Raw genomic sequence first — 55,581 nt, forward strand, 5'->3', positions numbered from 1 at the left:
TGACCCGCTGGACGTGGTTTCTTAGCTCGATAACAGCGGCCCACTTTCAGTTCTTCGATGCTCATTGCTCGGCTCCTTGGCGTAACTGGGCGGCGCTCCTGATTGTGCCACTCTTAACCCCAGCAAAAGCCTTTAGCCAAAGCTTGCGATTGAGTGGATCATCTGTTGAATACGGATTGTCAGTTACCTCAAGACCTATTACGGCGGCGTAGATTCCCTCCTCGTAAGCGTTGTCGACATCTCTGGTATTACCATCTTCATCAATTCTGCCGGCTGGCTTAATCTGATTATTCACGCGATACCTCCTTCACGAAGCTGAGTAGCGAACTCATCAAGCTCAGCTAACAATTCATCAGTCCACTGAGCCGCTCTGCTTGCGTATAACATCTCCACACCCTGAGCCCGCACTTCAGTCAGGTACGCGTCGGTTGCCGGGGTTTCAGGAATACAGTCACCGGCGTCGAAATACTCTTCGCTTTTATCATCCCAAATCCAGCAATCATCTTTGATGAACTTCGTCATCCCCGCATTCTCCGCTACCACCGCAGCAAGCTGCTGCTCAAGCTTGTCAAATTGACGAACCAGATATTCAGCCAGGGTCTCGTTAACAAGCAGGTCACCAGGAATGCATTGACCACGCAGAAGACCTTCCATCTCGAATAAGTTAATTTTCATGCTCTCTTCACTCCGAATGTTTTAACCAGTGCAGACTCCATGCGACCTACGCAGGAGCGAATGCGGGTAATTTCTGTCTCTGGAAAATTGCTGATTGCCATCTGATGCAGAGCGCCTTTGAGTGGCTTGCTCTCGATGATTTGCATGCGATTAGCGGCGAACTTCTTCAGGGATTGCTTGATGCTTCGTCCGTCTGCTCTGGCGCATGCGCGGCATAGTTCGGCATGGAGGATGGTTTCAGGGAATTCCGGGTATTCAACTTCGATAATCTGGCGGGTATTGAGCGGCTCGGTCATGGGATAACCCTCCCGTAAACCGACAGTACCCGGCGCATTGCTTCACTCTGGAGGCACTCCTGGAAAATCGTGTTTACGCCATCACGGCTAATCGGCTTGCCGTCGTCTTCTGCCCATGCGTACACTCCGACACGCCAGCGGCGCTCAAGCAGAGTTATTTCTCCACGGCGGCGCATCTTGAATGACGTAGCGGTAACGAACTGGAGAGGAATGCCGTACCGAGCGGCGACTTCTGCCGCTGTGAAATATCCATGCTCATCCAGGAAAGACTCGATTGCTTCGCGTGCTGTCATGATTGGCTCCTGTAGCTATCCCAGGTGAATGACAAGGTGCATCCGCCGCCGTCGTTCATGCGGTCAATGACGCGTTCTCCGATGAATGCCGATAGCTCATCCTTGGTCTGGTTGCTGATCAGGATGGTGGGCTTCATTTTCTCGTACCGGGTATTGATGATTTCGAACATGATTAGCTTCTCAGCCTCGCTTCCGAACTGAACGCCAACCTCATCGATAATCAGCAGGTCTGCATGGGTGAAGTGCGATATAACCTCATCCTCGCTTCTGGTGGAGTTTTTCGACCAGGTAGACTTGAAGTCGCGAGCAATTTTCAGCGCGGTAGTGAAAATCACTGAGCTCTGGTGATGCTCGATGACATGTCGAGCTATCGCCAATGCGAGATGATTTTTCCCTGTTCCCGGCTTCCCACACATCACCAATCCGCCTCCCTGCTTTAGCCGCTCGGGCCATTTTGCTGCGTACGCCTGACATACCCGCATGGCGCGATCTGCATCTTTCGTGACTGGTTGGTAGTTATCCAGGGTGCAGGAGGCAAACCGCTCAGGGATGTTCAGGGAGCTAAGCAGGGAATCAATATTTGCCTGTTTAGCGAGTCGCAGAGATTCCTGATGTTCAATTTCACGATCAGCAAGCTTGTCTCTCAGGCATTCCGGGCATTTAGATTTCGATGAAATGATTTCCCTTCCGGCGATCACCACCTTTCTGACAAATGCTGTGTAGTCACCGTGCTTACAGCAATTCGCATGGACCTCTTCGAAGGAAACTCCATCCTGCGATTCAGGCTTGGCATGGCTGATGGATTCAATCTCTCGACGCAACGACTCAATGTCTTTCAGTTGGCCGTCAAGAATCTGTCTGTGCATGTTGATATTCATCGTTAGTCCCTCGCCCATGCAGGAATTTCGGTTTTCCCATAGTCCTTGCCAGCGAAGTTCTCAGGCATCCGACTTTGAGGTTTTGGTTGCTGCTTGCCATTTTTTGGCTCAAACAGCCCTTGCCAGCCATTTGCAATGCTCTGGTTAATGATTTCTTCAGGCTGGTATCCGTTGTTCCTGTAGCGTTCGAGAAGGTTTATCGACTGTGTAACCGTCTGCTGGGATTTGATTGGCTTTTTCAGGTCATGCCGGTACGAAACCCACGAAGCCCATAGCGAGGAAGATAACCATTCTGGCAATGGAGAATTGTTGGGATCGAAACTAACGGGCTTAGGCGTCTTATTTGTTTTATTACTATTGTCTTTCTTGTCTTTTGTATGTTTGTCTTTTGTGTTTACCTGATTCGGGTAAGTGTCGTTACCTGATTCGGGTAAACTTTTCTTACCTGATTCGGGTAAATTTACCTCTTTCAGGTAAGGTTTTATTTTCTTACCTGGTTCGGGTAAATTTACCTCTTTCAGGTAAGGTTTTATTTTCTTACCTGATTCGGGTAAATTTACCTCTTTCAGGTAAGGTTTTATTTTCTTACCTGATTCGGGTAAACAAGACCATTCACTAACCGCTTTGTTAATGCCTATGGTTCGACCTGATTGGGTAAGAATTCCACGCCTCACCAATGTGCTTTTTGCTGCCGAACATTTATGAGAAAGAATCCCGGTTAGCGCAGAAAGCTGTTCGTTGCTAACCCAATCGGATTTCTTGTTAAAGCCATAGGTTTTGCGCATTACAGCCATGAAAACCAGTAGCTGATGCTGAGACAAGCCAGCCAGCATGACAGCTTCAAGAAGTTCGTTGGCAATGCGCGTATAGCCATCTTCAAGATCTGCCACGCGCGGCTCCTTAAGTGCCACGTCAGGCACAGGGAAATTGATTACTCTGGCGATATTTGCCATAATTACTCCTGTGAATTGATCCAGTTATTCGGCTAGAATTTCATGGTTATCTGATCAGAACGCTCCGCTCCAACGGGGCGTTTTTTCTTTCCGCACATCCTCTCTTCCAGCAAGTCAGCCAGTCCCACAACCACACGTGAAATGTCGTCGTCAGTAATCGAGTAACCGATGAATTCGAGTAGTGCAGCCATGCGCGGGATGTAGTGCTTCTTCCACTGTGTTACCGATGATTTGTTTACGCCGAGATGCTCAGCTACCTGGGTAGTTCCGAGGATGGCGATACGGTTTAAGATCCAACTCTCAATGTTTCGAGCGCTGGTTTTGTTGCGTGTTGTTAAGTCATCCATTTGGTAAATTCCTAGTGTGTTAAATAGTTAATTGATAAATCGTTTGTTCTTTATATCGTGCACCATTGACAGTCATCCATGACCACGCCGGGCACCCGACCATATACCGGGCCGTTCGGTACTAAAAGTACATTTTTATTACATGACTAATTGCTGCTTACCGATACGGCGAATCTGTGCTGCTGAATACTTGCCGCCTGATGCTTTGGCGATCTTGTCCGCGTACTCGGTTTCTCCTGTAAACTCGGTACGCGGCAGAGAACCACGCTCAATCCATTTGTAAATGGCCTTGGGCGTAAGTCCGCAAACCTCAGCCACAACAGATACACGAACGGATTTAATGACGTGTCCAAACGTAACTTCGTTCATTTGCATCTCCAGTGGTGAACTTGTAGTTCATATTATGACGGAACTGATAGTACAGTCAAGTACAGATATAGTTGAACTGATGGTTCAACAAAATGAGCGTGAAAAATTCTCGCTAAGGCTTGCGCTGGCCTGTGATAAGGCGGGACTTCCACAACATGGCAGGCAGGCTGATCTAGCTGCTAGAATGAAACTTACACCGAAGGCCGTAAGTAAGTGGTTTAATGGCGAATCGGTTCCAAGAAAGGAGAAGATGGAGTTGCTAGCATCGGTGCTGGGGACTACAGCTGCTTACCTTCATGGGTACGCTACAGAGGACGGTATCACACCTAACCACGCCTCTAAGGTGTCCGACTCTTATCGAGTGGACGTATTAGATGTTCAAGCGAGTGCTGGGCCGGGGACTATGATTTCCAATGAATTCATTGAGAAGGTCAGGGCTATTGAGTACACAACTGAGCACGCCAGAACTTTATTTAATGGCAGGCCTCAAGACCATATAAAAGTCATCACTGTTAGTGGCGACAGCATGGAGGGGACTATCAATCCTGGTGACGAGATCTTCGTTGATGTGTCCGTTAACCATTTTGATGCTGACGGAATTTATGTTTTCGTCTATGGCAGAACCCTTCATGTAAAACGCCTGCAGATGCAGAAAGACAAGCTAGTTGTCATATCTGACAATCCGATATACGAGCGCTGGCATATTGAAGAAGCTGACGAAGACCAGCTTCACGTGGTAGCCAAGGTCTTGCTTCGTCAGTCGATAGATTATCGTCGGTTCGGATAAAAATAAATTACCTTAAAGTTCATTATGTTATGACAAAATGGACTTTTTTTACCTAAAATATGTACTATTGGTACTTTACATGAATGAACTTTCAGTACATTATAAGTCCATCGAAACAACACAGCGTTTCGGTCAGTCGAACGGCGCGACAGTAAACCATGCGTCGGGAGCGCGGCGGGTTCAGGATGAACGGCAATGCTGCTCAATAAAGTGCTCATCACAATGAGTTTTCATTGGAGAAATTATCGTGATGAGAAATAGCACATCGAAATGCAATCCTCTTTGTGATTTAGATAAATTCCTTTCTTACGATGAAGAAACCGGCGCTTTTATTTGGCTTCAAGCAATGAAAGGTAGATTAAGTGGCAAGGTCGCCGGGGCAATAGATAAGGATGGATACAGGATCATATGCTTTAAAGGGAAGCTTTATAAAGCTCACAGACTGGCTTGGTATATTAAATATGGATACATGCCTACAGAAACGATCGACCATATAAATCTCATTAGGGATGATAACAGAATAAATAATCTTCGCCTTGCGACAATGTTTGAGCAAGGAAGGAATAAGAGAAAACCAATAAACAACAAGTCTGGATATGTAGGAATCACATGGTCGGCATCTTCAAATAAGTGGCTGGCTCAAGTCTGTTTTAATAAAAAGACACATTATGCGGGGAAGTTCAATGATATTGAGGATGCGGTAATTGCTCGTAACAAACTGAAAAGCAAACTAGTTTCTGAACTTTAAAGCAGGCATTTCAACGCCGCCAGCCATCGCAGCAGCAAATCGGTTACGGCGCGTTAATTAACTTATGAGGTGAGGTAATGGATATTAAAAAATTACTCCAAGAAATTGAAAACTTGGAATCAAACATAAGAGACATAGACAACTTATTGGGAGCGCATGGGCTGCATGGATTTAACTTGATTGTTGTTGCAGCTAACAATACCCAATGGAGAGGCGCCGCCGATCAGGAGTTTCTAATTGAAGCACTCAAATCGAAAAGAAACGAGATGCACGAGAGGCTTGTGAAGTTGATTGATGCGGTTGGAGTTGTTGAAAAGGTAATTGATGGACTGGTCGCTTAGGCGGCCTTTTTATTAGCTCACGATACAAACAGAGGGTAAGGCGATGGAAGAGCAGGCTAACAAGATTCTTGTTGAGCTTTTGCAGAAAGCGGTTGGTGGGATTGATGCCGCAGTATCATTCAGTCAGGCGCAGATACCGGACATTGTTCACCAGTTGCTGGTTTGGAATTTTGTGCAAAGCATGATAGCAACGCTAATTGGAATTGCTCTAATCTGCGCGAGTCCATTGATTGCCAAATCGATTTTATCAACGTTTGGAAAGGCGAAAATAAAAGATGGGTCGTGGACCGTAGATCAATCATTCGAATTCGTGAAGAGCATGAGCTTCCCGGCATTTATAGTTCTCGTATTCTGTGCTGGGGGATTCATTGTAAGCATTATGGTTGTCGTCAATAACATGGACTGGCTGAAAATCTGGCTAGCTCCGAAGCTTTACCTACTCGAATACGCAGCATCACTCATCAAGTAACCCGCTCCGGCGGGTTTTTTATTACCTCATACCTCACCGCATTTAGGGGGACACAATGCTCTCACGCGACATTGATATAATGCTGGAAGGAAAAAGCAGACGTCAGAAACAATTTGTGCTGGCGTATGGGGTTGGTGTCAACGATTGCAACTTTCCTGTTACCTCAAGGGTTAATGGAGTTCTCGTTACTCATAGGGCTTTTCAAACATGGAAAAATATCCTTCAGAGATGCCTTTATGCGCCAACAAAACAAAAATACCCAACTTATGCAGACTGCTCTTTAGGAGATGAGTGGATTTATTTCTCTAATTTCCATACTTGGTGGAAAGCGAATTTTCGTGAGGGATGGGTTGTTGATAAAGACATTCTATTCCTAGGAAACAAAGTCTACTCGCCGGAGTATTGCCTATATGTACCTGAAGAGCTGAATAACTTTGTCATTAGCCGTGAAGCTAAAAGAGGTGGAACTGCTATAGGCACTACCTTTGATGCTCGAGTTGGTTTATTCCGAGCAAGCATCAGCCTCGGCAAAGGGAAAAAACATCACCTAGGAGCGCATAAAACGGAAGATGAGGCATATTCAGCTTGGCTTAATGCAAAGCTAAAGTTGGCCGAGCGTTTCAAGCCAGTCTGCGACGAGATACACCCCCAGCTTTACGAAAGCCTACTCACGAAAATTCGTTCGATTAAATGAAATACAAAGCCGACACACGATGTCGGTTTTTTTATGACACACAGCGGCCATCCACCGCTTCACTGCCGACATAGCGTCGGATGCAGAAGTCTTTACGTTCAGCGGCGCGGCTTAAGCGCGGAGATTATTATGAGCATTATCGAGTTGACCAGAAAGAAAATGGCAATTGAAGCCGAACTGGCTCAGTTGAAAGCGAAGTTTACTGATGACACTTCACGCATCGGCAAGGAGTTGATTGCCGTATCTGAAGGAATCAACCAAGCCAATAAAGGCCTATCTGTCGAGATGGTTCAGCATGGCATGACAATCATTAGCTTTGGCGACCCTAAGCAAAGCACGGAGCGGCGCAGGTGTGTTGAGGATGCAATTAATGACATTGCATCAGGATTCCCCCGCCTGAGTGAGCGTTATTTTGGCACAAAAAATTATGCCCATTGGAGCGACCAGCGCGAAGACCATCGCTATGGATATGGCCCTGGACATGGGTCTATTTGCTTCAAGGTGGGATTAACTGTCGCAGCCCTGGCCAAGTTGGTCACTGGTGGCCTGAGTGATTACGACGCCGAATGCGCAATCTATTGCCTGATGAATATTGACGCCATCAATGCAGCAAATGCCAAAGCCCGGGAGGCATCATGATTAACCATTACTTACTTCAGGTAGCTCAGGGTGAGCTTGCAATAGCTCAGGTTACTGGTGACGGCCTGTTATGGCAGAGAGCCATGGCAAAGATGCGTGTTGCTATGGGTACGCCGAGATATAAGCGTGGAGGCTGCAATGGAAATCACTGATACAAAACCGGTATGGCTCGTTGTCGGCAACACTGACAATACTGAGGGTCGTGGATACCCCATTGTTTTGTATGTATGCGAATCACCTGAGACCGCAACTCGTCTTGGCAAGAAACGTTACGTGCAAGGGAGTGATTGCCCGATTGAGGAATCTGTCGCCGTAAGGATTGGTGGAAGAAATAGCCGCTGGCTGGTTCCTGGAGAAATACAACCAAGTTCACTTGCTGATACTGAGCTGATGGTACGTAGACAGCAGAAAGAACAACTCTTAATTAAGTTGCGAGAAAGCGGATTTACCGACGAAGAAATCGCGACTCTATCTAAATAACCAATCCCCCTTTCCTCTCTGGCAGTCATTCAGATGCCGGGCAGCTTATTACCTAAATTCAGGAGAACTCATGAAACATAAAGTAGAAATCCCGAGACTCCCACGAACACGAGCAATGCTTCTGGCTAATCACCGTAACTGGATTGTTCAGGCTCGGGAGTCGCGATTGCTCGGATGGAGGCGTGAGGCAGCCTATGCGTTGCGTAGTGCGTCTATTGAACGTACCTGCATCCAGTATCAGGAGCGTGCAGCATGAGTGCAATGGAACGATGGGATGACGATGCTTTCTTGCGGCTGATGGCTGATGTGATCGGCGGCGTGGAAGTAGAAGGCGATGAGCCGGTGAATCTGGCTACTGAGCAACAGAATCCGGTTGTTAGTTGGGATGAATTCGCGGGGGATTTTTCATAATGGGAACAGCAACGTTAATTCTCGGTGAGTCTGGTACCGGTAAATCAGCAAGTCTCCGAAACATGTCGCCAGACGACGCGATCCTGATTAAGGCAGTAGGAAAACCGCTACCGTTCCGCTCTAGTGGCTGGAAGTCATGGGACGCAACAAGCAAAACAGGAAGCGTCGTCGTATCTGACGACTGGAATCACATCCTGACAATCATTAAGAAGGCACCAGCATACGGAAAGAAAATCATAATCGTTGATGACTTCCAGTATGTGATGAGCAACGAATTTATGCGCCGTTCTGAAGAGAAGTCTTTCGACAAGTTCACGGAGATAGGCCGCCATGCCTGGGAGGTGATTAAAGCTGCTCAGGACGCGCCTGATGACCTCCGAGTGTACTTCCTTGCCCACACCGAAGAAACGGCGATGGGCCGCACAAAGATGAAGACGATCGGAAAGATGCTGGATGAGAAAATCACCGTTGAAGGCATGTTCACCATCGTACTTCGCACCATGACCCGAGACGACAAATTCTTCTTCTCTACCAAAAACAACGGATCCGACACCGTTAAATCACCGATGGGCATGTTCGAAACCAACGAAATTGATAACGACCTCTCCTACGTAGACGCGACTGTTTGCGAATACTACGGATTCACCAATGTTCACCAACTTAAGGGTTCTGCCGCATGAGCAACGTAATTTTCACCTATAACGAAGAATCAGCACTGGCCGCCGGAATGGGCGGCTTTATCAACGAGAATGGCGCGTACATTTTCACCATCACCGAGGCCGAACTGAAGCAGGGGGCTGATGGCAGTAAAGCGCAATGGATTGAGTTTTCAGGCGATAGCGATGATGGACGCAAGGTTCAGTACCTCAGCGTCTACTCAGTGAAGAAAGACGGCACACCTAACACCTACGGCGTAAACATGATTAACGCGATGATGGGCTGCGCGGGCATTAACTCATTAACGCAATACATGGCGACAGCCGGGAAATACGTTGCACCTGAGTTCGCAGGTAAACGCATCGGCCTGGTACTTCAGAAAGTACTCCGCAGCAAGCGAAATGGTGACGACACCTACGGCATGGAGATCCGCATCCCATTCATTGCCGATACTCGCCAGACTTTGCAGGAACGCAAGGAAGGCGCGAAACCTGAGGCTGTCGATAAGACAGCAGCGTCACTGAAAGACCGCGATAACCGTAATAAAAACGGCTCTCCGCAATCTGGCCAGACTCATTACGAATATGAAGGCAACGACTTCTAACCACCTCCCTCGTCACGCTATCCACGCAATTTAAGGAATCACATGAACAACCTAATGGTTGACCTTGAAACAATGGGCAACGGGCCTTACGCGCCTGTCATTTCAATCGGCGCTGTTTTCTTCAACCCAAAAACTGGAGAGATTGGCGAGGGTTTTTCGGTCAACGTATCGCTTGAATCATCCATGCGGTACCGCGCCCGACCTGACGCATCAACAATCCTTTGGTGGATGCAGCAAGGGGAAGATGCTCGCAAGTCACTTCTGCATGAAACGTTCGCACTAAATGATGCGCTGGATAATTTCTCTGAATTCATCGCAGAAAATACCAATCAGAAATACGTGCAGGTGTGGGGTAATGGCGCGTCATTCGATTGCGTCATCCTCCGCAACAGCTACACCCTCACCGGTCAGGATGTTCCATGGCAGTGGTGGAATGACCGGGATGTGCGAACCGTGGTTGAGCTAGGCAAAGCGATCGGTATCGACCCTAAGCGCGACATGCCATTTGAAGGCACTCGCCACAATGCGCTAGATGATGCCATTCATCAGGCCAAGTACGTTTCAGCCATCTGGCAAAAACTCACCAAATAACAACCTCTGGAGCTTGTCATGATGTCACCTGAGCAGTTACTCGCTGCTTTACGGCGGGATAGTCGCACGCATATCACTGCGATGTGGCGATGGCTGGATGATACCTCGGGTGCCATTTCAGGCTCAGGGGTATTGAATTGCACGCTGAATGAGTTCGTACCCTATTACGCTGGCTGGGCTCCTTCTCTGGAGTATTCAGAATCAATTATCCCCATCACCACAGTGAAACTCATTGAGAGTTCACTGACGCGAGAGGATTGGGGGAATCAGCATCTTGGCGGGTGCATTTACCGGCTGAAGGAGGCTGCATGACACCAGAGCAAGACAACGCCGTCCGCGCACAAGGACGTAAGTGCGTGGCAGAGATTATGCAGACGATGAAATGCAGGCCTAAGCCGAAATGGAATGCAGTCGTTCCGCCAATCATCAGAAAGCACCATCAGAAAATTTCGCCGCTTGGTATCAGCCTGGTGGCATTCGTTAGCAGCATCGGTCGAATGCAGGGCCGGTACGGAGTGGAATCATGAACAGGGGGTTATGTGAATGAGCTGGCTATTTTCGCTGGCGCTGGCGGAGGAATGCTCGGTGGGCACCTCCTTGGCTGGCGAACAGTTTGCGCAGTTGAACGTGATGCCTACGCCGCACAAGTTCTCGCGCAACGACAAAACGATGGAATTCTCCTGCCTTTCCCGATTTGGTCTGACGTGCGCAGTTTTGACGGAAAGCCATGGCGTGGAATTGTTGATGTCGTTTCTGGCGGGTTTCCGTGCCAGGACATTAGTGCCAATGGTCACGGTGCCGGCATCAATGGGCGCCGATCCGGACTGTGGTCAGAAATGGCGAGAATCGTCAGTGAAGTACGACCTGAATTTGTCTGTGTGGAAAACTCTCCACGACTCAGAGGAAAAGGTCTCGCCGTGGTCATTGGTGACCTTGCCGAAATGGGGTATGGCTGCGAGTGGTTCCGTCTTTCAGCATCGAACTGCGGAGCGCCCCATGAAAGAGACAGGATGTGGATTGTGGCCTACGGCGAAGGCAACAATCCGCGGAGATTGTCCGAGCGAGCGATTACGCAGAACTCCAGACTTACCGAGTGCAATAAAGATGCGACCGTTACCGGATGGGTCGGAGCCTCTCCAGGATGGACAGCTGAACCCTCAGTGGGTCGAGTGGTTCATGGGATGGCCCATCGGGTGGACAGAATTAAAGCCCTTGGCAATGGACAAGTTCCGCGAGTGGCAGCGGCAGCATTCTCCCTGCTTAAAGCAGATTGAGGATGCTGCATGACCAAACTATCGCAAATCATCAGGGAGCTTCGGGCTCCTTTTTTATTGGTTACTTTAACTATCAATCAGCAGTTCAGGGAGTGAGATATGGAAGAGAAACGTTTTACGCCGGGCCCGTGGAGATTTGATGAGAATACAACTTTTTCAGGGGAGCCAATTTTTTATATATCCCAAGATGAATCCGCTCACCACACCCCAAATTATTCCGACGTGGCACAAACATGCAGTGGCGAGAACAGACACATACAGAAGGCCAATGCGCAGATAATCGCATCAGCTCCAGCGTTGCTAGAGGCTCTGCTTGCATCCCTTCCAATATGGGAAAACCACAAATTGGATGCAAGCGAGGCGTCTATTCTTCTGGACTGTCGCGCCGCCATCGCCAAAGCACTCGGTAAGGAATAGCTATGGACATCATTGATTCAGCATCAGAAGTAGAAGAGCTGCAGCGTAATGCTGCACTAGCTGCGCACAGGATGAACCGGGATGCAGTATCGGCTATGCGCTGCAGTGATTGCGACGAAGAGTTGCCAGAAGCTCGCCGGATTGCTTACCCGGGCTGCACGATGTGTGTTGATTGCCAGGCGGATGCAGAGAGACGGAATAGGAGGATGTGATGTGGCCTATATGCAAACACTGCGGTCGTAAGTGCTGGAGCGGTTGGTGTGCCAAATGTGATAAGCGGGGGTGATGTGATGTGGATGACCGGTTGGCATATCTACTGGACTCGATTCCGATTCTTTCGTGAGTTGCTCGGATTCCAGAGCGCCTATTGCAAGATGAAGAACGAGCAGAAAGCATTAATCAGATTGAGGGGTGAGTGATGGATTACAGCAAGATGAGTGATGCAGAGATTGGTCGGAGAGTAGCTGCGGCTTGCAAGTTGGAAGGCGGAGCTAATTACAATGGGGAGACCCTAATTGTTAGAAATGGTGTATGGGCTTCGTTCGACCCATGTAACGACCCGGAAGACGCATGGCCTATTATCGTGGAGAACAAAATTACCGTTCATGCACCTATGCGGTACGAAGAACCACAGGAATGGTTGGCATTTGATGTCCATGATTCGGATGTGGATTTCAATGACGCAAACCCACTCCGCGCCGCGATGATTGTTTACCTCAAGATGCAGGAGTCAGCCAATGTTCAGGGTAATACTGCCTAACACCTATTACGTTGACCACCATAATGCCCTCTGCAAAATCCTCCGCACCACCTCCACAACAGTCCACTACCAGCGAAACGGTCATAACTGCATAGCCAGCATGATGCGATTCTCTGCAGATTTTGAGTACGTTGATGGCGCGGAGTTAAAGCAGATATGGGCAGACATCGAAACAACAGAGCATATTAAGAAGCTACGCGCTATGAAGCGGGTGGCTTGAGGAGAAATCATGAAGGAATTACGTTTTTATGGCGCAAGTGACGACCTTTTCGAGTGTGAAGGTGCCATTCGAGAGGAGATAGGTTGCTTCAGCCATCCTAGTATTTATCACCTCAGATCATCTGAAGGTGAGATGCAGGTTATCGCTACTTACACCGATATCGGTTGTTGGTCCATCGGCGTTTGCCAGATTAATGAAGACGTCCCGATCCCGAAATGGGAATCCGCATTCAGTACGCATGAGAAGGGATATAGCGTCGTGCTAACTATGCAGGTACCAGATGACACCGTGCTGGTACAGGAAGACGACGATTGACGCAACTGATAGCTGATTCACTGAGTCGGCTATTGGGTGCGAAAGTCCACCTCGATATCTTTGCCGGCCAATGTGCCGGCTTCTTTTTTGCCTGGAGGAGTTATGTTCATCATTAAAGTGTTAATAATTTGGGTGCTTTTGTTCCCAGGCATTGGATTGTGCCTGTGGTTTTCAAATGGCATGAAGGGGAGTTATTTGGCTGAATTGAAGGTTGGACTTAGGCCGTACGTAGCTATGACTCTTCTTTTCGTAGCTGTGTTCTCAGTAACCTACTCCATTCTCTAGCGAGGTAACCAATGGAAGAAGAAATCTTCACTCGTGAAGAGGCAGCCTCATATCTGAAGGTTGATAAAGGCACCATCACACAATGGATCCGCAGCGGGAGACTTCAGGCATCAAAGATAAATCCTGATAAACCCAAAAGCCCATACAGAATTTGCAAGTCTGACTGCATTGCAGCGCTTAAGTCTGTGCGACACAATAGCTCTGTGAATGCGGTTGATGTGCATGAGGAGAAGGCATGTCAATCAAACTACGCGGTGAAACGTGGCACTGTGACTTCGTTGCGCCAGATGGATCAAGAGTTAGACGCTCTCTTGAAACATCGGACAAGAGGGAAGCGCAAGAGCTTCACGATCGTCTGAAGTCTGAAGCGTGGCGCGTTAAGCAACTCGGAGAATCGCCTAAGAAACTATTCAAAGAGGCCTGCATACGATGGCTGAGGGAGAAGGAGGATAAAAAGAGCATTGATGATGACAAAAGCATCATCACGTTCTGGATGCAGTTTTTTGGCGATTCAATTCTCTCTGATATTACCAGTGAGAAAATAATGGAGGCGGTAGACGGAATGGAAAACCGCCGCCATCGCCTGAACTGGGAGATGAGCCGGGACAGGAGTTTAAGACTTTCCAAACCAGTCCCGGAGTATACGCCGAAGCTTGCAACTAAAGGAACGAGAACAAGGCACCTGGCAATATTGCGCGCCATTCTCAACCTTGCTGTTGAATGGAAGTGGCTAGACAGGGCGCCGAAGATATCCACGCCGCGCATCAAAAACGGTCGTATCCGCTGGCTCAGCGAAGAAGAATCAAAACGTCTGTTTGCCGAGATAGCGCCGCACTTCTTCCCTGTCGTTATGTTCGCCATTACTACAGGACTTCGTCGGTCTAACGTTACCGACCTTGAGTGGTCACAGGTAGATCTGGATAAGCGCATGGCATGGATGCATCCGGACGAAACGAAAGCAGGCAATGCTATCGGCGTACCGCTGAATGAAACTGCATGTGGAATATTAAGGAAGCAGCAGGGATTGCATAAAAGGTGGGTGTTCGTTCACACCACTCCCGGGTACAGGAGCGATGGAACGAAAACAGCAGCGGTAAGAAAAATGCGGACGGACAGCAACAGGGCATGGAAGGGAGCGCTAAAGCGAGCAGGCATTAGCAACTTCCGATTCCATGACCTCCGACACACCTGGGCGAGTTGGCTAGTACAGTCCGGTGTTTCACTTCTCGCATTGAAGGAAATGGGTGGATGGGAAACGCTGGAAATGGTTCAAAGATACGCACACCTTTCTGCCGGACACCTGACCGAGCACGCGAGCAAAATAGACGCGATTATAGGTCGCAATGTCACAAATACGGCACAAGAGGAAAAGGTGATTTACTTAAAAGCGAGGTAACTATCTGATTTAACTGGTGCCGATAATAGGAGTCGAACCTACGACCTTCGCATTACGAATGCGCTGCTCTACCAACTGAGCTATATCGGCCCTGCAAGACGTGTTCACGAACGTGAATCACGGGACAAAAGGTTAAAACTAACCGGGCGATGCGTCAATAGTCAGGTTAATCAACCGCCTATTTTTGCATCGCCCGCTATCAATTACGCACGAATGGTATCATCGCCGAAGCCGATCCACTTGTAGGTGGTCAGTGCTTCAAGGCCCATTGGGCCGCGCGCGTGTAGTTTCTGCGTGCTCACCGCCACTTCTGCACCCAGGCCGAACTGGCCGCCGTCGGTGAAGCGGGTGGAGGCGTTGACGTACACCGCTGAGGAGTCCACTTCGTTGATGAAACGGTTGGCGTTGCTCAGGGTGCGGGTCAGGATAGCATCGGAGTGCTGGGTGCCGTGTTGGCGGATGTGTGCAATCGCACTGTCCATATCCGGAACCACCACTACGTTAAGATCCAGCGACAGATACTCGTTATCAAGCTCTTCAGCCTTTAACGGCAACAGCTTCGCCGGGCCTTTCAGCTCACGCATCACGGTGTCGTCGCCGTGCAGCGTAATGCCGCTATCGGCCATTTGCTGGCTCAGCGCTGGCAGGAACTTATCGGCAATGGACTGATTCACCAGCAGCGTTTCGACGCTATTACAGGCGCTCGGACGCTGGGCTTTCGCATTGACGATAACCTTCAACGCCGCGTCAATCTCTGCGGAGTCATCGATATAGATATGGCAAACGCCGATACCGCCGGTAATCACCGGAATCGTCGACTGCTCACGACACAGCTTATGCAGGCCAGCGCCGCCGCGAGGGATCAGCATATCGATATACTTATCCATACGCAGCATCTCGCTCACCAGCGCACGATCCGGGTTGTCGATGGCCTGAACGGCGGCTTCTGGCAGGCCGCACTCTTTCAGGGCGCGTTGAATCACGCCGACGGTGGCGGCGTTGGTGCGATAAGTCTCTTTCCCACCACGCAGAATGGCGGCGTTGCCGGTTTTCAGGCACAGCGCGGCGACGTCAACGGTGACGTTCGGGCGAGCTTCGTAAATCACACCGATTACGCCCAGCGGGACGCGGCGACGTTCGATGCGCAGGCCGCTATCGAGCAGCCCACCGTCAATCACCTGCCCTACCGGATCGGCCAGCATGCATACCTGGCGGACGTCGTTCGCAATCGACGTCAGGCGGGCTGGCGTCAGCGCCAGACGATCGAGCATCGCTTCGCTCAGGCCGTTTTCGCGTGCCTGGGCTAAATCTTCAGCGTTAGCCACAAGAATCTCTTCGCTTTGAGATTCCAGATGATCGGCAATGGTTTCCAGAACCCGGTTTTTCTCGCGGCAGGATAACTGCGCCAGTTTATAGGAGGCCTGCCTGGCGGCAATGCCCATTTGTTCCAGCATGTTTAACTCCTTAGCGGGTGATCATGTCGTCGCGATGCACAGCAACCGGGCCGTACTCGTAGCCAAGAATGGCGTCAATTTCCTGCGAGTGGTGCCCGGCGATAAGGCGCAGCGCATCGCTGTTGTAACGGCTTACACCGTGGGCGATGTCGCGGCCTGCAAGGCTACGGATGCGGATCACTTCACCACGAGAGAAGTTGCCTGTCACGTTTTTAATGCCTTTTGGAAGTAATGAACTCCCGCGTTCCAGAATCGCCGAAGTGGCGCCTTCATCCACTATCAGTTCACCGGCCGGCGGTGCGCCAAAGATCCAGCGTTTGCGGTTTTCCAGCGGGGTATCTTGCGCGTGAAAACGGGTGCCGACGGAGACATTCGCCATCACGTCGCCAATCACGCCCGGCAGACTACCGGCGGCAATAATGGTGTCAATACCGGCGCGGCAGGCGACGTCAGCGGCCTGCAGCTTGGTGCCCATGCCGCCTGTGCCCAGGCCAGATACGCTGTCACCGGCGACGGCACGCAGCTCGTCATCAATGCCATAGACATCTTTAATCAGCTCGGCGTCCGGGTTGCTGCGCGGGTCGGCGGTAAACAGCCCTTGCTGATCGGTGAGCAGCAGCAGCTTATCGGCACCGGCCAGAATCGCCGCCAGCGCGGAGAGGTTGTCGTTATCGCCAACCTTAATCTCTGCGGTCGCCACCGCATCGTTTTCGTTAATTACCGGAACAATGTTGTTATCAAGCAGCGCACGCATGGTGTCACGGGCGTTGAGGAAGCGCTCACGGTCTTCCATATCGGCGCGGGTCAGCAGCATCTGACCGACGTGGATACCATAGATAGAAAACAACTGTTCCCAGAGCTGAATTAAGCGGCTCTGACCAACGGCAGCCAGCAGCTGCTTGGAAGCAATAGTCGCGGGCAGTTCAGGGTAACCCAGATGCTCACGCCCGGCGGCAATTGCTCCTGACGTTACGATGACAATTCGATGCCCAGCTGCGTGGAGCTGAGCGCACTGGCGAACCAGTTCGACAATATGCGCGCGATTCAGGCGGCGCGATCCGCCCGTTAAAACACTGGTGCCCAGTTTGACCACCAGCGTCTGACTATCACTCATGATTCTCTGCCGTTAAAAATAAGAAATATCAATACCAGACCAACGTTGTAGCAGGTGTCAGGCCGCTTGCCAACAGGCAGCGCAGAAAGCGAGGGGTTTTGTTGCGCGGGATCAGGCAGCCTAGTGGAGAATATTGACATTTTTATGACAGAAAAACTTAAACATACTTTTTTATATTTAATCTGACATTGTCATAAATTTTTAACACGGGAAGGATAAAAACGTTCCTGTTTTTTCACAGTGGTCTTTCACAGCAAATTTTAAAGCTAAAAAATCGGGATTGAGAAATGCAAAAAACAACTCTGGCATTAACGATGATGGGTATTATTGCTTCTTCTTCAGCTATGGCAGCAGAAGTTTATAACAAGGATAGTAATAAACTGGATGTTTACGGCAAAGTAAGAGCAATGCACTACATGAGCGATGATTCCAGCTCCGATGGCGATAAAACATACGTTCGTTTCGGCATTAAAGGCGAAACCAAAATTAACGACCAGCTGACCGGTTATGGTCGCTGGGAATCTGAGTTTGCCGGCAATAAAGAAGAAAGCAGCACCACCTCTTCACAGAAAACTCGTCTGGCATTTGCTGGTCTGAAATTAAAAGACTTCGGTTCTTTTGACTACGGTCGTAACCTGGGCGCGCTGTACGACGTTGAAGCCTGGACCGATATGTTCCCGGAATTCGGCGGTGACTCTACTGGCAAAACCGATAACTTTATGACCAAACGCTCCAGCGGCCTGGCGACCTATCGCAACACCGACTTCTTTGGCATGGTCGATGGTCTGGATTTAACCCTGCAATATCAGGGTAAAAATGACCGCGCCTACGATACCGCTAACGGCGACGGCTTCGGTACCTCTGTTGCCTATGACTTCGGCGGCAGCGATTTCGCTATCAGCGCAGCGTACACCAACTCTGACCGTACCAACGTTCAGCAGCTAAAATCTCTGGCTAACGGCGGTAAAAACGCAGAGTCATGGGGCACTGGCCTGAAATACGATGCCAACAACATTTACCTGGCGATGGTTTATACCGAAACCCGCAATATGACCCCAATTAAAGGGAAGGCAGATATCGATCAGGGCTTCGCCAATAAAGCACAGAACTTCGAAGCGGTAGCACAATACCAGTTCGATTTCGGTCTGCGTCCATCCCTGGGCTACGTGCAGATGAAAGGTAAAGACCTGGGCAATGGTATCGGCGATCAGGACCTGATGAAATATGTTGACGTAGGCGCGACCTACTATTTCAACAAAAACATGTCCACCTTTGTTGATTATAAAATCAACCTGGTTGATGAAACTGCGATCACTAAACGCCTGGCGATTATGACGGATAACGTCGTAGCCGTTGGTATGACCTACCAGTTCTAAGGTTGAAAATAATAACGCCAGACAGCTGGCGTTATTTGCTTCTTAATATAAAAGGCCAGCAAACTTTGCTGGCCTTTTATATTTGACGTTGCAAGATGGCGGCTTTGCTTTATCCGGCCTACAGAATGAACCGTAGGCCTGATAAGCGTAGCGCCATCAAGCATGCACTACGCGGTACGCTTCACCGCTTCATTGGCAAACCCATCGGCGGGTTCCAGTGCCAGATCCAGCGTCGCCAGCAGATCTTTTGCCCGCTCATGGAAGCCGCGCAGCGTTTGCTGCAGACGTTCAACGACCTCAGGGTCCTTGATCGCGACGGCCTGCCAGTGCCCCTCTTTATCGAACAAGCCGAACTGGTAGCTGTAGGTGAAGCGGCGTTCTTCTGCTTCCATCTCCATCCACCAGCCCCAGAACTCACGCTTCTCCGGCGCAGGTTTTACGTTTACACATACCGCCAGACAGTCGAAAAAAAAGCGGTTATCTTCGCACTGTTCTTCGCGGATATAGGGGCCAAGCGCAGTGAATTTCTTGATCAATCTACTCTTTGGGTGTCCACTCGGTAACGTCATTGCGATCTCCTTTAGTGATGCAACTGTTTTACCAAATCAATAGAATTTAGCAATATATTAACAAAATCTATTATTGATCCACCCGGCAATTTCTTTCAGAGCACGATCGAAATTACGGTACACCGGGTTAAACGGGATCGGCATCAGTTTGCCCTGCGCAGATGACGAAACAATTAACCGCGACTCCTCTTCCGGGCTGAACGGATCGTTATCCCAGTAGCCCGACAGCATCGGCGTTGGGCAGCGTCGGCCCAGCAGACCTTGAGTCTTCAACGAGTAGCGATTCAGTTCGACGCGCAGTGCTTCATCGGAGGCATCGTGCATGCCCAGGCGCGAAGCCAGCACGTCGAGATACATCTCCGGCACACGCCCCTGATGCAGCGGGTCGTTGAGCAGGCCGTGTACCACCGGGCCAAGACAGGCAACGGCTTTCAGCCGCGGCGCTTCCAGATAGGCCAGGCGCACGGCAATGTTCGCGCCGAAGCGGAAGCCAAACGCCGCCACGCGGGTATGGTCAACCCACGGAATATCCGGCAGCGCACGCAGCGCGTGCTGGTGCAGCATACTGGAGTCCTGAGTCAGCTTCCATTTAGAGGAGAAGCCAATCGACGGCATGTCCAGCGTCAGCATCGCAATGCCGAGCGGCGCGAAGTAGTGCTCATAAAGGCTGTAGTAATCGGTTTGCAGGCCATCCAGCCCGCCGCACATCAACACCGTTGGGAACGGGCCATTGCCTTTCGGCATATGCAGGAAGCCGGTGACCGGCGAACCGCCGGGAATGGCAAACTCGAGTTCACGAATTTCACCCGGCAGGCGCTGAGCCGCTTCTTCATAGGCACGGTTTGCCAGCGCCTGCGCCTGTTCGGCGAGATCGTCACCTTTCAGGTGCGGGTACGCGGCAATGCTATAAAGGTTTGAGGCGTGCAGCCAGTGGCGGCCGCTGAGGGCTTCGTCTTGCTCCTGGGTCGCTTTCTGCTGCCAGAGCATGGCCTGAGAAGACCATTCATAAATCCAGTTACCGCCGCGATAGCCCACCACGGTGTCATACAGTTCATCGTCGGTACGTTCGGCCTTGCTCATCACAATGCGCGCCTGCACATCGAGAATTTCCTGCGGGGTAACACCGCGCCAGATCCACATCAGGCGGTTAATCATGCGGTACCAGTGCGGTACGTTATTGCCGCTGAGCGCCGATTGCATATGGGAGGTACTACCATTGTTGAACCGGCGTACCAGCGTTGACGTTTCAGGGTGTTTAAAGCGCGGCTTGAATAGCGTTTCGCTGAGATTAGCTTCTGGCATCACAAAACCTCCATAGATACTTTCCTGGATGTATTGTAACGCGTAGGACGTTAAATAAAACAACGCCCGGCATAACCGGGCGTTGGAAGCGCATTAATTGACAGAATTAACGGCCAGAGATAGGCGGTACGAACACCACACCCATATCCCAAGGCTGTTCAATCCAGGTATCCTGCGGGATATCAATAACATAATCGTCAACCAGCGGACGACCAGCTGGTTTAGCGAAGATGGTGACGAAATGAGCTTTTGGGTACATTTCGCGAATCGCTACCGCGGTACCGCCGGTGTCTACCAGGTCGTCAATAACGATAAAGCCTTCGCCATCGCCTTCAGCGCGTTTCAGAACGGTCAGTTCGCGCTGGTTGTCGTGGTCATAGCTGGAGATGCATACGGTGTCGACGTGACGAATGCCCAGTTCACGTGCCAGCAGTGCGCCCGGTACCAGACCGCCGCGGCTAACGGCGATAATGCCTTTCCACTGTTCAGAAGGCATCAGGCGTGCGGCCAGTTTGCGTGCGTGAATCTGCAACATGTCCCAGGTGACGACGTATTTTTCGCTCATGTGAAGTTGTCCCAGCCTATGTTATACGGCTTAAAAAATGTTCAAGGGGGAAATGGGTTGCGCGAGATTATAGAGATCTGACGCACTAAAAACCAGTGTTAAGCGGAATCCGGCGCGCTTTTTACGTGGTTTGTTCTACCGGAAGAGGCAGAAAGTGGTATTCTCAACCCCATCGCGCAAGCCAGTCTTGTGGTATGTGTATGTGCTAACCCTTTACCTGCAAGCGACTTTTGCAGAACGCCGTAAGGAGACTCACCGTGTCTGAACTGTCTCAATTATCCCCGCAGCCGCTGTGGGATATTTTTGCCAAAATCTGTTCTATTCCGCACCCTTCTCATCATGAAGAGCAGCTCGCCGCGCATATCGTTGGCTGGGCGAAAGAAAAAGGTCTTCACGCAGAGCGCGACCAGGTTGGCAACATTCTGATTCGCAAAGCCGCGACCCCGGGTATGGAAAACCGTAAACCGGTTGTACTGCAGGCCCACCTCGATATGGTGCCGCAGAAAAACAATGATACCGTTCATGACTTCGCCAAAGACCCTATTCAGCCGTACATCGACGGTGAGTGGGTAAAAGCACGTGGCACCACGCTGGGTGCCGATAACGGTATCGGTATGGCTTCCGCGCTGGCGGTACTGTCCGACGAGTCCGTTGAGCACGGTCCGCTGGAAGTACTGCTGACCATGACCGAAGAGACTGGCATGGACGGCGCGTTCGGTCTGCAACCAAACTGGCTGCAGGGCGACATTCTGATCAACACCGACTCTGAAGAAGAGGGTGAAATCTACATGGGTTGTGCCGGTGGTATCGACTTCACCAGCAACCTGCCGCTGACTCGCGAAGCGATTCCTGCGGGCTTCCAGGGCTTCAAGCTGACGCTGAAAGGCCTGAAAGGCGGCCACTCCGGCGGTGATATTCACCTCGGTCTTGGCAATGCCAACAAACTGCTGGCCCGTTTCCTGGTCGCTCACGCGAACGAGCTGGATCTGCGTCTGGTCGACTTCACCGGCGGTACCCTGCGTAACGCCATTCCACGTGAAGCCTCTGCTGCGCTGGCAATCCCAGCGGATAAAGCTGATGAGCTGAAAGGCCTGGTTGATACCTACCTGCACATTCTGCAAAACGAACTGTCGGCGAAAGAGAAAAACCTGACGCTGGTTCTGGAAACCCAGACCGTTGACGGTAAAGCGCTGACCGACGCTTCTCGCGATGCGTTCATTCAGCTGCTGAACGCGACTCCGAACGGCGTGATTCGTAACTCCGACGTGGCGAAAGGCGTGGTTGAAACCTCTCTGAACGTTGGCGTGGTATCCATGACTGAAGATACCGCCACCATTCACTGCCTGATTCGTTCCCTGCTCGACAGCGGTAAAGATTACGTGGTGAGCATGCTGGAATCTCTGGGCGCGCTGGCCGGTGCTAAAACCCAGCCGAAAGGCGGCTACCCAGGCTGGCAGCCAGACGCTAACTCTCCGGTGATGCACCTGGTGCGTGAAACCTATCAGCGTCTGTTCAACAAGGTTCCGAACATTCAGATCATCCACGCAGGTCTGGAATGTGGTCTGTTCAAGAAACCTTATCCAGACATGGATATGGTCTCCATTGGGCCAACCATCACCGGACCACACTCTCCGGATGAGCAGGTTCATATCGAAAGCGTTGGCCAGTACTGGCAGCTGCTGACGGAACTGCTGAAAGCGATTCCGGCGAAGTAAGTTTTGAGCCGTTCCCGGCGGCGCTTCGCCTGGCCGGGCTACGAATAATGTAGCCCGGCCGAGTGCAACGACGCCGGGAATATCACCACCCTACCTGATTTTTTCCATCCGATAGTTCACAAACGTCTCCCCGCGCGCTTCCACCGCTTGTTCTGCTACCACCACAAATCCCAGCCGTTCAAAACACGCTCTGGCCGTGATACTTGCTTCTACCGTTAACGTTCCCGTCGGGAGCCTGGCGAACAGCGCTTTCAGCAATGCGCTGGCGATCCCCTGTCGTGAATACGATGGGTCGACAAACAGCAGGTCAATATAAAGCTCAACGGCGGTAACAAAACCCACCGGCACGTCATCAACCGTCGCCACCAGAACCAGAGAGTCGGCCATTTTTTGCCGCCAGCGGGCTTCATCTACCTGCGCCCAGGCGTTTACCTGGGCGGGCGAGTAGTGCTGGCTGGCGGTTTCTCTTACCGCACGCTGAAAAATCTGGCACAGCGTGGAAAAATCACCGTCACGGTACTCACGAATAAGCATGGTTAAATCCCTAAAAGAAGCTGCCTTTCCAGCTGCGGGTCGAGCAGCGTAACGTGCAGGCCAACCAGGCGCACCCCGCGCCCGGCGCGGCGTTCCTGCCAGGACTGATAGGCCGTGGCGAGCAGATCGTCTTTGGTCAGCTTCGGCCAGACATGCTCCTGGGTGGTTTGCTGGAAATCATTAAATTTGAGTTTTATCCCTTGCCGGGCGATGCGCAGATCCGGCCGGACTTTCGCCAGCCGCCGTTCCAGTTCGGGATAAAGACGTTCGACAATCGCTTCGCAGTCGGCCCATTCATGAATGTCCTCTTCCAGCGTTCGCTCCACGCCGATCGACTTTCTCTGGCGATCGTTATGGATCTCACGTTCGTCGATCCCATGACTACGTTCCCAGAGGATCCGCCCGAATTTACCAAAACGCTTGAGCAGCATGGCAAGGTCACTGTTTTGTACGTCTTCGCAGGTACGCAACCCCATGCTTTCAAGCTTCGCGGCCGACACCTTACCCACGCCGGGGATTTTGCCAAGCGGCAGGGTTTTGAGAAAACCGGGAACCTCGTCGGGCGTCAGCACAAACTGGCCGTTGGGTTTGTTGAGGTCAGAGGCGATTTTGGCGAGAAACTTCACCGGCGCCACCCCCGCTGATGCGGTCAGCGAGAGTTCGTTAAAGATAGTCTGGCGGATCTCCTGGGCCATCAGCGTAGCCGACCCGTGACAGTGGGGGCTCGCGCTTACATCCAGATAGGCTTCATCCAGCGAGAGCGGCTCGATAAGCGAGGTATAGCGGGAGAAGATCTCCCGGATATGGTTGGACGCTTCACGATAGGCCTCAAAACGCCCCGGCAGCAGCGTAAGATGCGGGCAGAGCTTCAGTGCCATCCCGGTCGGCATAGCGCTACGCACGCCAAATTTGCGCGCCGGATAGTTCGCCGTGCTTATCACGCCACGCTGTACCCGACTGCCGCCAATGGCGATAGGGATATCGCGCAGCGCCGGATTGTCGCGCATTTCCACCGCCGCGAAGAAGCAGTCCATATCAATATGGATTATTTTGCGCATCGTTAGCCCTCACTTACCACTGGATAAGTATACAGCATAACATTGGCAAATGAGAAGAATACAAATCGCCCGGCAAAGCCGGGCGAAAAGAGAAACTACAGGATACGGTTCTGCTGGCGCTGCGCCTCCTGGGCGATACGCTTTTTACGCGCATCGCAGGGTTCAGGGCAGTTACACACTTTCTCCATCCCTAACGAAGAAATCCCGCCACAGCTGCCCTGCAGGCTTTTTCGCTTCACGATATAGCCCAGCGACATGCCAAAAATCACCAGTACAAAAATACCGAAGGTCGCCAGAAAGACCGTTAACATCATCAGCCTCCAAAGTCATCGAGCATGATGTTTTCATCCTCAACGCCCAGATCTTTAAGCATTTTGATAACTGCGGCGTTCATCATCGGCGGCCCACACATGTAGAATTCGCAGTCTTCCGGTGCTGGGTGGTCACGCAGGTAATTTTCATACAGGACGTTATGAATAAAGCCAGTATAGCCCGTCCAGTTATCTTCCGGCAGCGCATCGGAAAGCGCGATATGGAAGGTGAAGTTCGGATTCTCCTGCGCCAGCTTTTCAAATTCTTCCTGGTAGAACATTTCACGTAGCGAACGAGCGCCGTACCAGAAGCTGATTTTACGCTGGCTATGCAGGCGCTTAAGCTGGTCAAAAATGTGGGAACGCATTGGTGCCATCCCGGCGCCACCGCCGATAAACACCATTTCCGCTTCGGTCTCTTTGGCAAAGAACTCGCCAAACGGCCCGGAGATCGTCACCTTATCGCCCGCCTTGAGCGACCAGATATAGGAGGACATAATTCCCGGCGGCACGTCAGGCGCGGATGGCGGCGGCGTAGCGATACGTACGTTGAGCATAATCATGCCCTTCTCGTCCGGGTAGTTTGCCATTGAGTAAGCGCGCAAAGTTGGCTCTTTGACGTCGGAGACGTAGCGGAACAGATTAAACTTATCCCAGTCGCCGCGGTATTCATCCGGCACGTCAAAGTCGGCGTAGGCCACTTTATGCGGCGGGCACTCAATCTGAATATAGCCCCCGGCGCGGAACGGCACGCTTTCTCCTGCCGGAATGGCAAGCTTCAGCTCTTTAATAAACGTGGCTTTGTTATCGTTAGAGATAACCTCGCATTCCCACTTCTTCACGCCGAACACTTCGTCCGGCAGTTCGATTTTCATATCCTGACGCACGGCAACCTGACAGGCCAGACGGCAGCCCTCTTTGGCTTCGCGCTTGGTAATATGCGAAAGCTCGGTCGGCAGAATATCGCCGCCGCCCTCTTTCACCTTCACCCGGCACTGGCCACAGGAACCACCGCCACCGCAGGCAGATGAGATAAAGATGCCGTTGCTGGAGAGCGTATTCAGCAGCTTGTCACCGGCCGGCGTTTTGATCTGTTTGTCCGCTTCATTATTGATTTCAATAACCACGTCACCGGCATTCACCAGTTTCGATTTGGCGAACAGAATCAGCACCGACAGCACCAGCACAATCAGCGTAAACATCACTACGCCAAGTAATATTTCCATGATTAACGGCCCTTATAGCTGCACACCGGAGAACGACATAAAACCTAATGCCATCAATCCGGTGGTGATAAAGGTGATCCCTAAGCCGCGCAGTCCCGCGGGCACGTTTGAATACTTCATTTTCTCGCGAATACCGGCCATGGCGACAATCGCTAACATCCAGCCAATACCAGAACCAAAGCCGTAAACGATGGACTCGCCGAAGTTATAGTCGCGCTGAACCATGAACGATACGCCACCGAAAATCGCACAGTTCACCGCGATAAGCGGCAGGAAGATACCGAGCGCGGTATACAACGACGGGAAGTATTTATCGAGGATCATCTCGAGGATCTGCACCAGCGCCGCAATCACCCCGATAAAGGTGATGAAGTTCAGGAAGCTGAGATCCACGCCGTCCACCAGCGCGCCGTCGCGCAGCACCAGGTTATAGACCAGGTTGTTAATTGGCACGGCAAGGCCGAGCACAACCGTCACCGCCACACCCAGGCCGAAGGCGGTGGAGACTTTCTTCGACACCGCGAGGAAAGTACACATCCCCAGGAAGAAGGCCAGCGCCATGTTTTCAACAAACACCGCGCGGACAAACAGGCTAATGTAATGAGCCATAATCGGTTACTCCTTTTCCTGCTGTTCTGGCTTCCAACTACGCAGCGCCCAGATCAGCAAACCGATAATGAAAAACGCGCTCGGCGCGAGCAGGAACAGACCGTTAGGCTGGTACCAGCCACCGTTCTGCACCGTTTCCAGCACCGTGATACCAAACAGCTTGCCGCTGCCGATAAGCTCACGCAGGAAGCCGACAATCAGCAGAATAGCGCCGTAGCCCAGACCGTTGCCGATACCGTCCATAAAGCTCGCCAATGGCGGAGACTTCATGGCGTAAGCTTCAGCACGCCCCATCACGATACAGTTCGTGATGATAAGGCCGACGAACACCGAGAGCTGTTTGGAGGTCTCGAACGCAAACGCGCGCAGTAGCTGATCGACGACGATAACCAGCGAGGCGATAATCGCCATCTGTACGATAATACGCACGCTATTCGGAATGTGATGGCGAATCATCGAGATAAACATGCTTGAGAACGCCGTGACCAACGTCACCGCGATGGTCATCACAAAGGCCGTCTCCAGCTTAGTGGTGACCGCCAGCGCTGAACAGACGCCAAGCACCTGCAGCGCAATTGGGTTATTGGCGATAAGCGGGCCAACGAGTACCCGCTTCATCTCTTTCATATCACCCTGCTCAGCCATGGTTCAGCCCTCCTTCACGCACCTGTTTCAGGAACGGGCCAAAGCCCATTTCACCCATCCAGAAATCAAAGCTGTGCTGCACCCCGTTAGCAGTAAGCGTTGCGCCGGACAGGCCGTCAACGGCATAGAGGTCACCCTGCGGTGCTGCGCCTTTCACCACGCGCAGCGCCGGTTTGCCGCTATCGTCCACCACCCGTTTACCCACAAACTGCGCACGCCAGTTTGGATTTTCAATTTCACCGCCGAGGCCTGGGGTTTCCCCCTGGTCGTAGTAGGTAATGCCGCGGATGGTACGCCCGTCAGTATCCAGCGCGACAAAGGCGTACATCATCGACCACAGGCCGTTGCCGTACACCGGCAGGACTATCTCCTGCAACTTCTGCTGCTCATCTTTAATCAGGTAGATTTCCACGACGTTGCTGCGACGGCGAATTCCCGCCGGGTCTTCGCCAGAGGCCAGCGCGACGCTTTGCGCGGGGTCTTTCAGCGCCTGGCTTTGGTTAAACTTCGCCGGGTCTTTGTCGAGAATTTCGCCGCTTTTTAAATCCACCAGACGCGGTACAACGCGGGCCGCGTAAATCTCGGCGACCTCATCGGCGGACATTTTGTCGTGCATCAGCCCGGCAACCGCCAGGATATTGCGCTGCTTATCCAGCGCGCGCTGCTCCTGCTGAAGAGGCTTAAGCCCAACGGCGGAGCCCGCCACCACGATGGAGCAGACCAGGCAAAGCACCAGCACCACCAGCAGCGTTTTGCCGATGCTATCGTTACTTTTGTTTTCAGCCACGCGACTTCCTCCGCTTAATATTGGCCTGCACCACCAGGTAATCAAACAGCGGCGCAAAGAGGTTGGCGAACAGGATCGCCAGCATCATCCCTTCCGGATAAGCTGGGTTAACCACGCGGATTAACACACACATCACGCCAATCAGCGCGCCGTAGCACCATTTGCCTTTATCGGTAAACGAGGCGGAAACCGGGTCGGTTGCCATAAACATCATGCCGAAGGCAAAACCGCCCAGCACCAGATGCCAGTACCACGGCATGGCGAACATTGGGTTGGTGTCGGAGCCAATCAGGTTAAACAGCGTGGCGCAGGCCATCATGCCGAGCATGACCCCGGCGACGATACGCCAGGAGGCGACGCGACCAAAGATAATCAGCGCTCCGCCGAGCAGAATCATCAGCGTTGAGACTTCGCCAATAGAACCCGGGATATTGCCGATGAAGGCATCCATCCAGCTCACCGGCTGACCGGTAACGACGTTAACCAGCGACTCACCGCCGTGGCTCGCCCACTGGGAGAGCGGCGTGGCGCCGGAGAAACCGTCGGCCGCCGTCCAGACTAAATCACCGGAGATTTGCGCCGGATAGGCAAAGAACAGGAAGGCGCGGCCGGCCAGCGCCGGGTTAAGGAAGTTGCGCCCGGTACCGCCGAATATCTCTTTGGCGATGACGACACCAAACGAGATCCCCAGCGCCGCCTGCCACAGCGGCATGGTTGGCGGAACAATCAACGCGAACAGAATCGAGGTGACGAAGAAGCCTTCATTGACCTCGTGCTTACGCACGATGGCAAACAACACCTCCCAGAAGCCGCCCACCAGAAAGACGACGGCGTAGATAGGTACGAAGAACACCGCGCCGAGCATCATCATGCTGAGCCAGCCTGCGTCCGGGGCGAAGCTCACGCCCAGTGCCTGCGCCACGCTGTAGTGCCAGTTGCTGGCGATCACCTGCTGGAGTTGTTCCGCACCGTAGAGCTTGTGCAGCGCCGGAATGGTCTGCAGACCGACGTTGTACATCCCCCAGAACATCGCCGGGAATACCGCGAACCAGACGAGGATCATCATACGTTTCAGGTCGATAGCATCACGAACGTGCGCCGCGCCCTTCGTCACATGACCGGGCGTGTAGAGCAGCGTTGCCGTTGCTTCATACAGCGGGTAGTACTTTTCCAGCTTGCCGCCCTGCGTGAAGTGCGGCTCAACTTTTTCTAATAGCTGTTTTAAGCCCATCACTTAGCCTTCCTGCTCAATTTGCGTTAATACGCGGCGTAATACCGGCCCGTATTCGTATTTTCCTGGGCAAACGTAGGTGCACAGCGCCAGGTCTTCTTCATCAAGCTCCAGACAGCCGAGCGCCTGTGCGCTGTCGGTATCGCCCGCCAGCAGGTCACGCAGCAGGACGGTTGGCAGGATATCCAGCGGCATGACCCGCTCGTAGCTGCCGATCGGGACCATTGCGCGTTCGCCGCCGTGCGTATCGGTGGAGAGGTTGAACAGCTTTTTCTTGAGGAAGTGGCCCAGCGTGGTGCGGGTGATAGAGAACTTATCCCGCCCCGGCGCAACCCAGCCCAGCAGCTCTTTGTCACGCCCTTCTTTCAGTACGCTGACCTGCAGGTGGAAACGCCCCAGGAAGGCGTGCGGCCCAACGGCCTGCGTGCCGTTCAGCACGGAGCCGGAGAGAACGCGGTTTTCGCCGTCGTGGAGTTCCCCAGCCAGCATGGCGTCAAGATCCGCGCCGATACAGGTGCGCAGCAGACGTGGCTGTTTCACCTGCGGGCCGCCGAGCGCAATAATGCGTTCAGTCCAAAGCACACCGTCGAGGAACAGCTTGCCGTAAGCGATAACATCCTGGTAATTCAGGTGCCACACCTGCTTGCTCAGGCCCACTGGCTCAAGGAAGTGAATGTGAGTACCCACTAGCCCCGCTGGATGCGGGCCGGAGAACTGGTTAAAGGTCACTTGCCCCTGTGGATGCCCGCCCAGCTTGCCGCCGCTGCCCTGGCAGACGTGAACTTTGCCGTCGGTCAGGCGCGTCAGGACGGTCAGCCCGGCGTTAAAGGCATCGCGCTGGGCGAGAATAATCGGCTGCGGGTCGGCTGCCAGCGGATTGGTGTCCATGGCGGTAACAAAAATAGCCGCAGGCTCGGTGCCCGGCGCAGGCGTCTTGCTAAAAGGACGGGTGCGCATCGCGGTCCACAGGCCGGATTCAATCAGCTGTGCGGCAACCGCTTCACGCGGCAGCGTCGCCAGCTCATCGAGCGCGTAGGCGTTAAACGTCACGGCATCATCGCCGTCGATATCAATTACCACCGATTGCAGCACCCGACGCTCACCGCGATGGATGGCGCTGACGATACCGCTGGCCGGGGCGGTAAAACGCACGCCGGGGATCTTTTTATCTTCGAAAAGCAGTTGCCCTTTGGCGACTCTGTCGCCCTCCTGGACCGCCATCGACGGGCGAAGCCCAATATATTCTTCACCTTTCACCGCAACACGCGTGACCGTCACATCATCAATGCGTTGCCCGTCGGGCAGGCCAGCTATAGGCAGATCGAGGCCTTTGGTTATTTTAATCATACTGTTCGCAGGTATCCGTTAACGACGACGTCAGATCGAGGCTGAAGCCAGCGTTTTGGTTAACGAAACAAAAGAAAGGAGTAAAACCCGAAACCCAATGACCATCCGTGATTGGGCATATGTGAGATTGAAGCATCCTTTCTTACGCTGTTCTGAGAGTTAAATACATTCACCATTCAAATGAGATCCTAACCATTCAATTCCATCTCAAATGATTCAGTAACGAAAGTTTACCATTTTCTCTTTCACTGATGCAGCAGTTCCGCTTTTGAAGCCGCTAAATTGCGAGCCGATACGCAAAGTGAGCGCGATTCAGACAAAGATAGCTAGTGAATCATCGGCTTATCCTACACTCTTTGTAGCTGATGTCGTCAGGCAGAGAAACAGCACAACGCACCGGGTTCAGGCGGGATTGCATTACGAAATGGTAAACGCCCGCCGCCCCTCTTGCGAAAAAATGCGGTGGTGCTAAGGTGAGCGCACAAAAAACAGATTTGTCTGCTTTTTTCTCCTGATTGCCTTCCTGGCATGTTGTTATCTTTTATCAAGGAACAAGTAGTATGCGCAAAATCGCATTTTTTATTGCGATGCTTTTGATGCCGTGCGTTTCGTTTGCTGGGTTATTAAGCAGCAATACGCCAACGACGCCTGTCAGCAAAGAATATAAGCAGCAAATGATGGGCTCCCCGGTCTATATCCAGATTTTCAAAGAGGAGCGCACGCTCGATCTCTTCGTCAAGATGGGTGAAACCTACCAACTCCTCGATAGCTATAAGATCTGCAACTACTCAGGCGGCCTGGGGCCGAAGCAGCGTCAGGGCGATTTCAAAAGTCCGGAAGGCTTTTACTCGGTGCAACGTAGCCAGCTGAAGCCGGATAGCCGTTTCTACAAAGCGATTAATATTGGTTTCCCGAACGCCTATGACCGCGCTCACGGTTATGAAGGGAAATATCTGATGATTCACGGTGCCTGTGTCTCAATTGGCTGCTACGCCATGACCGATTCCGGTATTGATGAGATCTTCCAGTTCGTGACCGCCGCGTTAGTCTTCGGTCAGTCGAGCGTTGAAGTCAGCATCTATCCGTTCCGCATGACAGATGCCAACATGCAGCGCCACAAATATTCGTACTTCAACGACTTCTGGCAGCAGCTTAAGCCGGGCTATGACTACTTCCAGCAGACGCATAAGCCGCCGATGGTGTCCGTGGTTGATGGGCGTTATGTCGTGAGCAAGCCGCTGAGCCACGAAGTGGTCCAGCCGCAGCTGGCGTCAAACTATACGCTCCCCGAGACAAAATAAGCGCCATTCACCTGGCATCACCTTGTGCCAGGTTTCATTCCCCGTCAGCGGTTGGGTTGCTATCACGGTAACCACATCGTTGGCGGTGGTCTCCTGCTGAAAATCGATTTCCACGTCCCTATCCAGAAGCTTCGCCACGCCAAACGGCGCACGGCGGGTGATCCAGTACAGGTTGGTTGAGCAGAACGCCATCACGTAGCGACCATCCGACAGCAGCATGTTAAACACACCCTTCTCACGCAGCTCATCCGCTAGCGAAGCAATGTATTTAAAGACCGCCTGCATGTTGCCCGGCGTGCGCGGATAGCGCTCGGTGAGCTTATGCAGCAACCAGCAGAAGGCTTTTTCGCTGTCGGTTTCACCGACCGGGCGGAACTGCCCCGTTTCCAGCGATTTATAGCCGGTGAGCTGCCCGTTATGGGCGTAGGTCCAGTTGCGTCCCCAGAGTTCGCGGGTAAACGGGTGGGTATTTTCCAGCGCCACCATTCCGCGATTCGCCTGGCGAATATGCGCAATGACGGAGCAGGACTTAATAGGATAGTCCTGCACCAGTTTGGCGATGGGAGATTGGTAGCTGGGCTGCGGATCTTTGAACGTGCGACAGCCTTTGCCTTCGTAGAAGGTAATTCCCCAGCCGTCTTTATGCGGCCCGGTGCCCCCACCGCGCTGGACTAGCCCGGTAAAACTAAAGCAAATATCGGTTGGCACATTGGCGCTCATCCCGAGCAGTTCGCACATATCACACCCCCACAGCTATCGGGGCCGGAGCCCCGAAAATCTTAAGCTTTAACCATCTCTTTTTCGATCAGCATGATCAGGATGTGAATCACTTTAATGTGAATTTCCTGAACACGGTCGGCGTAGCCAAAGTGCGGTACGCGGATTTCGATGTCCGCAGAGCCAGCCATTTTGCCGCCGTCTTTGCCGGTCAGCGTGATCACTTTCATCCCCTGCGCACGCGCCGCTTCAATAGCTTTAATCACGTTTGCAGAGTTGCCAGAAGTGGAGATCCCCAGCAGCACATCGCCCGCACGACCGACGGATTCAACGTAGCGAGAGAACACATATTCATAACCGAAATCATTACTCACGCAGGAAAGGTGGCTGACGTCGGAAATCGCAATCGCCGGGTAGCCCGGACGGTTTTCACGGTAGCGGCCGGTTAACTCTTCCGCGAAGTGCATCGCATCGCAATGAGAACCACCGTTACCGCAGGAGAGCACTTTGCCACCGGCTTTGAAGCTGTCTGCCAGCAGGACTGCTGCGCGCTGAATGGCGTGGATGTTGGCTTCATCTTTAAGGAAGTTTGCCAGCGTATCGGCCGCTTCATTCAGTTCGTTACGAATAAGATCCTGGTACATGAGGATAATCCTTCAGCATTAATAAAATTGTCATCGCTAGTGTACCGGATAGCGCCAGTGCAGAGAAGCAAGCACGAATCTATTCACCCGATGTTTGGATTTTTAGTGCGCTAAAAAGCAGCAACAATGTGAGCGAGGTTGTAATTATTTTGTAAATACATTGCTAAATAAAAACGCTTCAACTACAACCATAACATCACAAGTGGTCAGACCTCCTACAAGACAGGGGCATTTCTCTATGATGATTTTGAGTATTGTTTTAACCATTGCCGTACTCGGTGCACTCTTCTATCACCGTATTAGTTTGACGCTCGGCAGCGTGATTCTGCTGGCCTGGACCGCCGCTCTCGGCGCGATTGGCCTGTGGAACCTGTGGCTGCTGGTGCCACTGGCCATCATTCTGGTGCCGTTCAACTTTACGCCGATGCGTAAAGCGCTGATCTCAACGCCGGTGTTCCGCATGTTCAGCAAAGTGATGCCGCCGATGTCGCGCACTGAGAAAGAAGCGATTGATGCCGGTACCACCTGGTGGGAAGGCGACCTTTTCCGCGGCAACCCGGACTGGAAAAAGCTGCACAACTACCCGCGTCCACAGCTGACCGCCGAAGAGCAGGCGTTTATTGATGGCCCGGTTGAAGAAGCGTGCCGCATGGCTAACGACTTTGCTATCACCCACGAGATGGCTGACCTGCCGCCAGAGCTGTGGGCCTACCTGAAAGAGCACCGCTTCTTCGCGATGATCATTAAGAAAGAGTACGGCGGTCTGGAGTTCTCTGCTTATGCCCAGGCTCGCGTACTGCAAAAGCTCTCCGGCGTTTCCGGCATTCTGGCGATTACCGTCGGCGTACCGAACTCCTTAGGGCCGGGCGAACTGCTGCAGCACTACGGTACTGAAGAGCAGAAAGATCATTACCTGCCGCGCCTGGCGCGTGGTCAGGAGATCCCATGCTTCGCGCTGACCAGCCCAGAAGCTGGCTCCGATGCCGGTGCGATTCCGGATACCGGCGTCGTCTGCATGGGCGAATGGCAGGGCGAACAGGTTCTGGGTATGCGTTTAACCTGGAACAAGCGTTACATCACCCTCGCACCGATTGCGACCGTACTGGGCCTGGCCTTCAAGCTGTCTGACCCTGACAAACTGCTGGGCGGTGCGGAAGATTTAGGCATCACCTGTGCGCTGATCCCAACCAACACCCCGGGCGTTGAGATTGGTCGTCGTCACTTCCCGCTGAACGTTCCGTTCCAGAACGGCCCGACGCGCGGTCAGGATATCTTCGTGCCAATCGACTACATCATTGGCGGGCCGAAAATGGCCGGTCAGGGCTGGCGTATGCTGGTTGAATGTCTGTCCGTTGGTCGCGGTATTACCCTGCCGTCCAACTCGACCGGCGGCGTGAAATCCGTGGCGCTGGCAACCGGTGCCTATGCGCACATTCGCCGCCAGTTCAAAGTGTCGATCGGTAAAATGGAAGGGATTGAAGAGCCACTGGCGCGCATCGCAGGCAACGCCTACGTGATGGATGCAGCGGCTACGTTGATTACCTACGGCATTATGCTCGGTGAAAAACCGGCGGTACTGTCGGCTATCGTGAAGTACCACTGTACCCACCGCGGCCAGCAGTCCATCGTTGACGCCATGGATATTGCCGGCGGGAAAGGCATTATGCTTGGCGAAGGTAACTTCCTGGCGCGAGCTTACCAGGGTGCACCAATCGCTATCACCGTTGAAGGCGCGAACATTCTGACCCGCAGCATGATGATCTTCGGTCAGGGCGCTATTCGTTGCCATCCGTACGTACTGGAAGAGATGGCGGCGGCGCAGAACAAAGATGCCAACGCGTTCGATAAGCTGCTGTTTAAACACATCGGCCATGTCGGTAGCAACAAAGTGCGCAGCTTCTGGTTGGGTATCACCCGTGGCTTAACCAGCCCGACCCCAACCCGCGATGCTACCAAACGCTACTATCAGCATCTGAACCGTTTGAGCGCCAACCTGGCCCTGCTGTCGGATGTGTCGATGGCGGTACTGGGCGGTAGCCTGAAACGTCGTGAACGCATCTCCGCCCGTCTGGGTGATGTGCTGAGCCAGCTGTACCTCGCCTCTTCCGTCCTGAAGCGCTATGACGATGAAGGGCGTAATGAAGCAGATTTACCGCTGGTGCACTGGGGCGTTCAGGATGCGCTGCATCAGGCAGAACAGGCGATTGACGACCTGCTGAAGAACTTCCCAAACCGCTTTGTCGCAGGGGCAATGCGCGTGGTTATCTTCCCGACCGGCCGTCATTACAACGCGCCGTCCGATAAGCTGGACCACAGCGTCGCAAAAATTCTGCAGACGCCGAGCGCCACCCGTTCCCGTATCGGCCGCGGTCAGTATCTGACCCCGAGCGAACACAACCCGGTTGGCCTGCTGGAAGAAGCGCTGGTTGATGTTATGGCAGCCGACCCTATCCACCAGCGTATTTGCAAAGAAATTGGCAAGAACCTGCCGTTTACCCGCCTGGATGAACTGGCACGTAACGCGCTGGCTAAAGGTTTGATTGACCAGGAAGAAGCGGCCATTCTGACCAAAGCAGAAGTTAGCCGACTGCGTAGCATCAACGTTGACGACTTTGCTCCGGACGAGCTGGCGACGAAGCCGGTAAAGCTGCCGGACAACGTGCGCAAGGTTGAAGCCGCGTAACGTTCGCATCACTGAGCTTAAAGCCGGATACCTTCCACGTATCCGGCTTTTTTATTAGCGCTGTTTCCCCACCCCATCAAGCGCCTCGGTAACGGGGCTCAGCAAATAGCTCAGCAGCGTCCGCTTCCCGGTGGTGATTTCCGCCGTTACCTGCATTCCCGGTTCCAGCATGATCGTCTTGCCATCCACGGGCAGGGAATTTTTATCCAGATCGATAATCGCCTTATAAATTAACCCGAGATCTTTATCTTCCGTCGCATCTGCCGATATTCGATTAAGACGCCCGGACACCCAGCCATAACGAGTAAAATCAAACGTATCTATTTTGACCGTCACCGACTGGCCGCGGTGCAGAAAACCGACATCGCTGTTGCTGACGGCCACCTCGGCGCGCAGCGTTTCATTGTCGGGCACGATACGCAGTAGCTCCTGCGGTGCATCCACCGCCGCACCGGCGTCGCGGAACATCAGCGCATCAACAACGCCAGCCACCGGCGCTCGCAGCGTATACTGAGCTATTTGCGCTTCGAGGTCCTGTTGCTGTTTTTCCAGTACTCGGTTTTCATGCTGCTTATCAGAAAGATCCTGCTCCGCCTGCTGCACTTTCGCCACCACGCTGGCGCGATATTCGGTTTCCGCCTGTTGATAGCTAACATCCATCTCAACCAGTTTGGCGGTAGCGCTCTCCAGATCGTAGCGTGCCTGGGTAAACTGCTTTTGCATCTCCAGCATGCTATCCCGGCTGGTAAGCTGTTTTTGATGCAGCGTAACCAGCGCGTTGTACTGCTCCCGATAGATAGGTAAAAGCCGTTCAGACTGAGATTTCTGCGTTTGGTAGCTTTTTTTCTGCGCTTTGAGCACTGCCATTCTGTCTCGCAGCACGGCCTTCTCCTGGCGATCGTTTTCAATCTCAACGGCAAGGCGAGCGGAAAGCTGCTGCGCTAACAGCATATCCTCTTGAAACAGTGTCTTCGGGAGCGTTGTTGCGGCGTTATGCTCCTGAAGGTGTTCACGCAGCAGCGTTAAGCGGGCAATGTGAAAGCGGTTAATCTTCTGGCGCAAAGTCACTTCACCCATTCGGGCATCCAGCGCGTGGCTATTTAAGCGAATGAGGACCTGCCCTTTCTCCACGTGCATACCATCATGCACAAGGACGCTTTCAATTTCGGCCAAAACGGCGCTGCTCACGGGGCGGGATAATTCGCTGACCACCACCTTTCCCCTGGTGACGGCGACAATATCGATATTGCTGCAGGCGGCCCATACAATGGCGACCACCAGCAGCGCCATAATGACCCACAAAATAATACGGCCAACGGGCGACGGCGGCGTCTCCTGAATTTCCAGAATCGCAGGCAGGAATTCACGATACTTTTGCGTATTCATACCGCAGCCTCCTGCAGCTCATGCAGCCGGGCATAGAGTCCTTTCGATGACAGTAAATGCTGATGGGTGCCCTGCTCGGCTATTTTCCCTTTTTCCATCACGATAATGCGGTCGGCCGGGCGTAAGGCGGAGAGACGGTGGGCAATAATAAAGACCGTTCTGCTGTGGCATATTTCCGCCATATTGCGTTGAATAATATGTTCAGATTCGTAATCCAGCGCGCTGGTTGCCTCATCAAAAATCAGGATCCGCGGATTGGACATCAGCGCCCTGGCGATGCCGAGGCGTTGTTTTTGCCCCCCGGACAGACGGCTACCGGCTTCGCCCACCGGGGTGTCGTAGCCTAGCGGGAATTCACTGATAAAATCATGCGCCCCAGCCAGCATCGCCGCCTTCATCACCTCTTCAAGCGGCGCTTCTGGCATGGCCAGCGCGATATTGTCGCGAATCGAGCCGCTAAAGAGCTGCGTTTCCTGGAGAACCACGCCAATCTGCCGACGAAGCCAGTGTGGATCGGCCTGAGCAATATCAATCCCATCAATAAAAAGCTGGCCCGCCCCCGGCGTGCATAGCCGTTGAATTAAGCGCGTCAACGTACTCTTTCCTGACCCCGAACGCCCGGCAATGCCAATAATTTCTCCGGGCCGAACGGATAACGTCACGCTATCAATCACCGGGGCATCGCCTGGCTGCCAGGCGAAAGAGACGTTGGCTAATTTCACCGCCCCTTTAATCTCCGCCAGAGAGGTACTATTTTCCTGATGCTCGGTGGGAACATTGAGGATATCTCCCAGCCTTTTGACGGAAATGGAGACCTGTTGAAAATCCTGCCACAGCTGCACCAGGCGAAGAACAGGGCCCGTCACCTGCCCGGAGAACATATTAAAGGCAATCAGCGCTCCAACGGTTAGCTCCGATTCAATAACCTGCTGCGCCCCATACCAGAGGATCGCAATACTCGTTATTTTGCTGACAAAGCGTGAAATTTGGTTGGTGATATTGCCGAGATTTTGGGTTTTAAAACAACTCGTCACAAAGGTGGCAATCTGTTCGTCCCAGCGCCGGGTCATCAGGTTTTCAACCGCCAGCGCCTTAACGGACTCCATCCCCGTTAGACTCTCAACCAGGAAAGCCTGATTTCTGGCCCCTTGTTTGAATTGCTCATCCAGCCGTTTACGCAGAACCGGGGTGATAAAGGCGGAGAGGAGGATGTAAGGGATCAGCGAGGTAATAACGATAAGCGTTAACGGCAAGCTGTAAAACGCCATGACCGAAAAAAAAACCAGCGTAAACAAAAGGTCCAGACATAGCGTCATGGCGCTACCGGTCAGAAATTCACGTACCGTTTTCAATTCGTGGACGCGGGCCACGATAACGCCGGTCTGGCGCTGTAAAAACCAGTTCAGAGGTAGCGCCAGTAGGTGGCGATAGAGTAGCGAGCTGAGCGTGGCGTCAATACGCTGCGAGGTATGGGCCAATTGGTAAGAACGCAGCCCATCAAGAATGACATCAAATAGCGAAACAAAGAGCATACCAAGCGCTAAGACATCCAGGGTGGTTAAACTTTGGTGGGTCAATACTTTATCGACCACCACCTGGAAAAACAGCGGGGTCACTAATGCAAGCAACTGAATAAAAAAAGAGGCCAGCAGAACTTCGCCTATCAGTTTTTTATAGCGCCAGAAAGCGTCCGCAAACCAACGTAAATTAAACTCTGAACTCAGTCGTTCCAGCGAAAAACGGCGGGCAAACAGAAATCCTGAATATCGGACGTTTGGCTCAGGGATAAATGATTCGGGGGAAGCGCCATCTCGTTGAATAAGCCACTCGTCTCCTCGCACAGCCAGTAGTATCACATGGCCGATATCGGGCAGTTCAACCAGGGCGGGTAAGACGATTTTCCCTTTTACCTGAAACCGTCGGAAATGGCGGCATTTTAGCCCCGTCTGGCGAACGGCCCGCACAAACTGGACGGAAATTTCATGAAGTTCATCGGTGGCAAACTGCTCCTGCAGGGCAGGAATATTAACCGCGATACCATAATAGCGAGCAATTGTTGCAAAACCACGCCATACATCCTGATGGGTAACAGCCATAACAATAATTCACATCCCAGTGAGAAAACTATTGCCCGCACATGCGGGCAATTCCGATTATGCACACATTAGCGAACGCACCGTCGTGCGAGAGGTACTCAACACCGGCGTTGCATCACCAACGCTATCTTCACTGCCCTCATCTCCCCCAGAGAAGGTCGCCATCAGTTCACGCATTTGCTGAATTGATACTGGCGCCTCAGCGGGTGCCGCTAACGGAAGCTGGATACCATCTTCAAGGTGGTTAAGAATATCCTCTGGCTGCCAATCAGTGCCGTCGGCAAAGGTGATATGTTCGACACGGAATCTTGATGAGGAGAAATAACTTTTGATCGTGACGCGATCGTCGCTTCCGGAAAATCCGATCAGCAAATCGTTTCCACTCCGCTGGATGATGGCGCGGTCTGCTTGTATTGCTGCGCCAAAACGAAGTGTGTCGCTGTCGCTACTGCTGCTGTAACTTTCAACAATCGTGTCCTGACCGTCGCCAGCGTTGAACAGATAGGTGTCGCTACCGTAGCCGCCCGTCAGCCAGTCATTTCCCGTGCCGCCCGCCAGCAGGTCATTGCCGTCCCCGGCGCTCAGCCCGTCATTTCCTTCGTCACCGTATAAGCGATCTGCCCCTTTGTTCCCCCAGACCTCATCATTGCCGCCGCCGGCGTGGATCTCCGTGCCGGACTCATAGGTCCACAGCGTCTGCGCGTTATCGGTCCCTGCAATCAGCATTGCCTTCACCGTTTCGACATCCCAGACCGTGCCGTCCGCAAAGACAATCTCTTCCACCCGGTAGCGGGTACCCTCTCTGTAAAAATAGTCTTTCAGCCTGAGGCTGTCGGTACCGTCACCGAAGGTGAGCCATAAATCATTTGCGGTGCGCGTCAGACGCGTATTTTCCGCCAGCAGACCATCGCCCAGAACCATACGGTCAATGTCCGCGCTGTTGCTGTAGCTTTCAACAATGGTGTCCTGGCCATCGCCAGCGTTGAACAGGTAGGTATCGCTGCCGTAGCCCCCCGTCAGCCAGTCATTTCCCGTGCCGCCCGCCAGCAGGTCATTGCCATCCCCGGCGCTCAGCCCGTCGTTTCCTTCGTCACCGTATAAGCGGTCTGCCCCCTTATTCCCCCAGACCTCATCATTGCCGCCGCCGGCGTGGATCTCCGTGCCGGACTCATAGGCCCACAGTGTCTGCGCGTCATCGGTCCCTGCAATCAGCATTGCCTTCACCGTTTCCACGTCCCAGACCGTGCCGTCCGCAAAGACAATCTCTTCCACCTGGTAGCGGGTTCCCTCTCTGTAGAAATAGTCTTTCAGCCTGAGGCTGTCGGTACCGTCACCGAAGGTGAGCCATAAATCATTTGCGGTGCGCGTCAGACGCGTATTTTCCGCCAGCAGACCATCGCCCAGAACCAGACGGTCAATGTCCGCGCTGTTGCTATAGCTTTCAACAATGGTGTCCTGACCATCGCCAGCGTTGAACTGATAGGTATCGCTGCCGTAGCCCCCCGTCAGCCAGTCATTCCCCGTGCCGCCCGCCAGCAGGTCATTGCCATCCCCGGCGCTCAGCCCGTCGTTTCCTTCGTCACCGTATAAGCGATCTGCCCCCTTGTTCCCCCAGACCTCATCATTGCCGCCGCCGGCGTGGATCTCCGTGCCGGACTCATAGGCCCACAGCGTCTGCGCGTTATCGGTCCCTGCAATCAGCATTGCCTTCACCGTTTCCACGTCCCAGACCGTGCCGTCAGCAAAGACAATCTCTTCCACCCGGTAGCGGGTACCCTCTCTGTAGAAATAGTCTTTCAGCCTGAGGCTGTCGGTACCGTCGCCAAAGGTGAGCCATAAATCATTTGCGGTGCGCGTCACCCGCGTATTTTCCACCAGCAGACCATCGCCCAGAACCAGACGGTCAATGTCGTCGCTGTTGCTGTAGCTTTCAACAATGGTGTCCTGACCATCGCCAGCGTTGAACAGGTAGGTATCGCTGCCGTAGCCCCCCGTCAGCCAGTCATTTCCCGTGCCGCCCGCCAGCAGGTCATTGCCGTCCCCGGCGCTCAGCCCGTCGTTTCCTTCATCACCGTATAAACGGTCGGCCCCTTTGTTCCCCCAGACCTCATCATTGCCGCCGCCGGCGTGGATCTCCGTGCCGGACTCATAGGCCCACAGCGTCTGCGCATCATCGGTTCCGACAATCAGCATTGCCTTCACCGTTTCCACGTCCCAGACCGTGCCGTCCGCAAAGACAATATCTTCCACCTGGTAACGGGCACCCTCTCTGTAAAAATAGTCTTTCAGCCTGAGGCTGTCGGTACCGTCACCGAAGGTGATCCATAAATCATTTGCGGTGCGCGTCACCCGCGTATTTTCCGCCAGCAGACCATCGCCCAGAACCAGACGGTCAATGTCCGCGCTGTTGCTGTAGCTTTCAACAATGGTGTCCTGACCATCGCCAGCGTTGAACTTATAGGTATCGCTGCCGTAGCCCCCCGTCAGCCAGTCATTTCCCGTGCCGCCCGCCAGCAGGTCATTGCCATCCCCGGCGCTCAGCCCGTCGTTTCCTTCGTCACCGTATAAGCGATCTGCCCCCTTGTTCCCCCAGACCTCATCATTGCCGCCGCCGGCGTGGATCTCCGTGCCGGACTCATAGGCCCACAGCGTCTGCGCGTTATCGGTCCCTGCAATCAGCATTGCCTTCACCGTCTCCACGTCCCAGACCGGGCCGTCCGCAAAGACAATCTCTTCCACCTGGTAACGGGCACCCTCTCTGTAGAAATAGTCTTTCAGCCTGAGGCTGTCGGTACCACCCTCGAAGGTGATCCATAAATCGCTTCCGGTACGTGCCAGCCGCGTATTTTCCACCAACAGGCCTTCCCCCAGGATTAGCCGGTCAATATCATTACTGTAACTGTGACTTTCAATAATGGTATCCTGCCCGTCGCCGGCGTTGAACAGATAGGTATCACTGCCGTAACCACCATCTAACGTATCGTTGCCCGCTGCCCCCCAGAAATAATCATTCGTTCTATTTCCGCTCAGATAATTGTCTCTCAGGACATCATCGCCGTCCCCTCCGGAAAATATCTTATCTCCTGCAATTCCCAGGCGTTCGCGCTCATCGGCAAAAGCAGGCATATACGTTAACTGGTCATAAAAGACATGACTGACCGACAAATAGCGGCCGATATCTGTTTTCATTAATGTATTAAGATGAACTTCAAAAGCCTCAAAATTTAAGGTAAAACCGTTGGACTCAGAATTAATTTGCAAACCAATATGAGAAAGATCTTCACGGTAGACTGTCTGTGCCAGCAAACTAGCCTGAATATAATCGGCAAACTTAGCGTATTCTTTATTCAGGAGAGCGCCTGCATTTCGTAGAGGATCAACAGTACCATTTTTAATGTTCTGATAATTATCTCCCGTCGCTACTTCCAGCACTGCCAGATAGCGTGCATCAATATAATCACCGCGACTATCGGATGCGATATCATTTACGCCTGCCCAGGTAAAAATAATATCCTGTAATAATGAATCAACATCAGGACTTAGAGGATCGGCAATAAATCGCTCGATTAAGGCACGTAATTCAGCATTTTCACTCATTGCAACATGTAGATCTGCCATGTTGCCAAAACCGCGAATATAAGGCAACTGGCGAATATTACGAGGAATATCTACATCGGAGATATATCGGGTATTTCCCATATTAGCAGCGAACCAGACATCAGCAGATTGATTAATGGTACCATCCCGCATGATAACCGTGCCCGTTTGCTTATGTGCATTACCCTGTTGGTCAACGAGATTTGAGTTTTTGTACCCTGTATTAATGGCGGCTATCCCCGCATCTTCAAGAGAAAGTAACTCACCTTCATCCACTGAAGCATTACCATTACGATCCTGCCAGACCTGGAGTTGCTGCCAGGCCTCGTCATCTTGATTAATTATACCGTCCTGATTACTGTCCAGTTCCTGTAACGCCGCGTAGCCATTTTTCGCCAGCGAACCATCATTTAGTCGCGTATTGCTACCAAACAATTCTTGACCAGTATCTATTTCGCCACTGTTATTGCGGTCCAGTACTAAAAGGCCATCATCAGCTCCAACCCAACCCGTGTTTTCCGCAAACTGATTGCCATCGTGATCGAAGAAAATACCATCTTGTAAACTACGGGTTTCGATACCATCACCATCAAGGTCGAGAATGATAGGACTGGTGGTTTTTTCAGGGGTGGCCATATCTGGTGCTAAAAGATTAGGAAAACTATTTGGAGGAATTAGCCAACTATTACCTTCAGGATCACACAAGCCATACTTCTGAACAGCCCCCAATAGTGCTCGCCCCATACCCACACCAACATCAGAGGTAAGGAATGATGCCACCCCCAAAACAGTTGCTAAACCAGCAATAACTGGATTTCCTGTGTAACCAGAAACAAGCAGAGCAATATCAGAACTAGCACCGAGCCAATCACTCAGAGTGTCTTCGCCTTTACGATATTTGTCGAAAAGAATACTAACCGATGCTACACCACCGACTTTTCCACTAACAACAGAAACAAATTGCGATGGCAATTTAGATTTACCAATAATTTCTGCTATGCTTTGTACTAGATCAACAACTGCACCAGTAACATCACGCCCATATGATTCCCCATAATATTTAACATCCTTAGCATTGTGTATAGATGATATTAAATCACTCATTTTAATTCTCCATAAAGAACTATACTAATAAATGATAAATTAATTGATATAGCAGAAATTATAATCATAATGATTTTTACTAAATCAAGAAACCTCAAATAAGAAGGTTGTTTTCCATATGTTAATGAGTTTCCTGATTTATCCTTACCGAATAAGAAAATAATTGCAATCGCGACTGCCAATAGCATTGAAGCAAGTGATGAATACACACAAACAATTATCGCAACAGATGTTAATGCGCTACTAGCCTTTACGAAAGAAAGCAGTGCAATAAATTGTAATACGACAAAAACAAAAAAAGTAATCCACAACCACATACAGTCCTCCCTGTTGATAGATAAAAATACCACAAAACCTCATAATCTATAAAAATAAAAAAAACACACACAAACAAAACCAATATAAAAATTGAATGCAACCAAGCGGATTAATTCACCATGCATTCGTAAATATTTCTATTATTACATTTTAAAATAGCAATGAATGATAAATAGATTTTAATTATAAATAAAACTATCCCCCAACCTATGCAAAAATAAGTTTAAAATATATTAAAAATAAGTTTAAGCTAAACATAGCTCACTTATGATTCATATCAGACATCCTCTCATTCCCCACCAGCCGTGCTACAGTGTAAAAACACAGTTCAACGAGGAGCATGGTCGTGCCTGCGTTAAAAATCACTTTGCTACAACAGCCACTTGTGTGGATGGACGGCCCCGCAAACCTTCGCCACTTTACCCGGCAGATGGAAGGTATTACCGGGCGTGACGTGATAGTCCTGCCGGAAATGTTTACCACTGGCTTTGCGATGGAAGCCGCTGAACAATCGCTGTCGGAAAATGAGGTCGTGGCCTGGATGCAGGAGCAGGCAGTGCGCACCAATGCACTGATTGCCGGCAGCGCGGCGCTGCAGACGGGCGTTGGGGCGGTAAACCGTTTTCTGCTCGTCGAGCCGGAAGGCCGCGTGCATCGCTACGATAAACGGCATCTGTTCCGCATGGCAAATGAGCATCAGCACTATATTGCTGGCGATAAGCGCGTGGTGTTGACGTGGCGTGGCTGGCGTATTCTGCCGCTGGTGTGCTACGACCTGCGTTTCCCGGTGTGGTCGCGTAACCGTAACGACTACGATCTGGCGCTGTATGTCGCCAACTGGCCTGCGCCGCGCTCTTTGCACTGGCAGGCGCTGTTGACGGCGCGGGCGATAGAGAATCAGGCTTATGTGGTGGGATGCAACCGCGTCGGCACCGATGGCAACGGCCATCACTATCGTGGTGACAGCCGGATTATTACCCCGCAGGGTGAGATTCTGGCCACCGCCGAACCGCATCAGGCCACGCGTATCGACGGCGAGCTTTCACTTTCGGCCCTACGGGAATATCGCGAGAAGTTCCCCGCCTGGCAGGATGCCGATCCCTTCGCGCTTGGGGGATAGTTTTAGACAAACATTCGCACCGCGCAGTAAATCAATAATGCCGCCAGCATCCAGTTAAGCTGGCGGCCATAACGTTGAAATACCCGCTGAAAAAGATGCCCCGCCAGCGCCCAGCAAACATTGCCAAATACCCCGATCGCCGCCAGTAAAATACTCACGGCCACAACCCAGTGCCACTCTCGCGTATAGGGCAGCACAAAGGTCGACAACGCCGTAATGCCGTAAAGAATAATTTTCACATTCACAAACTGTAGCCCGCAGCCGGCCCAGAAGCTGACCGGTGGCTGGCTGGCATCACTACCGCCAGGGGCGCTCATGGCGATACGCCAGGCGAGCCAGACGATATATGCCGCACCAACAATACTTAACCAGTGCGTCATCGCCGGGTCGAGCCTGACCAGCGAAAAGGTCAGCCCCGCGCACAGCAGCATAATGACTAAAAAACCCGCCCCCATTCCTGCCAGCACGCGCGAACTCTGGCGGAATCCGTGAGTAGTGACGGCGTTAAGCGCCAGAATATTGTTCGGTCCGGGGGTCAGCGCGGTGATCAGGGTATAGGTAAAAAAGGCACTTATCAGGGTTGAAGTCACTTGTTATCTCCTTAGTTTTGCCTGACAGTACCCGAAGCCAATTATTTAAAAAAATGAATGTTTTCTAATTAAAAATTCGAATTTATCGATATATGAGGTCACGATGGATTTACGCCGCTTTATTACGCTGAAAACCGTGGTGGAGGAAGGTTCATTTCTCCGCGCGTCGCAAAAACTCTGCTGCACCCAGTCGACCGTTACCTTTCATATTCAGCAGCTTGAACAAGAGCTGTCGATGCAGCTATTTGAGAAAATTGGTCGTCGGATGTGCCTGACCACTGCCGGGAAAAACATCCTGCCGCACGTTTATGAGCTGACCAACGTTATCTCCTCTATTCGCCAGGCGGCCCATCAGGACACCGAGCCGACGGGTGAACTGCGCGTGGCGACGGGCGAAACCCTGCTGGCCTATAAAATGCCGCAGGTGCTGCAGCGCTTTAAGCAGCGGGCGCCGCAGGTGAAACTGTCGCTGCAATCGCTGAACTGCTACGTCATTCGTGATGCGCTGCTGGACGATAAGGTTGACCTCGGGGTCTTTTATCGGGTTGGGAACGATCGGGCCTTAACGATGCGCCATTTTGGCGAGCAACCGCTGGTACTGGTGGCATCCCCCGAATTTCATGGCTACGACTTCACTCGTCAGGATCAGCACATTCCGGTGAGCTTTGTGATTAACGAGCCTCAATGTATTTTTCGGCAGATCTTTGAAAGTACGCTGCGCCAGCGGGCGATCACCATGGGAAATACCATTGAGCTGTGGAGTATTGAGAGCATTAAACAGTGCGTGGCGGGGAATCTTGGCGTGTCGTTTCTACCGCGTTTCACCGTCGAGCGCGAACTGGCAAGCGGTGAACTTCAGGAACTTCCGTTTAGCCCAACACCGATGAAGATAAACGCCCTTTGCGCGCATCATGCCGGAAAAGCCGTTAGCCCTGCTATGCAGGTGTTTATAGAGTGTATGGTGGAAATGCTGGGGGAGAAATAAAAGTGAGGGGCTGGAAACGACGAAAGCCCGAATCATTGCTGATTCGGGCTTTCTGAAAGTGGCGGAACGGACGGGACTCGAACCCGCGACCCCCTGCGTGACAGGCAGGTATTCTAACCGACTGAACTACCGCTCCGCTGTGTTCCCTTGGGAACGAGGCGAATATTACGGATTCCCCAGCAAACCGTCAACGCTTTTTCTCTGGTTTTGAATCGTTTGCTGCAAAAATCGCCCACACGCTTATTTTCCCAGCAAAAACAGCCGTTTTACGACCGCCAGAGGCAGCTTCCACCTTTTTTCTGCACCAGGTCGAGGCGCGATTCATGATTCGCCAGCTCTTCATCAGTGGCATAAACCACGCGTAACTTACTTGCCGCACGTACAATACGCTGAATACCGGCATCTCCCACCTGCTGCTGCGCTTCGCCTTCCATCGCAAATTTAATCGAGGTCTGCCCGCCGGTCATGGTCAGATAGACGTCTGCCAGAATCTGGGCATCGAGCAGTGCGCCGTGCAGCGTACGCTTGGTGTTGTCTATTTCATAACGTGAGCAGAGCGCATCGAGGCTGTTACGCTTGCCGGGGAACATCTTCCTCGCCAGCGCCAGGCTATCGGTCACTTTGCAGAAGGTATTGGTTTTTGGAATACCGCGGTTGAGCTTACTAAACTCATAGTCCATAAAGCCGATATCGAACGAGGCGTTATGGATGACCAGTTCCGCGCCGCGGATGTAGTCCATAAACTCATCGGCCACGTCGGCAAAGGTTGGTTTATCCAGCAAAAACTCATCGGCGATACCGTGAACGCCGAAGGCTTCAGGATCCACCAGCCGATCGGGTTTGAGGTAAACGTGGAAGTTGTTGCCGGTTAAACGACGGTTTATCACCTCGACGGCACCGATCTCGATGATCTTGTGGCCTTCATAGTGGGCACCGATCTGGTTCATACCGGTGGTTTCGGTATCCAGAACGATCTGTCGTGTAATTGCAGTGCTCATATCAGTCATTTATGTCAGACTTGCCGTTTAACTTTGATTGCAGATACAGGAAGTCTACCAGAGATGCTTAAACAGGTAGAAATTTTCACCGATGGCTCTTGCCTCGGTAACCCAGGCCCAGGTGGATATGGCGCCATTCTACGCTACCAGCAGCGGGAGAAAACCTTCAGCGAAGGCTACCGTCTGACCACCAATAACCGCATGGAAATGATGGCGGCCATCGTGGCGCTTGAAGCGCTGAAAGAGCCATGCACCGTGGTGCTGAGCACCGACAGCCAGTATGTTCGCCAGGGCATCACCCAGTGGATCCACAACTGGAAAAAACGCGGCTGGAAAACGGCGGATAAAAAGCCGGTGAAAAACGTCGATCTCTGGAAGCGGCTGGACACGGCCCTCGGCAAACATGAAATTCGCTGGGAGTGGGTTAAAGGCCACGCCGGCCACCCAGAAAACGAACGCTGCGACGAGTTGGCGCGCACGGCAGCCAACTCACCCACGCACGATGATGTTGGATATCAGCCGGAGGCTTAAGCGTCCGGTTTACGATACTGCCGCGTCGCGCCTACGGCCTGCTGAATGCGGTTTTTGGCTTTATTCTGCCGCATCGGGTTAAGCGTAAGCGGAATCGTCCGCTTGCGCGCTACGATCACCTGCAGGCACCCCAACGCAGGTAAATGCGTGCTAAGCAACGCCCCGCCCTGCTTTGCCCAGGGAAGTACCTGGAACCGGCTTTGATGCATCACTTCAAAATTCAGTAGCGCAAGCCAATCCAGTTGACGCATCAGGGTAAACATCCGGCTGTTGTAGGGCGTCGATTTTCGCAGCACCGGAACCAGTTTACGCAGCCCCATCAGGCTCACTGGGTTAAAACTGGTAATAATCAACCAGCCATCATCGATGAGCACGCGGTCAGCTTCACGCAACAGGCGATGGGGATCGCTGCACCAGGGCAGCGTGTGCGACAGCAGGCAGGCATCCACAGATTTCTCCGCAAACGGCAAATGCAGAGGGTCAGCTTTCACCTGCATCGGGTTGCCTTCCAGCGAAACATTGACCTGATGAGAGATAGCGCAGGCTTCGGTGTTGATCTCTGCGCTGAGGTTTCCCACCTTAAGCAGGTGAAAACCGTACAGCTTGCCCAACCAGGGTTTCAGTTGACGATCGATAGCCTCGCGATAATATTCACCCCAGGGCATTTGCGCCCACGAGACAGGCGCTGAGACTGTTTGAGGTATCCTTGCCGGTTTCATCACAACCTTCCCTACGCGTTTAAGAGGTAACAAATGAATCTTAACAGTATTCCGGCCTTTCAGGACAACTACATCTGGGTTCTTAATGATGAAACGGGCCGTTGTTTGATCGTCGATCCGGGCGATGCCGTGCCGGTACTTGAAGCGATCAAAACGAATAACTGGCATCCCGAGGCGATCCTGTTAACGCATCATCATAACGATCATGTCGGCGGCGTCGGCGATCTCGTTAAGTCTTATCCGAATATTACTGTTTATGGCCCTGAAGAGACTCACAACAAAGGGGCAACAAAAATAGTGGCCGACGGCGACTGTATTCACATCCTCAACCAGGATTTTCACGTTTTCGCCACGCCGGGCCACACTTTAGGACATGTCTGTTTCTATAGCGCCCCGTGGCTTTTTTCCGGTGATACCCTGTTTTCCGGGGGCTGCGGGCGTCTTTTTGAAGGCACGCCAACCCAGATGTATCGGTCGTTGCAGAGAATTAACATGCTGCCCGAAGAGACGCTGATTTGTTGCGCCCATGAGTACACGCTCTCCAATATGACCTTCGCGCTGAGCGTTTTACCGCATGATTTGTTCATTAACGAATACTATCGAGAAGTGAAGGAGTTACGTGCGAAAAAACAAATTACACTCCCCACAACTCTGAAAAAAGAGCGCCAGATTAATCTCTTTTTAAGAACGGATGATATTGATTTAATTAACGAAATAGAGAAAGAAACAAAGTTGCTACAATCTGAGCAGCGTTTTGCCTGGTTACGGGCAAAGAAAGATAACTTCTGATACTTCCGGGTTGCGTTTTCGAAAGTTCGTCGTTATCATCGGTCGTCTTTTAAGCAACTATTGACACACACATGAAGGCAAAAGCGATATTACTCGCCTCTGTCCTGCTCGTGGGTTGCCAGGCTTCACAGCAGGGTAACGTCCAACAGCACGCACAGAGCCTTTCTGCGGCTAGTCAAGGGGAAGCAGGTAAGTTCGCAAATCAGGCACGTTGGATGGACGATGGGACATTCGACATGCAGAACCAGGATTTGTGGGCTTACATTGGCGACGAGCTAAAGATGGGAATCCCGGATAACGCCCGGGTTCGCGAACAGAAACAGAAGTACTTACGAAATAAGAGCTATCTCCACGATGTAACTTTACGGGCAGAGCCGTATATGTACTGGATAGCCGGGCAAGTTAAGAAACGTAACATGCCAATGGAACTGGTATTACTACCCATAGTGGAGAGCGCTTTTGACCCGCACGCAACGTCTGGTGCCAATGCCGCAGGCATTTGGCAGATCATTCCGAGCACAGGGCGAAATTACGGTCTGAAACAGACCCGCAGTTATGACGCACGTCGTGACGTCGTTGCTTCCACAACGGCAGCACTGGATATGATGCAGCGCCTGAACAAAATGTTCGACGGCGACTGGTTATTAACCGTGGCGGCGTATAACAGCGGCGAAGGCCGTGTAATGAAAGCAATGAAGGTGAACAAGGCCCGTGGTAAACCCACCGACTTCTGGTCACTGCCGTTGCCTCAGGAAACGAAATTATACGTACCGAAGATGCTGGCTTTGAGCGACATCCTCAAAAACAGCAAACGCTATGGTGTTCGTCTGCCTACCGCAGATGAAAGTCGTGCACTGGCACGCGTACGCGTTGATAGTCCGGTAGAGATCTCACAGCTGGCCGATATGGCAGGTATGCCCGTCAGCAAGCTGAAGACCTTTAATGCGGGCGTCAAAGGCTCTACGCTCGGTGCAAGCGGCCCGAAGTACGTGATGGTGCCACAGAAGCATGCGGATCAGCTGCGTGAATCCCTGGCCTCCGGTGAGATTGCCGACCTCCAGCCCACGCTGGTTGCTGACAACACGCCGATGACCAGCCGTAGCTATAAGGTACGCTCAGGCGACACGCTGTCAGGTATTGCTTCACGTTTAGGCGTGAACGCGAAAGATCTACAGCAGTGGAATAACCTGCGTGGCAGCAATCTGAAAGTCGGTCAGAGCTTAACGGTGGGTGCGGGCAGCAGCGCTGCGCGTCTTGCCGATAACAGCAGTATTACGTACCGCGTACGCAAAGGTGATTCGCTCTCGAGCATTGCCAAGCGCCACGGCGTGAACATCAAAGATGTGATGCGCTGGAACCGCGATACTGACAATCTGCAGCCGGGCGATCAGCTAACGTTGTTTGTGAAAAACAACGACCGTCCTGATTCCTGACAGGCAACCATTAAAAAAGGCACCGTTTCCCCCGGTGCCTTTTTTTATTTCCCCTGCCCTATTTTGCCGGGCTAAATTCCACAATGAGCGGATTATGATCGGAAGCTTTAGTGACCAGAACCGAGGCATCCGTCACGCTTAGCCCACGGTAGAATACAAAATCTAACGGACGACCAAACGCGCGACGGCGCTGGTCATCATCAAAACGAACGGGGCGCAGCGACATATCGCGAGCAAACCGGTATAGCGCATTCATACGCGGGCGACTCCAGGCGTTGAAATCTCCTGCCATAATCACCGGGCCACTGTGCTGGGCAATCTGTTCACCGATAGGCATCAACTGCTTGCTATAGACGTCCACACCGAGGCTAAAGTTAACCGCATGAATGTTGACGACCATCAGCAGGCGCGCGTCAGGAAGTGGGTAAACGGTCACTAACGCCGACTTGGCCAGTCGCAGAATGGGCTCGCGTTCGCGCAATGGGCAGCAGTAAATGGGATGAGCAGCAGACAGCGTCATCACGCCTGAGGGATGATGCGGCAGCGCAAATGCGGGAACCTGATCGGCGGCAAGATAGTTAGTAGTTGCAAACTTTACCAGCTCTGGCGTCGTCTGCGCTTCCTGTAATAGGACCAGATGGGCATCTTTACCGAACTTATTTAGCACCGATAGCCACTCAGCCCGCTGCTGCTTAAAGATGTTCCACACCAGGATGCGAATGTTTTCTTCCGTGCTTAACGGCTTACCCACCGAGAGTGCCTGGCTAATGCTGGTATAAGCGCCGGGAGGAGGCAGAATTCGCTCCGCTGGCTGTCCGGCAATATAGCGCATGGCGTAGGTATTTTTTCGCACTTTCTTTTATAACCTCAATAACGAAAGAACCCGCCTGATTCCAGGAAGGTTCTTCTGTTATAGGGGCTTTTGCCCACGGTTTCAACGCTATTTGTGATAAAGCTGCGTGAACTTCTGTAAGCGCTCGCTTACTCTTAAGCCTTACCCCAGCGCGACACGTGCGGGCCTATCCAGGCGACCACTCAGGCCGGTCAGCAACAATGCCCCCACAACAATCAGCGCACCAATCCACGGCGTTTGCGCCAGACCATAATGCTCTACCGTCTGGCCACCCACCACGGAACCGATGGCAATCCCGACGTTAAAGGCGGCGATATTCAGACCAGAGGCTACGTCTACTGCGGCCGGAGTGTATTGCTCCGCTTTCTGCACGACATAAACCTGTAAACCCGGTACGTTGCCAAAGGCAAAGACTCCCATCACAAGGATAGTGGCAAGCGCCGCGTACTGAATGGATGCCGTGAACTGGAACACCAGCAACAGTGCTGCCAGCGCCGCGAAGATAAACTTCAGTGCCGGTACTGCGCCGTGTTTATCCGCCAATTTACCTCCCCAGATGTTCCCAATCGCTACCGCCACGCCGTAGCCCAGCAGGATCCAACTCACCGCGTTCGGTGTAAAGCCGGCCAGATCCTGCATCATCGGTGCCAGGAAGGTAAAGGCCGTAAAGACGCCGCCATAACCTAATGCCGTAATGGCGTAAATCATCAGTAAACGCGGGTGAGTCAGTACTTTCACCTGATCTGCCAGGCTTGCAGGCGCACGCCCTGGGATATTACGTGGGATCAGTACCGCACTGGCAATCAGGGCAATCACTCCGAGCAGAGAAACAGCAAGGAAGGTTTCCCGCCAGCCAAAGTGCTGGCCGATAAATGTCCCCATAGGTACACCGGTCACCAGTGCAACGGTCAGGCCACCGAACATAATGGCAATCGCCGATGCCGCCTTCTCTTTAGGCACCAGACTGGTCGCAATGGTCGACCCAATGGAGAAGAAGACGCCGTGAGCCAGACCGGTCAGCAAACGTGCGACAACCAGCGTGGCGTACCCTGGTGCCTGCCAGGCTAGCAGGTTACCGATGGTAAACAGTACCATCAGCGCCAGAAGCAACTGTTTACGCGGCAGTTTACCCGTCAACGCCGTCAGCACCGGTGCGCCAATAGCAACGCCCAGGGCATAAATAGAAACCAGCATCCCTGCGGAAGGCAGAGAGATGGCGAGTTGTTCAGCAATCGTCGGCACCAGGCCAACAATGACAAATTCAGTTGTGCCAATTGCGAAGGCACTGATCGTTAAGGCTAGAAGCGCCAGCGGCATAATTTACTCCACATCATCAGTATTAAGATGACACGTAGTATGCCGGGGTGTTTAAATAACAAAAATATTCAAAATCTCAATAGAATTTTGCTTCAGGTGCAATAATGAGAGCGACATCAGAAGAAATTGCCATTTTCGTGGCGGTAGTGGAAAGCGGCAGCTTCAGCCGTGCCGCTGAACAACTCGGGCAAGCCAACTCGGCGGTAAGCCGGGCAGTGAAGAAACTGGAATCAAAGCTCGGCGTGAGCCTGCTTAACCGCACTACGCGTCAGTTGAGCCTAACCGAAGAGGGAGAGCGTTATTTCCGCCGCATGCAGGTTGTGTTGCAGGAGATGGCAGCGGCCGAGAACGAGCTGCTGGATACGCGTAACACGCCGCGAGGCCTATTGCGCGTGGATGCCGCCACACCGGTGATGCTGCACTTCCTGATGCCGCTGGTGAAGCCCTTCCGTGAACGTTACCCGGAAATGACGCTTTCGCTGGTCTCCTCCGAAACCTTTATCAATTTGATTGAGCGTAAGGTCGATGTCGCGATCCGCGCTGGAACCCTGACGGATTCCAGTCTGCGCGCCCGTCCGCTGTTTAGCAGCTACCGGAAGATTATTGCCTCACCGGAGTATATTGCCCGCTACGGGATGCCAGAGAACGTTGTCGACCTCAAAGAGCATCTTTGCCTGGGCTTTACAGAGCCATCCTCGCTGAATACCTGGCCCGTTTACTGCTGTGACGGCCAGTTTATGGAGATTAGCGGTGGTATTTCGTCAAACAGCGGTGAGACGCTTAAACAGCTGTGTTTACACGGTAACGGTATTGCCTGTCTGTCGGACTATATGGTGGATAAAGAGATTGCTAGCGGGGAATTTGTTGAGCTGCTGGCCGATAAACGGCTGCCGGTAGAGATGCCGTTTAGCGCGGTGTACTACAGCGACCGTGCGGTGAGTACGCGTATCAGGGCGTTTATTGATTTTCTTAGCGAGTATGTGAAAAGCAATCGGTAATGCGGCAATAGGGAGATCCCGGCGTCGGCGTAAACGCCTCGTCCGGGCTACCAGAGGGTTGCAGCCCGGACGAGTTACGTTACCCATTTGGGCTATTTGAGGGTTGTAGCCCGTGACACTGGGTTTATCGCGTAGTTAGTCCCACTCTGGGGCCAGACCTTCCGGGCTTACCAGGCGGTCGTTGCAATCCAGTGCAGCGATCGCTTTTTTATCGTCAGCATCTAATTTCAGATCCAGCGCCAGCAGGTTGCTCGCCAGGTTTTCACGCTTGGTTGAAGATGGGATCACCGCATAGCCTTCACCCATTGCCCAGGCCAGAATAACTTGCGCTGGCGTCGCATTGTGTTTCTTCGCAATTTGAGCAATCACTTCATCTTTCAGTGCTTTACCGTAGGCCAGCGTCATGTAAGAAGTGATGTGAATACCATGCTCTGTTGCCCAATCCACCACCTTACGGTTCTGCAGATACGGTGACAGTTCAATCTGGTTGGTTGCAATATTTTCGACGCCAACGGCAGCAATAGCGCGTTCCATCAGCGGAATAGTGAAGTTGGAAATACCAATCTGACGCGTCAGGCCCTGCTGTTTTGCTTCCAGCAGCGCAGCCATGAATTCTTCTACCGCCACGGCATCATTTGGTGATGGCCAGTGGATCAGCGT

64 protein-coding genes, 2 tRNA genes and 1 pseudogene (1 of these 67 only partly in view) are annotated in these 55,581 nt (G+C 52.4%); 31 read left to right on the forward strand and 36 right to left on the reverse strand.

Going from position 1 to position 55,581, the window contains the following annotated elements; genetic code table 11:
- Positions 1–61 precede the first annotated feature (61 nt).
- The 8 genes from HII27_RS22520 to HII27_RS22555 form a co-directional block, all read right to left on the reverse strand.
- On the reverse strand, positions 62–295 hold the full coding sequence (locus HII27_RS22520) for a hypothetical protein (protein ID WP_185669638.1): 234 nt from the start codon (positions 293–295) through the stop codon (positions 62–64).
- Positions 292–675, reverse strand: coding sequence for a hypothetical protein (locus tag HII27_RS22525; protein ID WP_185669639.1), 384 nt, complete (start codon positions 673–675; stop codon positions 292–294). The genes HII27_RS22520 and HII27_RS22525 overlap by 4 nt, the downstream gene beginning before the upstream one ends.
- Entirely contained in the window at positions 672–971 is a 300-nt protein-coding gene (locus HII27_RS22530) for a hypothetical protein (RefSeq protein WP_185669640.1), read from the reverse strand. The genes HII27_RS22525 and HII27_RS22530 overlap by 4 nt, the downstream gene beginning before the upstream one ends.
- The gene (locus tag HII27_RS22535; RefSeq protein WP_185669641.1) at positions 968–1,264 is read right to left on the reverse strand and encodes a hypothetical protein; all 297 of its coding nucleotides are present in this window, start codon (positions 1,262–1,264) and stop codon (positions 968–970) included. Before HII27_RS22535 ends, HII27_RS22530 begins: the two co-directional genes overlap by 4 nt.
- A complete protein-coding gene (locus tag HII27_RS22540) occupies positions 1,261–2,160 on the reverse strand; it encodes an ATP-binding protein (protein ID WP_396401891.1) in 900 nt (299 codons plus the stop codon). The genes HII27_RS22535 and HII27_RS22540 overlap by 4 nt, the downstream gene beginning before the upstream one ends.
- On the reverse strand, positions 2,145–3,095 hold the full coding sequence (locus HII27_RS22545; protein WP_185669642.1) for a replication protein: 951 nt from the start codon (positions 3,093–3,095) through the stop codon (positions 2,145–2,147). Before HII27_RS22545 ends, HII27_RS22540 begins: the two co-directional genes overlap by 16 nt.
- A 32-nt stretch (positions 3,096–3,127) precedes the next feature.
- Positions 3,128–3,442: a CII family transcriptional regulator gene (locus tag HII27_RS22550; RefSeq protein ID WP_185669643.1), complete on the reverse strand. Its 315-nt coding sequence runs from the start codon at positions 3,440–3,442 to the stop codon at positions 3,128–3,130.
- Positions 3,443–3,580: 138 nt separating this feature from the next.
- The gene (locus tag HII27_RS22555; RefSeq protein ID WP_052928615.1) at positions 3,581–3,811 is read right to left on the reverse strand and encodes a helix-turn-helix domain-containing protein; all 231 of its coding nucleotides are present in this window, start codon (positions 3,809–3,811) and stop codon (positions 3,581–3,583) included.
- A 79-nt stretch (positions 3,812–3,890) separates the two neighbouring features.
- Here HII27_RS22555 and HII27_RS22560 point away from each other — a divergent pair, with 79 nt between their 5' ends.
- From HII27_RS22560 to HII27_RS22655, 21 genes are all read left to right on the forward strand, one after another.
- Positions 3,891–4,598, forward strand: coding sequence for a LexA family transcriptional regulator (locus HII27_RS22560; protein ID WP_077943452.1), 708 nt, complete (start codon positions 3,891–3,893; stop codon positions 4,596–4,598).
- A 250-nt stretch (positions 4,599–4,848) separates the two neighbouring features.
- The gene (locus HII27_RS22565) at positions 4,849–5,346 is read left to right on the forward strand and encodes an HNH endonuclease signature motif containing protein (RefSeq protein ID WP_223883281.1); all 498 of its coding nucleotides are present in this window, start codon (positions 4,849–4,851) and stop codon (positions 5,344–5,346) included.
- A gap of 77 nt (positions 5,347–5,423) precedes the next feature.
- Complete coding sequence (locus tag HII27_RS22570; RefSeq protein ID WP_059385080.1) at positions 5,424–5,687, forward strand: hypothetical protein; 264 nt, start codon at positions 5,424–5,426, stop codon at positions 5,685–5,687.
- A 43-nt stretch (positions 5,688–5,730) separates the two neighbouring features.
- Positions 5,731–6,156, forward strand: coding sequence for a hypothetical protein (locus HII27_RS22575; protein WP_185669645.1), 426 nt, complete (start codon positions 5,731–5,733; stop codon positions 6,154–6,156).
- 55 nt (positions 6,157–6,211) lie between these two features.
- Positions 6,212–6,850: an AP2 domain-containing protein gene (locus HII27_RS22580; protein ID WP_185669646.1), complete on the forward strand. Its 639-nt coding sequence runs from the start codon at positions 6,212–6,214 to the stop codon at positions 6,848–6,850.
- Positions 6,851–6,979: 129 nt separating this feature from the next.
- On the forward strand, positions 6,980–7,489 hold the full coding sequence (locus HII27_RS22585; RefSeq protein ID WP_185669647.1) for a hypothetical protein: 510 nt from the start codon (positions 6,980–6,982) through the stop codon (positions 7,487–7,489).
- A 138-nt stretch (positions 7,490–7,627) separates the two neighbouring features.
- Complete coding sequence (locus tag HII27_RS22590; RefSeq protein WP_185669648.1) at positions 7,628–7,969, forward strand: hypothetical protein; 342 nt, start codon at positions 7,628–7,630, stop codon at positions 7,967–7,969.
- 252 nt (positions 7,970–8,221) lie between these two features.
- Positions 8,222–8,380, forward strand: a complete 159-nt coding sequence (locus tag HII27_RS22595) for a hypothetical protein (RefSeq protein WP_185669649.1) — start codon at positions 8,222–8,224, stop codon at positions 8,378–8,380.
- Positions 8,380–9,060, forward strand: a complete 681-nt coding sequence (locus tag HII27_RS22600) for an AAA family ATPase (protein ID WP_185669650.1) — start codon at positions 8,380–8,382, stop codon at positions 9,058–9,060. Before HII27_RS22595 ends, HII27_RS22600 begins: the two co-directional genes overlap by 1 nt.
- Positions 9,057–9,641, forward strand: a complete 585-nt coding sequence (locus tag HII27_RS22605; protein ID WP_185669651.1) for a DUF669 domain-containing protein — start codon at positions 9,057–9,059, stop codon at positions 9,639–9,641. Before HII27_RS22600 ends, HII27_RS22605 begins: the two co-directional genes overlap by 4 nt.
- 42 nt (positions 9,642–9,683) lie before the next feature.
- Positions 9,684–10,232: a 3'-5' exonuclease gene (locus tag HII27_RS22610; protein WP_185669652.1), complete on the forward strand. Its 549-nt coding sequence runs from the start codon at positions 9,684–9,686 to the stop codon at positions 10,230–10,232.
- Positions 10,233–10,250: 18 nt separating this feature from the next.
- Entirely contained in the window at positions 10,251–10,544 is a 294-nt protein-coding gene (locus HII27_RS22615) for a hypothetical protein (RefSeq protein ID WP_185669653.1), read from the forward strand.
- Positions 10,541–10,759, forward strand: a complete 219-nt coding sequence (locus tag HII27_RS27270) for a hypothetical protein (RefSeq protein ID WP_223883279.1) — start codon at positions 10,541–10,543, stop codon at positions 10,757–10,759. Before HII27_RS22615 ends, HII27_RS27270 begins: the two co-directional genes overlap by 4 nt.
- 51 nt (positions 10,760–10,810) lie before the next feature.
- On the forward strand, positions 10,811–11,506 hold the full coding sequence (locus HII27_RS22620; protein ID WP_191092180.1) for a DNA cytosine methyltransferase: 696 nt from the start codon (positions 10,811–10,813) through the stop codon (positions 11,504–11,506).
- 99 nt (positions 11,507–11,605) lie between these two features.
- Positions 11,606–11,923 carry a hypothetical protein gene (locus HII27_RS22625; RefSeq protein WP_185669655.1) on the forward strand — a complete coding sequence of 106 codons (318 nt, stop codon included), beginning with the start codon at positions 11,606–11,608 and terminating at the stop codon, positions 11,921–11,923.
- A 2-nt stretch (positions 11,924–11,925) separates the two neighbouring features.
- A complete protein-coding gene (locus HII27_RS22630) occupies positions 11,926–12,135 on the forward strand; it encodes a TraR/DksA family transcriptional regulator (RefSeq protein WP_185669656.1) in 210 nt (69 codons plus the stop codon).
- Positions 12,136–12,341: 206 nt separating this feature from the next.
- Positions 12,342–12,683 (forward strand): phage protein NinX family protein, encoded by a 342-nt coding sequence (locus tag HII27_RS22635; RefSeq protein ID WP_185669657.1) that lies wholly within the window; start codon positions 12,342–12,344, stop codon positions 12,681–12,683.
- Positions 12,661–12,903 carry a DUF4222 domain-containing protein gene (locus tag HII27_RS22640; protein WP_185669658.1) on the forward strand — a complete coding sequence of 81 codons (243 nt, stop codon included), beginning with the start codon at positions 12,661–12,663 and terminating at the stop codon, positions 12,901–12,903. Before HII27_RS22635 ends, HII27_RS22640 begins: the two co-directional genes overlap by 23 nt.
- 9 nt (positions 12,904–12,912) lie before the next feature.
- Positions 12,913–13,218: a hypothetical protein gene (locus tag HII27_RS22645; RefSeq protein ID WP_185669659.1), complete on the forward strand. Its 306-nt coding sequence runs from the start codon at positions 12,913–12,915 to the stop codon at positions 13,216–13,218.
- A gap of 296 nt (positions 13,219–13,514) precedes the next feature.
- Positions 13,515–13,862, forward strand: coding sequence for a helix-turn-helix domain-containing protein (locus HII27_RS27445; protein ID WP_317983863.1), 348 nt, complete (start codon positions 13,515–13,517; stop codon positions 13,860–13,862).
- A complete protein-coding gene (locus HII27_RS22655; RefSeq protein ID WP_317983865.1) occupies positions 13,745–14,899 on the forward strand; it encodes a site-specific integrase in 1,155 nt (384 codons plus the stop codon). The genes HII27_RS27445 and HII27_RS22655 overlap by 118 nt, the downstream gene beginning before the upstream one ends.
- A gap of 14 nt (positions 14,900–14,913) precedes the next feature.
- Here the strand turns inward: HII27_RS22655 and HII27_RS22660 are convergent.
- From HII27_RS22660 to proB, 3 genes are all read right to left on the reverse strand, one after another.
- A tRNA-Thr gene (locus HII27_RS22660) sits at positions 14,914–14,989 on the reverse strand.
- A gap of 113 nt (positions 14,990–15,102) precedes the next feature.
- Positions 15,103–16,353 carry a glutamate-5-semialdehyde dehydrogenase gene (gene proA, locus HII27_RS22665; protein ID WP_185669661.1) on the reverse strand — a complete coding sequence of 417 codons (1,251 nt, stop codon included), beginning with the start codon at positions 16,351–16,353 and terminating at the stop codon, positions 15,103–15,105.
- A 10-nt stretch (positions 16,354–16,363) separates the two neighbouring features.
- Positions 16,364–17,467 (reverse strand): glutamate 5-kinase, encoded by a 1,104-nt coding sequence (proB, locus tag HII27_RS22670; protein WP_185669662.1) that lies wholly within the window; start codon positions 17,465–17,467, stop codon positions 16,364–16,366.
- Between the two features lie 287 nt (positions 17,468–17,754).
- Here proB and phoE point away from each other — a divergent pair, with 287 nt between their 5' ends.
- Positions 17,755–18,843, forward strand: coding sequence for a phosphoporin PhoE (gene phoE / locus HII27_RS22675; protein ID WP_185669663.1), 1,089 nt, complete (start codon positions 17,755–17,757; stop codon positions 18,841–18,843).
- 167 nt (positions 18,844–19,010) lie between these two features.
- On the opposite strand, the gene crl is transcribed toward phoE, so the two are convergent.
- The 3 genes from crl to gpt all read right to left on the reverse strand — a co-directional run bounded on the left by crl (position 19,011) and on the right by gpt (position 21,279).
- Positions 19,011–19,412 carry a sigma factor-binding protein Crl gene (gene crl / locus HII27_RS22680; RefSeq protein WP_185669664.1) on the reverse strand — a complete coding sequence of 134 codons (402 nt, stop codon included), beginning with the start codon at positions 19,410–19,412 and terminating at the stop codon, positions 19,011–19,013.
- Between the two features lie 57 nt (positions 19,413–19,469).
- Entirely contained in the window at positions 19,470–20,714 is a 1,245-nt protein-coding gene (gene frsA / locus HII27_RS22685) for an esterase FrsA (protein ID WP_185669665.1), read from the reverse strand.
- 106 nt (positions 20,715–20,820) lie between these two features.
- Positions 20,821–21,279 (reverse strand): xanthine phosphoribosyltransferase, encoded by a 459-nt coding sequence (gpt, locus tag HII27_RS22690; RefSeq protein WP_010427903.1) that lies wholly within the window; start codon positions 21,277–21,279, stop codon positions 20,821–20,823.
- Between the two features lie 257 nt (positions 21,280–21,536).
- Between gpt and pepD the strand changes: the two genes are divergently transcribed.
- Positions 21,537–22,994 (forward strand): cytosol nonspecific dipeptidase, encoded by a 1,458-nt coding sequence (pepD, locus tag HII27_RS22695; protein ID WP_185669666.1) that lies wholly within the window; start codon positions 21,537–21,539, stop codon positions 22,992–22,994.
- A 90-nt stretch (positions 22,995–23,084) separates the two neighbouring features.
- On the opposite strand, the gene HII27_RS22700 is transcribed toward pepD, so the two are convergent.
- From HII27_RS22700 to HII27_RS22740, 9 genes are all read right to left on the reverse strand, one after another.
- Positions 23,085–23,528: a GNAT family N-acetyltransferase gene (locus HII27_RS22700; protein ID WP_185669667.1), complete on the reverse strand. Its 444-nt coding sequence runs from the start codon at positions 23,526–23,528 to the stop codon at positions 23,085–23,087.
- 2 nt (positions 23,529–23,530) lie between these two features.
- Positions 23,531–24,586 carry a DNA polymerase IV gene (dinB, locus tag HII27_RS22705; RefSeq protein ID WP_185669668.1) on the reverse strand — a complete coding sequence of 352 codons (1,056 nt, stop codon included), beginning with the start codon at positions 24,584–24,586 and terminating at the stop codon, positions 23,531–23,533.
- 95 nt (positions 24,587–24,681) lie between these two features.
- Positions 24,682–24,897, reverse strand: a complete 216-nt coding sequence (nqrM, locus tag HII27_RS22710) for a (Na+)-NQR maturation NqrM (protein ID WP_185669692.1) — start codon at positions 24,895–24,897, stop codon at positions 24,682–24,684.
- 2 nt (positions 24,898–24,899) lie between these two features.
- A complete protein-coding gene (nqrF, locus tag HII27_RS22715; protein WP_185669669.1) occupies positions 24,900–26,123 on the reverse strand; it encodes an NADH:ubiquinone reductase (Na(+)-transporting) subunit F in 1,224 nt (407 codons plus the stop codon).
- A gap of 12 nt (positions 26,124–26,135) precedes the next feature.
- Positions 26,136–26,732, reverse strand: a complete 597-nt coding sequence (gene nqrE / locus HII27_RS22720; RefSeq protein WP_185669670.1) for an NADH:ubiquinone reductase (Na(+)-transporting) subunit E — start codon at positions 26,730–26,732, stop codon at positions 26,136–26,138.
- Between the two features lie 6 nt (positions 26,733–26,738).
- A complete protein-coding gene (locus HII27_RS22725; protein ID WP_185669671.1) occupies positions 26,739–27,377 on the reverse strand; it encodes an NADH:ubiquinone reductase (Na(+)-transporting) subunit D in 639 nt (212 codons plus the stop codon).
- Positions 27,370–28,164 (reverse strand): Na(+)-translocating NADH-quinone reductase subunit C, encoded by a 795-nt coding sequence (locus HII27_RS22730; RefSeq protein ID WP_185669672.1) that lies wholly within the window; start codon positions 28,162–28,164, stop codon positions 27,370–27,372. Before HII27_RS22730 ends, HII27_RS22725 begins: the two co-directional genes overlap by 8 nt.
- Positions 28,157–29,395, reverse strand: a complete 1,239-nt coding sequence (locus HII27_RS22735) for an NADH:ubiquinone reductase (Na(+)-transporting) subunit B (RefSeq protein WP_185669693.1) — start codon at positions 29,393–29,395, stop codon at positions 28,157–28,159. Before HII27_RS22735 ends, HII27_RS22730 begins: the two co-directional genes overlap by 8 nt.
- Before the next feature lie 3 nt (positions 29,396–29,398).
- A complete protein-coding gene (locus HII27_RS22740; protein WP_185669673.1) occupies positions 29,399–30,742 on the reverse strand; it encodes a Na(+)-translocating NADH-quinone reductase subunit A in 1,344 nt (447 codons plus the stop codon).
- A 560-nt stretch (positions 30,743–31,302) separates the two neighbouring features.
- On the opposite strand from HII27_RS22740, the gene dpaA reads away from it, so the two are divergent.
- Positions 31,303–32,043, forward strand: a complete 741-nt coding sequence (gene dpaA / locus HII27_RS22745; protein WP_185669674.1) for a peptidoglycan meso-diaminopimelic acid protein amidase — start codon at positions 31,303–31,305, stop codon at positions 32,041–32,043.
- On the opposite strand, the gene HII27_RS22750 is transcribed toward dpaA, so the two are convergent.
- Together HII27_RS22750 and lpcA are read right to left on the reverse strand one after the other, a co-directional pair.
- Entirely contained in the window at positions 32,014–32,781 is a 768-nt protein-coding gene (locus tag HII27_RS22750; protein WP_185669675.1) for a class II glutamine amidotransferase, read from the reverse strand. The two genes, dpaA and HII27_RS22750, sit on opposite strands and share 30 nt — an antisense overlap.
- Before the next feature lie 41 nt (positions 32,782–32,822).
- On the reverse strand, positions 32,823–33,404 hold the full coding sequence (lpcA, locus tag HII27_RS22755; RefSeq protein WP_035894459.1) for a D-sedoheptulose 7-phosphate isomerase: 582 nt from the start codon (positions 33,402–33,404) through the stop codon (positions 32,823–32,825).
- Between the two features lie 238 nt (positions 33,405–33,642).
- Here lpcA and fadE point away from each other — a divergent pair, with 238 nt between their 5' ends.
- The gene (gene fadE, locus HII27_RS22760; protein WP_185669676.1) at positions 33,643–36,087 is read left to right on the forward strand and encodes an acyl-CoA dehydrogenase FadE; all 2,445 of its coding nucleotides are present in this window, start codon (positions 33,643–33,645) and stop codon (positions 36,085–36,087) included.
- 54 nt (positions 36,088–36,141) lie between these two features.
- Here fadE and HII27_RS22765 read toward each other — a convergent pair whose 3' ends face one another.
- The 4 genes from HII27_RS22765 to HII27_RS22820 are packed head-to-tail and all read right to left on the reverse strand — an operon-like array spanning position 36,142 to position 44,587.
- The gene (locus HII27_RS22765) at positions 36,142–37,473 is read right to left on the reverse strand and encodes an HlyD family type I secretion periplasmic adaptor subunit (RefSeq protein ID WP_185669677.1); all 1,332 of its coding nucleotides are present in this window, start codon (positions 37,471–37,473) and stop codon (positions 36,142–36,144) included.
- Positions 37,470–39,569 carry a type I secretion system permease/ATPase gene (locus HII27_RS22770; protein ID WP_185669678.1) on the reverse strand — a complete coding sequence of 700 codons (2,100 nt, stop codon included), beginning with the start codon at positions 39,567–39,569 and terminating at the stop codon, positions 37,470–37,472. The genes HII27_RS22765 and HII27_RS22770 overlap by 4 nt, the downstream gene beginning before the upstream one ends.
- Before the next feature lie 57 nt (positions 39,570–39,626).
- Positions 39,627–44,270, reverse strand: coding sequence for a calcium-binding protein (locus HII27_RS27450; protein ID WP_317983864.1), 4,644 nt, complete (start codon positions 44,268–44,270; stop codon positions 39,627–39,629).
- Positions 44,267–44,587, reverse strand: a complete 321-nt coding sequence (locus HII27_RS22820; RefSeq protein ID WP_185669679.1) for a hypothetical protein — start codon at positions 44,585–44,587, stop codon at positions 44,267–44,269. The genes HII27_RS27450 and HII27_RS22820 overlap by 4 nt, the downstream gene beginning before the upstream one ends.
- A 347-nt stretch (positions 44,588–44,934) precedes the next feature.
- On the opposite strand from HII27_RS22820, the gene HII27_RS22825 reads away from it, so the two are divergent.
- A complete protein-coding gene (locus HII27_RS22825; protein WP_185669680.1) occupies positions 44,935–45,708 on the forward strand; it encodes an amidohydrolase in 774 nt (257 codons plus the stop codon).
- 2 nt (positions 45,709–45,710) lie between these two features.
- Here HII27_RS22825 and eamB read toward each other — a convergent pair whose 3' ends face one another.
- Positions 45,711–46,298, reverse strand: a complete 588-nt coding sequence (eamB, locus tag HII27_RS22830; RefSeq protein WP_185669681.1) for a cysteine/O-acetylserine transporter — start codon at positions 46,296–46,298, stop codon at positions 45,711–45,713.
- Between the two features lie 103 nt (positions 46,299–46,401).
- Between eamB and HII27_RS22835 the strand changes: the two genes are divergently transcribed.
- A complete protein-coding gene (locus tag HII27_RS22835) occupies positions 46,402–47,283 on the forward strand; it encodes a LysR family transcriptional regulator (protein WP_185669682.1) in 882 nt (293 codons plus the stop codon).
- Between the two features lie 59 nt (positions 47,284–47,342).
- On the opposite strand, the gene HII27_RS22840 is transcribed toward HII27_RS22835, so the two are convergent.
- Positions 47,343–47,419 (reverse strand) — tRNA-Asp (locus HII27_RS22840).
- Positions 47,420–47,549: 130 nt separating this feature from the next.
- Positions 47,550–48,281: a DNA polymerase III subunit epsilon gene (gene dnaQ / locus HII27_RS22845; RefSeq protein ID WP_223883280.1), complete on the reverse strand. Its 732-nt coding sequence runs from the start codon at positions 48,279–48,281 to the stop codon at positions 47,550–47,552.
- Between dnaQ and rnhA the strand changes: the two are divergent.
- Positions 48,235–48,812, forward strand: a pseudogene (rnhA, locus tag HII27_RS22850) (ribonuclease HI). The gene dnaQ and the pseudogene rnhA overlap by 47 nt on opposite strands.
- On the opposite strand, the gene HII27_RS22855 reads toward rnhA, so the two are convergent.
- Positions 48,809–49,531: a class I SAM-dependent methyltransferase gene (locus HII27_RS22855; RefSeq protein WP_185669684.1), complete on the reverse strand. Its 723-nt coding sequence runs from the start codon at positions 49,529–49,531 to the stop codon at positions 48,809–48,811. The pseudogene rnhA and the gene HII27_RS22855 overlap by 4 nt on opposite strands.
- Before the next feature lie 33 nt (positions 49,532–49,564).
- Here HII27_RS22855 and gloB point away from each other — a divergent pair, with 33 nt between their 5' ends.
- Positions 49,565–50,320 (forward strand): hydroxyacylglutathione hydrolase, encoded by a 756-nt coding sequence (gene gloB, locus HII27_RS22860; protein WP_185669685.1) that lies wholly within the window; start codon positions 49,565–49,567, stop codon positions 50,318–50,320.
- A gap of 71 nt (positions 50,321–50,391) precedes the next feature.
- Complete coding sequence (gene mltD, locus HII27_RS22865; protein WP_185669686.1) at positions 50,392–51,753, forward strand: murein transglycosylase D; 1,362 nt, start codon at positions 50,392–50,394, stop codon at positions 51,751–51,753.
- 58 nt (positions 51,754–51,811) lie between these two features.
- Here mltD and HII27_RS22870 read toward each other — a convergent pair whose 3' ends face one another.
- The gene (locus HII27_RS22870) at positions 51,812–52,606 is read right to left on the reverse strand and encodes an endonuclease/exonuclease/phosphatase family protein (protein WP_185669687.1); all 795 of its coding nucleotides are present in this window, start codon (positions 52,604–52,606) and stop codon (positions 51,812–51,814) included.
- A 141-nt stretch (positions 52,607–52,747) separates the two neighbouring features.
- A complete protein-coding gene (locus HII27_RS22875) occupies positions 52,748–53,923 on the reverse strand; it encodes an MFS transporter (protein WP_185669688.1) in 1,176 nt (391 codons plus the stop codon).
- A 104-nt stretch (positions 53,924–54,027) separates the two neighbouring features.
- Between HII27_RS22875 and yafC the strand changes: the two genes are divergently transcribed.
- Positions 54,028–54,921, forward strand: a complete 894-nt coding sequence (gene yafC, locus HII27_RS22880; protein WP_185669689.1) for a DNA-binding transcriptional regulator YafC — start codon at positions 54,028–54,030, stop codon at positions 54,919–54,921.
- A 135-nt stretch (positions 54,922–55,056) separates the two neighbouring features.
- Here yafC and dkgB read toward each other — a convergent pair whose 3' ends face one another.
- Positions 55,057–55,581 carry the 3' portion of a 2,5-didehydrogluconate reductase DkgB gene (gene dkgB, locus HII27_RS22885; RefSeq protein WP_185669690.1) on the reverse strand. The gene runs 279 nt beyond the window's last position, so 525 of the gene's 804 nt are visible here — the last part of the coding sequence; the start codon falls outside the window, past its right edge; it ends in the stop codon at positions 55,057–55,059.

The organism is Kluyvera sichuanensis (assembly GCF_014218705.1).
GTDB lineage: Bacteria > Pseudomonadota > Gammaproteobacteria > Enterobacterales > Enterobacteriaceae > Kluyvera > Kluyvera sichuanensis.

Excerpts from the sequence above, each read along its gene's own strand:
- HII27_RS22525 (WP_185669639.1), bottom strand. The coding sequence starts at position 675 with ATGAAAATTAACTTATTCGAGATGGAAGGTCTTCTGCGTGGTCAATGC.
- HII27_RS22530 (WP_185669640.1), bottom strand. The coding sequence starts at position 971 with ATGACCGAGCCGCTCAATACCCGCCAGATTATCGAAGTTGAATACCCG.
- HII27_RS22535 (WP_185669641.1), bottom strand. The coding sequence starts at position 1,264 with ATGACAGCACGCGAAGCAATCGAGTCTTTCCTGGATGAGCATGGATAT.
- HII27_RS22540 (WP_396401891.1), bottom strand. The coding sequence starts at position 2,160 with ATGGGCGAGGGACTAACGATGAATATCAACATGCACAGACAGATTCTT.
- HII27_RS22545 (WP_185669642.1), bottom strand. The coding sequence starts at position 3,095 with ATGGCAAATATCGCCAGAGTAATCAATTTCCCTGTGCCTGACGTGGCA.
- HII27_RS22550 (WP_185669643.1), bottom strand. The coding sequence starts at position 3,442 with ATGGATGACTTAACAACACGCAACAAAACCAGCGCTCGAAACATTGAG.
- HII27_RS22555 (WP_052928615.1), bottom strand. The coding sequence starts at position 3,811 with ATGAACGAAGTTACGTTTGGACACGTCATTAAATCCGTTCGTGTATCT.
- HII27_RS22560 (WP_077943452.1), top strand. The coding sequence starts at position 3,891 with ATGGTTCAACAAAATGAGCGTGAAAAATTCTCGCTAAGGCTTGCGCTG.
- HII27_RS22565 (WP_223883281.1), top strand. The coding sequence starts at position 4,849 with ATGAGAAATAGCACATCGAAATGCAATCCTCTTTGTGATTTAGATAAA.
- HII27_RS22570 (WP_059385080.1), top strand. The coding sequence starts at position 5,424 with ATGGATATTAAAAAATTACTCCAAGAAATTGAAAACTTGGAATCAAAC.
- HII27_RS22575 (WP_185669645.1), top strand. The coding sequence starts at position 5,731 with ATGGAAGAGCAGGCTAACAAGATTCTTGTTGAGCTTTTGCAGAAAGCG.
- HII27_RS22580 (WP_185669646.1), top strand. The coding sequence starts at position 6,212 with ATGCTCTCACGCGACATTGATATAATGCTGGAAGGAAAAAGCAGACGT.
- HII27_RS22585 (WP_185669647.1), top strand. The coding sequence starts at position 6,980 with ATGAGCATTATCGAGTTGACCAGAAAGAAAATGGCAATTGAAGCCGAA.
- HII27_RS22590 (WP_185669648.1), top strand. The coding sequence starts at position 7,628 with ATGGAAATCACTGATACAAAACCGGTATGGCTCGTTGTCGGCAACACT.
- HII27_RS22595 (WP_185669649.1), top strand. The coding sequence starts at position 8,222 with ATGAGTGCAATGGAACGATGGGATGACGATGCTTTCTTGCGGCTGATG.
- HII27_RS22600 (WP_185669650.1), top strand. The coding sequence starts at position 8,380 with ATGGGAACAGCAACGTTAATTCTCGGTGAGTCTGGTACCGGTAAATCA.
- HII27_RS22605 (WP_185669651.1), top strand. The coding sequence starts at position 9,057 with ATGAGCAACGTAATTTTCACCTATAACGAAGAATCAGCACTGGCCGCC.
- HII27_RS22610 (WP_185669652.1), top strand. The coding sequence starts at position 9,684 with ATGAACAACCTAATGGTTGACCTTGAAACAATGGGCAACGGGCCTTAC.
- HII27_RS22615 (WP_185669653.1), top strand. The coding sequence starts at position 10,251 with ATGATGTCACCTGAGCAGTTACTCGCTGCTTTACGGCGGGATAGTCGC.
- HII27_RS27270 (WP_223883279.1), top strand. The coding sequence starts at position 10,541 with ATGACACCAGAGCAAGACAACGCCGTCCGCGCACAAGGACGTAAGTGC.
- HII27_RS22620 (WP_191092180.1), top strand. The coding sequence starts at position 10,811 with ATGCTCGGTGGGCACCTCCTTGGCTGGCGAACAGTTTGCGCAGTTGAA.
- HII27_RS22625 (WP_185669655.1), top strand. The coding sequence starts at position 11,606 with ATGGAAGAGAAACGTTTTACGCCGGGCCCGTGGAGATTTGATGAGAAT.
- HII27_RS22630 (WP_185669656.1), top strand. The coding sequence starts at position 11,926 with ATGGACATCATTGATTCAGCATCAGAAGTAGAAGAGCTGCAGCGTAAT.
- HII27_RS22635 (WP_185669657.1), top strand. The coding sequence starts at position 12,342 with ATGGATTACAGCAAGATGAGTGATGCAGAGATTGGTCGGAGAGTAGCT.
- HII27_RS22640 (WP_185669658.1), top strand. The coding sequence starts at position 12,661 with ATGTTCAGGGTAATACTGCCTAACACCTATTACGTTGACCACCATAAT.
- HII27_RS22645 (WP_185669659.1), top strand. The coding sequence starts at position 12,913 with ATGAAGGAATTACGTTTTTATGGCGCAAGTGACGACCTTTTCGAGTGT.
- HII27_RS27445 (WP_317983863.1), top strand. The coding sequence starts at position 13,515 with ATGGAAGAAGAAATCTTCACTCGTGAAGAGGCAGCCTCATATCTGAAG.
- proA (WP_185669661.1), bottom strand. The coding sequence starts at position 16,353 with ATGCTGGAACAAATGGGCATTGCCGCCAGGCAGGCCTCCTATAAACTG.
- proB (WP_185669662.1), bottom strand. The coding sequence starts at position 17,467 with ATGAGTGATAGTCAGACGCTGGTGGTCAAACTGGGCACCAGTGTTTTA.
- phoE (WP_185669663.1), top strand. The coding sequence starts at position 17,755 with ATGCAAAAAACAACTCTGGCATTAACGATGATGGGTATTATTGCTTCT.
- crl (WP_185669664.1), bottom strand. The coding sequence starts at position 19,412 with ATGACGTTACCGAGTGGACACCCAAAGAGTAGATTGATCAAGAAATTC.
- frsA (WP_185669665.1), bottom strand. The coding sequence starts at position 20,714 with ATGCCAGAAGCTAATCTCAGCGAAACGCTATTCAAGCCGCGCTTTAAA.
- gpt (WP_010427903.1), bottom strand. The coding sequence starts at position 21,279 with ATGAGCGAAAAATACGTCGTCACCTGGGACATGTTGCAGATTCACGCA.
- HII27_RS22700 (WP_185669667.1), bottom strand. The coding sequence starts at position 23,528 with ATGCTTATTCGTGAGTACCGTGACGGTGATTTTTCCACGCTGTGCCAG.
- dinB (WP_185669668.1), bottom strand. The coding sequence starts at position 24,586 with ATGCGCAAAATAATCCATATTGATATGGACTGCTTCTTCGCGGCGGTG.
- nqrM (WP_185669692.1), bottom strand. The coding sequence starts at position 24,897 with ATGTTAACGGTCTTTCTGGCGACCTTCGGTATTTTTGTACTGGTGATT.
- nqrF (WP_185669669.1), bottom strand. The coding sequence starts at position 26,123 with ATGGAAATATTACTTGGCGTAGTGATGTTTACGCTGATTGTGCTGGTG.
- nqrE (WP_185669670.1), bottom strand. The coding sequence starts at position 26,732 with ATGGCTCATTACATTAGCCTGTTTGTCCGCGCGGTGTTTGTTGAAAAC.
- HII27_RS22725 (WP_185669671.1), bottom strand. The coding sequence starts at position 27,377 with ATGGCTGAGCAGGGTGATATGAAAGAGATGAAGCGGGTACTCGTTGGC.
- HII27_RS22735 (WP_185669693.1), bottom strand. The coding sequence starts at position 29,395 with ATGGGCTTAAAACAGCTATTAGAAAAAGTTGAGCCGCACTTCACGCAG.
- HII27_RS22740 (WP_185669673.1), bottom strand. The coding sequence starts at position 30,742 with ATGATTAAAATAACCAAAGGCCTCGATCTGCCTATAGCTGGCCTGCCC.
- dpaA (WP_185669674.1), top strand. The coding sequence starts at position 31,303 with ATGCGCAAAATCGCATTTTTTATTGCGATGCTTTTGATGCCGTGCGTT.
- HII27_RS22750 (WP_185669675.1), bottom strand. The coding sequence starts at position 32,781 with ATGTGCGAACTGCTCGGGATGAGCGCCAATGTGCCAACCGATATTTGC.
- lpcA (WP_035894459.1), bottom strand. The coding sequence starts at position 33,404 with ATGTACCAGGATCTTATTCGTAACGAACTGAATGAAGCGGCCGATACG.
- fadE (WP_185669676.1), top strand. The coding sequence starts at position 33,643 with ATGATGATTTTGAGTATTGTTTTAACCATTGCCGTACTCGGTGCACTC.
- HII27_RS22765 (WP_185669677.1), bottom strand. The coding sequence starts at position 37,473 with ATGAATACGCAAAAGTATCGTGAATTCCTGCCTGCGATTCTGGAAATT.
- HII27_RS22770 (WP_185669678.1), bottom strand. The coding sequence starts at position 39,569 with ATGGCTGTTACCCATCAGGATGTATGGCGTGGTTTTGCAACAATTGCT.
- HII27_RS27450 (WP_317983864.1), bottom strand. The coding sequence starts at position 44,270 with ATGAGTGATTTAATATCATCTATACACAATGCTAAGGATGTTAAATAT.
- HII27_RS22820 (WP_185669679.1), bottom strand. The coding sequence starts at position 44,587 with ATGTGGTTGTGGATTACTTTTTTTGTTTTTGTCGTATTACAATTTATT.
- HII27_RS22835 (WP_185669682.1), top strand. The coding sequence starts at position 46,402 with ATGGATTTACGCCGCTTTATTACGCTGAAAACCGTGGTGGAGGAAGGT.
- dnaQ (WP_223883280.1), bottom strand. The coding sequence starts at position 48,281 with ATGAGCACTGCAATTACACGACAGATCGTTCTGGATACCGAAACCACC.
- HII27_RS22855 (WP_185669684.1), bottom strand. The coding sequence starts at position 49,531 with ATGAAACCGGCAAGGATACCTCAAACAGTCTCAGCGCCTGTCTCGTGG.
- gloB (WP_185669685.1), top strand. The coding sequence starts at position 49,565 with ATGAATCTTAACAGTATTCCGGCCTTTCAGGACAACTACATCTGGGTT.
- mltD (WP_185669686.1), top strand. The coding sequence starts at position 50,392 with ATGAAGGCAAAAGCGATATTACTCGCCTCTGTCCTGCTCGTGGGTTGC.
- HII27_RS22875 (WP_185669688.1), bottom strand. The coding sequence starts at position 53,923 with ATGCCGCTGGCGCTTCTAGCCTTAACGATCAGTGCCTTCGCAATTGGC.
- yafC (WP_185669689.1), top strand. The coding sequence starts at position 54,028 with ATGAGAGCGACATCAGAAGAAATTGCCATTTTCGTGGCGGTAGTGGAA.